Here is a 56,760-nt window from a genome sequence, read left to right on the forward strand (position 1 = left end):
AGGACGATCAGCGTGACCACCGTCGCCTGCAGTGCCCGCCGCTGCGACCGTCCCGTGCCGAGGGAGAGGTCCGAGCCCAGGCCGATCAGCGTGTTGGTGACCGCGACGGTCGACACGTCCGGCACCGCCACGTGCCGGGCCGCGGCCGCCTGCAGCCCCATCGCGACGCCGAGCGTCGTCGTGGTCGTCGTCAGCGCCGCCCGGCCGACCGGCTCGACGACGAGCAGCAGCACGCCGAGCACGCCGAGGACGAACGCGACCACCGCGAGCAGACTGGTGACGCGACCGTTCCACCCGGGCGTCGACCCCCGCACGACCCGGCCCCCGAGCGTCGTCCCGGCGAGGAACCCGGCCAGTGCCGCCGACGCCCCCACCACCGACAGGCCGGCAGCGCCGGTGAGCGCCAGGCCCAGCAGGACGACGTTGCCCGTCATGTTGCCCGTGAACACGCGGTCGAGCCCGAGGTAGGAGACCGCGTCGACCACGCCCGTCGAGAACGTCAGAGCCATGAGGGCGGCGATCTGGCGACGGTCGACGGGCACACGGTCCACGGCGGCATCCTCCCACCGACGCGCGCCACGACCGATGTGCGGGCAGGATCGGGGCATGACCTGGTTCACCGCGACCCGCACGTCCGAGGCAGTGGTGACGGCCCAGCAGCAGCAGGTGTGGGACGTCCTCAACGACCCTGCCGAGGTCGCCCGACTCACCCCGCTCGTCCGACGCATCGAGGTCGACGGCGACCACTGGCGCTGGGTCATGGAGGAGATCCCCGGTCTTGGCATCAGCCTCGCGCCGGCGTTCACCGTGCTGATCGAGACCGACGAGCCGCGGTGCATCACGTTCACGCACGACCCGCCCGAGGGCGCGAAGGAGCGAGCCGCCGTCGAGGGCTCCTACGGCCTCAGCCCGCACGAGCAGGGCACCCGCCTCGACATCGAGATCACCGTCCGCGTCGACCTCCCCCTCAGCAGGCTCGCGAAGCCCGCCGTGAAGGCCGCCATGGACGGCGTGCTCGCCAGCATCGGCCGCGGCTTCGGTCGCAACCTCCTCGACCGCCTCGACGCCGACCAGGTCGACGTCGGCTGACGCCCGGCCCGCGCTGGGCCGTTGCCAGGTGGTCTCGCGACCACCCGCGGTGGCTTCCGCTGGTCGAGTAGCGCGGAGCCGCGACGAAGGAGCGTGCTCCGGGCGTATCGAGACCACTCTGGGCGGTCGCTGGGGGTTGGCCCGCGCTGGGCCGTTGCCGGGTGGTCTCGATACGCAGGACCTCGCAAGCTCGTCCCTGCTACTCGACCAGCGAAGCGTTCCGCTGGTCGAGTAGCGCGGAGCCGCGACGAAGGAGCGTGCTCCGGGCGTATCGAGACCACTCTGGGCGGTCGCTGGGGGTTGGCCCGCGCTGGGCTGTTGCCGGGTGGTCTCGATACGCAGGACCTCGCAAGCTCGTCCCTGCTACTCGACCAGCGAAGCGTTCCGCTGGTCGAGTAGCGCGGAGCCGCGACGAAGGAGCGTGCTCCGGGCGTATCGAGACCACTCTGGGCGGTCGCTGGGGGTTGGCCCGCGCTGGGCTGTTGCCGGGTGGTCTCGATACGCGCCGACGAGCTCGCTGGCGCTCGCCGTCGCTGCTACTCGACCAGCGGTGTGTTGTCAGTCGACGAGGCCGCGGGCGGCGAGGATGGGGCGGACGCCCTCGGCGAACCAGTAGGCCTCCTCGACGTGGGGGTAGCCCGACAGGACGAACTCCTCGATGCCGAGGTCGGCGTACTCGCCGATCAGGTCGGCGACCTCGCCGTGGCTGCCCACGAGCGCGGTGCCCGCGCCGCTGCGCACCAGACCGACGCCGGCCCAGAGACCGGGGTGCACCTCGAGGCTGCGGGCGTCGGTCGGGGCGACGCCGCCGTGCAGCTCGCGCATCCGACGCTGGCCCTCCGACTCGCTGCCGGCCAGCGCCTGCTGCGCCTTCGCGACGTCGGCCGGGTCGAGCTCGGCCAGCATCCGGTCGGCGACCGCCCACGCCTCCTCGCTCGTGTCGCGGCTGATCGTGTGCAGGCGGATGCCGAACTTCACCTGTCGACCCTCGTCGTCGGCGAGCTTGCGGATCCAGGCGATCTTCTCCGCCACGGCCTCCGGCGCCTCGCCCCACGTCAGGTAGGTGTCGACCTGGCGGGCGGTCACCGGCCCGGCCGCCGCCGACGAGCCGCCGAGGTAGATGGGCGGGACCGTGCCAGGCTTGCGGGTGCGCGCGTCCTGGACGTCGTAGTAGTCGCCCGTGAAGGTCGACCCCGTCTCGGTGAAGGCGGCGCGGAAGACCTCGAGGAACTCCTCGGCGCGGTGGTAGCGGTCGTCCTTCGTCACCTGGTCGCCGAAGCGCAGCTGCTCCGACGGGTCGCCGCCGACGACGACGTTCAGCAGCAGCCGGTCGCCGGAGATGCGCTGGAACGTCGACGACATCTGGGCCAGCAGCGTCGGGCTGATGAGCCCCGGCCGCAGCGCGACCATGAACTTCAGCCGCTGGGTGTGCGCGAGGAGCGCCGACGTCACCACCCACGCGTCCTCGCAGGGCGTGCCCGTGGGCGTCAGCACGCCCTCGAAGCCGAGCCGCTCCGCCGTGCGCGCGACGTCGACGAGGTAGTCGAGGTCGGGCTCGCGGTAGCGGCCGGCAGTGTTCTCCGGTCCTCCGCCGCGGGCGACGTCGGCGGGAAGGGAGTGGCCGCCGCCGACCAGGGAGCGGCTGTCGCCGGTGGTGGGCAGGAACCAGTGGAAGGTCAGGCTCATGCCTCGAGAATGACCCGGCCCCCTCCGCCCGGCAGGCGGTCCCACATGTCGGACACGACCGGCCCTCCCTCCCCGCTGAGTGTGACGTTTGCGGGGCAAATCGTCGGGATCCGCCCCGCAAACGTCACACTCAGCGGGGGTGGGGGAGGGAGGGAGTGGGTCAGACCTGCGCGCTGCGGGGCGGTGGGGTGCCCGCGACCGCCCAGCGGCCGAGGTGCTGCAGCTTCCAGCGCACGGGGTCGTGCAGCGTGTGGGTGCGCGCGTTGCGCCAGTGCCGGTCGTGGGCGCCCGTCGACGTCCCGCGCGCGGCGGAGCGGGTGCCGCCCAGCTCGAACGCCGCCGAGGTGACGTCGAGCGCGGCTCGGTCGGCCAGGACCTTCGCCGCTGCGGTGGCCAGCGACGCCTCGGTGGCGGCGTCGTCCGACGGCTCGCGCCAGGTGGCGTCGACGGCGCGGGCTGCGACCTCGAGCGCGGCCTCGGCGGCGCGCACCGCCACCTCGAGCTCGCCGTAGCGCTGCACCAGCAGCGGGTCGTCCTCCGGCCTGTCCACGCCGGCCTCGAACCACGGTCGCGACGACGTGCGTGTGAAGGCGGCGGCGTCGGTAAGCGCACCGCGTGCGATGCCGACGTCGATCGCGGCGTGCAGCAGCTGCGCGAACGCGCCGTAGCCGTACGGCCCGCTGATCGCGGTCGCCCGCGGTGCGACGTGGTCCAGCGGCACGCGGACCGCGTCGAGCCGGACCGTGCCGCTCGCGGTCGTGCGTTGGCCGAGCGCGTCCCAGTCGTCGATCACGCCGACGCCTGGGGTGTCGGCGGGCAGGAACGCGATCCGGTCCTCGCCGTCGCGGTCGCGCGCGAGGACGGCGAGCCAGTCGGCCAGCACACTGCCCGTGGCGTAGAACTTCTCACCGTCGACCACCGCCCAGCCGTGGTCGTCGAAGCGGACCCGCGTGCTGATGTCGGTGACGGTCGCGCCGCCCCGCTCCGACTGCGCGTTGGCCACGCGGGCGCCCTGGAGGACGTCGGCGAACAGCCTGTCGCGCAGACCGGTCGACCCCGCCAGCTCGGCCAGCCGCAGGTACACGAAGTGGCTCTGCGGCACCTGCGCGACGTTGGGGTCGACCGTGGCCAGCAGACGCACCAGCTCGACGGCCTCGGCCGCCCCGCCGCCCGGCCCGCTGTGCGACGTCGGCACCGTGACCGCGAGGACGCCGAGCGACGACAGCAGGTCGACCTCGGCATGCGGCAGGGTGCGGTCGCGGTCGCGCTCGGCCGCGCCCGCGGCGATCGTGGGCAGGTGCTCGACGACCGACGCGACGAGGTCGGACGGCAGGGTGGCGCTCACGCGGCGAGCGGCTTCCGGGTCCAGCTGGAGCGGAAGTCCAGGCCGCTGCGCTGGAACAGCTGCGTGACGGGGCAGCGACGCTCCAGCTCGCTCACGAACCGGTCGAACGTGGCCTCGTCGGCGTCGGTCTCGACCGTCGCGACGACGCTGACCGCGCTGAAGTTCGCGTTGCCCTCGGCGCCGCCGACGAACACCGACGGGTCGAGGTCGCCCTGGGCGTGGAAGGTGAACGCGCCGAGCGCGATGTCGAGGTCCTTCGCGACCAGGGTGGCGGTGATCTGGTTGCACGACGTCAGGGCGCCGAGCGTGTACGCGAGCGGGCTCGGGGCGGCGTCGGCGCCGCCGAACGCCGGGTAGGTGTCGGCATGGAAGACGTGGCCGTCCTCACCGCCGACGGTCACCTTCTGCGCCACGCCGGTGCCGGTGCTGTCGACGACGAACGGGACGAGGGTGGTGGTGCTCATGTGGGGTCCTCTCGGTGTGTGGGTCTCCACGATGCGCCGTGCGGAGCCGGTCGCGGGTGGTGTGTCGATGGTCGGGCAGGTCTGCAGGGTGCGGTCGGTCGTGGTACTCCGCGCGGGCGCCGGAAGCACGAGGAGGGCGGGCAGCCGGTGCGTGACCGGCCACCCGCCCTCGGCTCATCGACCGCCGACGCGCTGCGTCGTGCGGGTCACGTGTACCAGCTGGGCTCGGGGATCTTGCCGAGCAGCGCGTACTCGCCGACCTCGCGACGCTTGTAGGCGACGGGGTCGTGGAGGGTGTGGGTGCGGGCGTTGCGCCAGTACAGGTCGAGCCCGACCTTGTTGCTCGACGCCCGCGCGCCCGTCAGCTCGTAGATCTTCGTGCCGACCTCGAGCGCGATGTCGGTGGCGAGCTGCTTGACGGCCGCCACCCGCACGGCGACCGTGCCGCGAGCCTCGGGCGTCAGGTCCTCGCGGGGGGCGTGGAGCAGGGCCGAGATCTCGCGGCCGACGTCGTCGGCGAGCGCCTCGGCCGCCCACAGCTGCGACTGCAGCCGTCCGTACCCCTCGAGGATGTACCACTCCTCGGACGCGCTGGCCTTGTCGTCGCCGCCGTAGGGCCAGGGTCGCGTGGTGGAGCGGGTGTAGGCGGTGCCGGCCTTGAGGCCCCCGCGGGCGATGCCGAGGTAGAAGTTGCTGAAGACGAGCTGAATCGTGGGCAGGTTGAGGGTGCCGTAGACGAGCTCGACCTGCTCCTTGTCGACGTAGCCGGCCGCGGCCGACCACGGCACGCGCACGTCGGTGATGGTGACGCCGCCGGACTCGGTGAGCCGCTGGCCGAGGTTGTCCCAGTCGTCGTGGAAGACGATGCCGGGCTGCTGGCTCGGGACGATCGCGAAGATGTGCTTGTCGCTGCCCTCCAGCACGCCCTCGAGGACGGTGAGGTCGCTGACCTTCGAGCCGGTGGAGAACGACTTGCGACCGGTGAAGACGATCTCGTCGCCCTCGTCGCGGATGGTGAGGTCGTTGTCGCGGGGGTTGACCGCGCCGCCGAAGAACAGGTTGCCGGTCGTGTAGAGCTCCTCCACGGCGGCGATCTGCTCGGGCGTGCCGACCAGGCGCACGGCCCAGGCCCACAGGTAGTGGTAGGCCAGGAGCTGGCCGATCGAGCCGTCGCCGGACGCGACCTCGCGCACGACCTGGTAGGCCAGGTCCCACGTCTGGCCGGCGCCGCCGTGCTCGACGGGACCGAGCAGGGTGACGAGGCCGGCGTCCTTCAGGAGCTGCACCTCGGCGGTGGGCACGGCCTGGGCGCGGTCGCGCTCGACGGCGTCGGCGGCCAGGATGCCGGCGACGTCGGAGGCACGCTCGAGCCAGCCGGCGGGGGTGGACGGTCGGGGCTCGTCGGCCCACGGGGACGACTGCACGGCGTCCCGGACGGTCAGGTGGTCGGTGATGGACATAGGGTTGCTCCGTTCCTTGCGCTAGTGGGGAATGCCGCCCGCCGGGGTCTCGCCACCCCGGCGGGCACCCGACCGACGCCCGAGCGGGCGCGGTCGGGGGTCTGGTGTCAGGCGGTCGTCAGGGCGTCCTCGCCCAGCTCGCCGGCCTCGACCGCCTGCGTCTCGAGCTCGCGGACGATCGGCAGCACCTTCTCGCCGAAGTACGCGATGTCCTCGAGGTAGTGCAGGAAGCCGAGCAGGAACAGGTCGACGCCGCGCTTCTTGAACTCGACGATGCGCGTGGCCACCTGCTCGGGCGTGCCGATGAGGCCCGTGCGGAATCCGTCGTTGTACTGGACGAGGTCGCGGAAGGTCGAGTCCGCCCACATGCCCTTGCCGTCGCCCGTGCTGCTGCCGGCCTGCTGGACGGCCTGGCGGAAGCCTTCGACGGCCTCGGGGTTCGCCTTGGCGATGATCTCCTCGAGCACGTCGCGCGCCTCGGACTCGGTGTCGCGGGCGACGACGAAGCCGTTCAGGCCGAACTTGACCTGGCCCTCGCGGTTGACGAGCGCGGCGTTCTGGTTGACCTCGAGGTACTGCTCGGTGAAGCCGTCGAGGTCCTTGCCGTTGGAGAAGTACCAGTCGGCGACGGTGCCGCCGTTGCGGCGGGCCGCGGTGGAGTTGCCGCCCTGGAAGATCTCGGGGTGCGGGCGGCCGGGCACGTCGACCGGTCCGGGCTTCAGCGTGAAGTCGTGGATGCGGTAGAAGTCGCCGCGGTGCTCGAACCCGACCCCCTTCTCCTGCGCGGTCCAGAGGCCGCGGAGCACGCGGATGAACTCCTCGCTGCGGCGGTAGCGCTCGTCGTGCTCGAGCCACGGCTCGCCGAGGCCCGTGAACTCGTCCTTGAACCAGCCCGACACGACGTTGACGGCGGCGCGTCCGCCCGAGATGTGGTCGGCGGTGATGATCCACTTCGCGAGCACGGCCGGGTGCCAGAGTCCGGGGTGGACGGCGGCGATGACCTTGAGCTTCTCGGTCTGGGTGAGCAGGCCGAGGCTGAAGCTCGTCGACTCGTGCTGCTGGTCGGCGCCGTAGGAGGCGGTGTAGCGGACCTGGCTGAGCGCGTACTCGAAGCCGACCTGCTCGGCGAGCTGCGCGACCTTCACGTTGAAGTCGTAGCTCCAGTCGGTGCGCTGCTCGATGGTGCTGGTGACGAGTCCGCCGGAGACGTTGGGGACCCAGTAGGCGAACTTGAGGGGATCGGTGCTGATGGGCATGACGATGCAGCCCCTTCCTGGTGTGTGAGTGACGGAGTCAGGAGGTGGTGGACGGTGTGCGTGGAGGTGTCAGGTGGTCGTCAGGCGCGACATCGGCGGGCGACGCGTGACGTGGTCATCAGAACGCCTGGTGGGTGCCGAAGCTGCGCTGCCAGTAGACGAGCGGGCGCTGGGTGCCCGTCTCGGCGCGCACGACCGTGCCCAGCACGAGGACGTGGTCGCCGGCCGGCACGGTGCTGGTGACGTCGGCGAGGACCCACGCGTGCACGTCGTCGAGGCGAGGTGCGCCGTCGTCGCTCCAGCCGAGGTCGGCGAAGCGGTCGTGAAGCTTGGTCGAGAATCGTAGCGCCACCTGGTCCTGGTGGGCGGCAAGCACGTTGATGCCGAACCGTCCGCCGCGCTGCAGCCGGGCGAGCAGGCTCGACGTGCGGGCCAGCGAGATGGCGACCATCGGCGGGTCCATCGAGAGCGACATGACACCGCTCAGGGTCGTGCCGTGCGGTCGGCCGCCGTCGGACGTGGTCACCACCGTCAGTCCGGTGGCGAAGTTCGCCATGGCGCCGCGCAGTGCGGCCTCGAGGGTGGTGTCGTCGACGGACACGGCCATCTGGTCCTCCCGATCGGTGGTGGTGATGAGTCCACGGTGGACCCCGCGAGGCCGTTTGCGGGGCCTGCTCACCAGGTGGGACGACCAGCGCGCGGAGGTCGCGCGGTGGTACCACGGACCACCGCTCGACGACCGGCGCCGCCTGCGGGGTCGGGCTAGCGTGACGGCATGGCTGAGCTGACGATCGACGGTCCCGACGGCCCCATCGAGGCGTGGGTGGCGACGCCCCCGGACGGGGGACCCGCCCCGGGCGTCCTCCTCGTCATGGACGCGATCGGGCTGCGCCCACAGATCCGCGCGATGGCCGACCGGTTCGCGTCGTGGGGCTACGTGGTGCTCGCGCCGAACGTCTTCCACCGCTCGGGGACCGCTGCCGAGACGTCGCCGACCACCGACCTGCGCGAGCCCGGCGCGCGGGAGGCGTTCTTCGAGTCCGTCGGCCCACGGATGGCGGCCCTGACGCCCGAGCTGTCGCGGCAGGACACGGCCCTGTACCTCGACGTGCTGCAGGGTCGCGACGACGTGGCCGACGGGCCTGTGGGCGTGGTCGGCTACTGCATGGGCGTGCGGATCGCGCTGCGCGCGGCGGGCGACCACCCGGGGCGCGTGGTCGCGGTGGGCGGTTTCCACGGGGGCGGGCTCGTGACCGACCAGCCCGACAGCCCGCACCTTGGCCTGACGACGGCGACCGCGCGGGTGCTGCTGCGCCACGCCGACGGCGACGCGTCGATGCCGCGGGAGCACCAGCGGGTGATCGCGGAGACGGCGGCCGAGCACGGAGTGGCCCTCGACCAGGGCGTCTACCCGGGCGCACCGCACGGCTACTCGATGGCCGACACGTCGATGTACGACGAGCAGGCCGCCGAGCGTCACACGACCGAGCTGCGCGAGCTGCTCGACTCCACCCTCCGCTGACCCCCTCCCGCCCACCCATTCCGCTGAGCGTGACGTCTGCGGGCCATCCAGGCCCCGAACGGCCCGCGAACGTCACGCTCAGCGGGGGAGGGGAGGGATGGTCGCGGACGTAACGTCCGCGACATCGGCGCGCACTAGCGTCTGCCCCGACGTCGGGGAGGCCGGCGCACCGACGGAGGAGGTTCGACGTGGCACGCCCGTTCACCGGTGGACCCCGTCGCCGCTCGGCGTTCACGGCACGGCTCGAGAACACGTCGGTCGAGGGGTCGCAGCCGCGCGTCCTCGACGACATGCGAGCCGCGATCCTGGCCGGTGTCGAGCCGCCCGGCACGCTGATCCCCATCGACGCGGTCGCGGCGTTCTTCGGCGTCAGCCAGATCCCGGTGCGCGAGGCGCTCAAGATCCTGCTGGGCGAGGGGCTCGTCGAGCACGTGCCGCACGTCGGCTACAGCGTCGCGAAGCTCAGCTACCGGGAGTTCCGCGAGCTGTACGAGGTGCGACTCGCGCTCGAGAAGGCGGCGCTGGTCGCTGCCGTCGACCGGGCCGGACCCGACGACGTCGAGGCGGCCCGGGCGGCGCTGCTGGAGACGAGCGCCGCGCTCGACGCCGGCGACGACCGCGGCTACCACGAGGCGACGCGCCGGTTCCACCTCAGCCTGATCGCGCCGTCGGGCATGCAGCGTCTGCTACGGATGTACGAGTCGGCGTGGAACCTGACCGAGCCGGTGCGACCCATGACCCACGTCGGGCCCGCGCAGCGCTCGGCGTTCGCGCACGACCACGACGCGATGCTCGAGGCGTTCGAGTCCCGTGACGCCACCGCCCTCGTCGCGCTCTCGGTGGAGCACTACGACCACCTCCTCGACGGCATCGAGGTGCTGAGCGACGACCACGACGTCTTCCGCGAGGCCTGAGCGCCGCGTCCTATAGGACTCCCGTGACGCAAGGTTCACCCGCGGAGTCGAGGGGTCGAAACACCGCGTTCATAGCGTCGGGTGCAGTCCGAGCCCGACGAGGAGACACCCCCCATGCCACAGCCCCACGGCGCCCTGCCGAACGACATCGTGGAAGCCGCCGGCTACCCACCCGGAGCCGGTCGACCGCGCCGCGCGTACGACCCTCGCCTCACCAACGAGGACCTCGCTCCGCTGGAGAAGCAGACCTGGACGTCGTACAACATCTTCGCCTTCTGGATGTCCGACGTGCACAGCGTCGGCGGGTACGTGACGGCCGGCAGCCTGTTCATGCTCGGCCTGACGACGTGGCAGGTCTTCGTGGCGCTCATCGTCGGCATCTGCATCGTGCAGGTGCTCGCGAACCTGGTCGCGAAGCCCAGCCAGATCGCCGGCGTGCCGTACCCGGTGATCAGCCGCGCGTCGTTCGGCGTGCTGGGCGCGAACATCCCCGCGATCATCCGCGGACTCATCGCGGTGGCCTGGTACGGCGTGCAGACGTTCCTGGCCGCCGGGTCGCTGTCGATCGTGCTGCTGAAGGTGTGGCCCGGGCTCGCGAACATCGCGACCGACGACACGTCGTTCCTCGGCCTGAGCTACCTCGGCTACATCTCCTTCGCGATCCTGTGGGTCGCGCAGGCCGCCGTGTTCTGGCGGGGCATGGAGTCGATCCGGAAGTTCATCGACTTCTGCGGTCCCGCCGTCTACGTCGTCATGGTCGTGCTGTGCGGCTACATGCTGTGGCGCGCAGGCTTCGACATCGACCTCAACCTCGCCGACCACGCCGTGTCCGGCTGGGCCGCCGTCGGGGCGATGTGCTCGGCGATCGCGCTCGTCGTGTCCTACTTCTCCGGACCGACGCTGAACTTCGGCGACTTCTCGCGCTACGGCAGCAGCTACGAGGCCGTCAAGCGCGGCAACTTCCTCGGCCTGCCGGTGAACTTCACGTTCTTCGCGCTGCTGGTGGTGCTGACGGCGGCCGCGACGGTGCCCGTGTTCGGCGAGCTGATCACCGACCCGGTGCACACGGTCGAGCGCATCGACACCTGGACGGCGGTGCTGCTCGGCGGCCTGACGTTCGTGATCGCGACGGTCGGCATCAACATCGTCGCGAACTTCATCTCCCCGGCGTTCGACTTCTCCAACGTAGCGCCGCAGCGGATCAGCTGGCGCATGGGCGGCATGATCGCCGCGGCCGGCTCGGTGCTGCTGACGCCCTGGAACTGGTACGACAACCCCGAGGCGATCTTCTGGACGCTGGGCATGCTGGGCGCCCTGATCGGCCCGCTCTACGGCATCCTCATCGCCGACTACTACGTGGTGCGTCAGCAGAAGATCGTGGTCGACGACCTGTTCACGATGGAGGAGGACGGCGCGTACCACTACGTCCGCGGCTACAACCCCGCTGCCGTGCAGACGGTGGTGGTGACCGGTGTCGTCGCCGTGCTGAGCGTCGTGGTCCCGAAGCTGTCGGGCGTGCTGCCCGCGCTGCCCGACTACTCGTTCTTCGTCGGCGCGATCCTCTCCGCGGCGCTCTACGTGGTGCTCGCCCGCCGGCAGGGGATCGGGTCGAGCACGAGCGCGGCGGAGTCGACGCCGGTCGGTGCGGGGGCCGCCTGAGCATGCACATCCGTGTCATCAACCCGAACACCACCGCGTCGATGACCACGGCGATCGGGGCCTGCGCCAGTGCCGTCGCAGGCCCCGACGTCGTCGTGGAGGCCGTCAGCCCGGTCTTCGGCCCGGAGTCGATCGAGTCGCACGTGGACGAGGCGCTGGCGGTACCCGGTGTGCTGGCGCGGGTGGCCGAGGGCGAGGAGGCCGGCGTCGACGGCTACGTCGTCGCCTGCTTCGGCGACCCGGGCGTGCACGCGGCGCGCGAGCTGGCGCGTGGTCCCGTGGTCGGGATCGCCGAGGCCGGGATGCGCGCCGCGACCTACCTCGGGCGACGGTTCAGCGTGGTGACCACGCTGCAGCGCACGGTGCCGGGCATCGAGGCACTGACCAGGGCGTACGGCCTCGCCGACCACTGCGGCGGGGTGCACGCCACCGAGATCGGCGTGGTCGACCTCGAGCGCGACCCGCACGCCCGCGAGCGGACGCTCGAGCTCGCCCGGGTCGCCCTGACGGCCGACGGGTCGGACGTGTTGGTCCTCGGCTGTGCCGGGATGACGGACTTCGCGGCGTGGCTCGGCGACGAGCTGGGCGTCCCGGTCGTCGACGGGGTCGCCGCCGCCACGACCACCGTGGTCGGGCTGGTGGCGATGGGCCTCGGCACGAGCAAGGCGGGCGAGTTCGCGGCGCCCCGCGCGAAGCGGGTGAGCGGCTCGTGGGCCGACGTCGACCTCAGGCTGCCTGCGCCCTGAGCGCGGCGACGGTGTCGTCGGTGCAGGTGTCCCAGAACCCACCGACGGCGTCCTCGACGTGCGCGAAGGAGTCGGCGGCGAAGAGCCGGTCCTGGTAGTGGGTGATGTCGTAGTCGGTGGTGCCCATGGTGACGACGTCGAGCGGCTCGATGGTCATGGAACGGAACTCCTCGATCTCGCCGGGGCTCGACAGGATTCCCGCGCCGTAGGCCTTGAGGCCGTCGGGCTCGTGCACGACACCGAACTCGAGCGTGAACCAGAAGACGCGGCTGACGAACTCGAGCGCCTCGGTGGTCTCGACCCGGCGCGCGGCCCTGCCGGCGGCCTCGTAGAGGCGGGTGAAGCGGCGGTCGGCGAGCGTGTTGCCGTGGCCGACGACCTCGTGGAGCACGTCGGGCTCGGGCGTGTAGAGGGGCACGGAGTGGTGGCGCACGTACTGGGTGGCCCAGAAGCCGTGGTCGGCGAGCGCGCCGTAGAACTCGCGCAGCGGGACGAGGCCGGCGGCGGGCCGGTAGCGGAACCCGGTGAGGGGCTCGAGCCGGTCCGACAGCTCCTCCAGCTGCGGCACGCGGTCGAGGGGGAGGTCGAGCGCGGCCTTGCCGTCGAGGAACTCGCGGCAGGCGTAGGTCTCGTGCTTGGTCTGCAGGTCCTCGCTGACGACGCGCCAGACCTCGTGCTCCGCATCGGTGTACGGCGCCTCGGGCGCGGGCTCGCCCGGCTCCCACCGGTGCGCCAGTGTGGCGAGCAGGTCGCGTCGCGCGCGGTACTCGGGGTCGTGCAGACCGGGGTGGTCGGCGCCCAGCTCGACGGTGACGGCACCGTCGGCCGTCGTCGTGACGGGGGCGTAAGACTGGCCTTCCTCGAACACGGGTCCTCCTGTCCGCGGCCGACCGGGTGGGGTCGCCCGCCGTGGGTGGGGTCGCGCCGGGGTGGGGCGCCAGGTCGACCGGGATGAGGTGTGTCGCCGGTCACATCCATCCAACCACGTCTCCCTCACGGGCAGAAGTGAACGGGGGCTGCCGAGGCTTCGCGCAGAGTCGTCCCGAAGTTCACTCAGGAAAATCTCAACAAAACCTGCGCACGACCTCTCCGCTGTGGTCTGATATGTCCCGTTCTCACCGAGGACTCGGCCTCGCGGAGATGCTCCACCGTTGACCGGCAGCTCCAGGCTGTCGGCGACGGCCACCCGACATGGGGTCCAGGATGCGTCGACGTTCCATCCGTGCAGGTGTCATGGCTTCGGCCGCCGCCACGATCGCCGGGGTGCTCACCGGGCTCCCGATCACCGTCGCCGACGCCGAGACGGCAGGCGACGACTACGTGCGAGCGGAGTCCGAGCCCAACAAGAACACCTCGAAAGGATCGTCGTCCGACGTCGCGGCAGCGCTTGCGAAGGCCGAGGAGACGGACGAGCCCGCGGAGGTCGTCTCGCAGCGCGAGGTCGACAGCCAGGTCTTCGCCAACCCGGACGGGACGATCACGCGCGAGACCGCGCAGGGTCCGATCTTCGCGGACAAGGGCGGGACGTTGACCCCGATCGACCCCGACCTCGAGCCGTCGGGCTCGCGGCTCGAGCCGAAGGTGGTCAGCCAGGACACGTCGTTCTCCGCGACCGGAGACGGAGTCACGGCGCAGGTGGAGAGCGAGGCCAACCAGAAGATCTCGCTGACGTCACTGGCCGACCTCGGCACGCCGGAGGTGGACGGTGGCGTCGCCACCTATCCGGTGACCGGGAACGACGACGCGTCGGTGCGCGTCTCCACGACGGCGTCGGGGTTCGCGACCCACGTCCTCCTGGCGAGCAAGCCGGAGACCACGCCCGTCTACCGGTTCCGTGTCGACGCGCCTGGTCTGGACGTGTCGATCGACGGGCGTCAGCTGACCTTCAGGTCCGGCAACGACGTCGTGGCGCAGTCGAAGCCGCTGAACATGTGGGACGCCGACGTCGACGCGGCGGGGGCTCCCGAGTTCCCGGTGCCGGTTTCCGCGACGCTCGTCGACCAGGACGGTATGAAGGTCCTGGAGCTCCGACCGTCGATGGAGTGGCTCAGCGCCGCGGAGCGCCGCTACCCGGTGACGGTGGATCCGGACATCGGCCTCCAGGACACGTACGACGTGCAGAGCGACACCTACGTGTTCAGCGACCAGGCGAGCGGCGACGAGCGCGGCTCCGACGTCAACCTCCGCGTGGGTTCTTCCGGCAGCAACCGCAAGTTCCGGTCGATCGTGTACCTGCGGTACCAGCAGTTCGTCGGGTTCACGGTGACCGATGCGACGCTCGCGCTGCGGCAGTACCAGAACGGCGCCACCAACTGTCAGGCCAAGACGACCCACGGCTGGCCGATGAGTGGCGGCGACGTGTACGGGCCCAACTGGGACACTCAGCCGAGCTATTCGACTGACAGCCGTTTCCTCACGTCGCACACGTTCAACTTCGGCAGCGACTGCGGTGCTGGTACGGCGAACCTCGACGTCACACCATCATTCAATGCGTGGGCCGGCGGACAGCAGACGGGTGACGTGGACCCGTTCTCCCGGAACCGGCAGGCGATCGTCCTGGTGGCGCCGAACGAGACGGACACGACCCAGGAGAAGCGGTTCTGCTCGATCGACTGGGACTCCTCGTCCTTCCACTGCGGCGGCCCGAGCGTCATGCCGAGGATCTCGGTGACCTACGAGCCTGAGCTCGGTTCGCAGTCGTGGTACTCGATGACCGACCACACGCTCGACGACCGTTCGTCGCTGTCGATCAACAACCGCAGCGGCAACGCCGTGGTCAGCGCGCAGGACGCGACGGTCAAGGGCGTGGGTCAGGACCTGACCATCTCGCGCACCTACAACTCGATGACCCGTGTCACTGACACTGCGCTCGGCCGCGGATGGAACCTCGGTCTCGGCCCGGACGTCTGGATCGAGCGGACCCAGTCCGACTCCACGCTGCGGTACGACTACCACGGACCCTCCGGCACGGTGCTCGGCTCCTTCCTGCGCAAGAGCACCAGCGTGGGCGACGCGGACTACCGGCAGTTCCTGTCGCCGATCGGCGGCGTCGGAGCCGATCTGGAGCAGAACAGCGACGGCAGCCTGGTGCTGAAGTTCCGAAAGTCCCCGTTGAGGTACGAGTTCGCGAAGATGGTCGGAGGCAAGGCGTACCTGACCATGATCCGCGACCGGTCCGGCAACAGGATCGAGTTCACGTACGCGTCCGGAGGCAGCGGGCGACCGCAGCTGACGCAGATCAAGGACACTCGAGGGCGCACCTACACGGTGACCTATGCCAGCGGTCGACTCACGAAGATCACGCAGGACGACACCTCTGACGGGTCGACCCAGCGGGAGTGGAGCTACGGCTACGACAGCTCGGGCCAGCTCACCTCGTTCACCGACGCCACGGGCGCGCAGACGTCCTACGGGTACTCCGGTGGCTACCTGACGTCCATCACGGGGCCCGGAACCGCCTCGGAGCGCAGCGAGACGAGCATCGCCTACCGCACGAACCCCAAGCGCGGCGCCGTCGTGGGTGAGACGACCTCGGTCTCCTACCGTCAGGGGAACGAGGCTGCGGCTGATCGCCCGACCTTCAGCTGGGACTACACCGACACGCGGCCGGACGGATGCCCGACAGAGTCCAGGACCTACACCAAGGTCACGGACCCCAACCAGAACGTGACCACGTACTGCTTCGCGCCGCGCGGCCTCTCCGGAGCGAAGAAGAAGGTGTGGGTGAAGGACGCCGAGGGCAACACGCGGTCGATGGACTACACCGCCGACAACGGTCCGTCCGCCGTCACCGACGGGATGGGCGCGACCACGACGTCGACCTACACGTCGACCGACGGTCAGTTCAGCGACCGACTCACCAAGATCACGCAGCCGCAGAACACCGGCAGCGGTAACGATCTCTCGACGGGCTTGGGGTACACGGGGAGCAGCGGGGAGAACGCCTACCTCCCGACGACGGCGCGGGAGTCGAGCAACGACTGCAACCGCTACAGCTACGACGCCAAGGGGCGCACCACCGCCTCGTACAACGGGATCACCCTCAACGATCAAGGAGCATGCAACGGGCAGTCGACCCGTCAGGCGGAGTTCCACCGCGACTACGACGATGCGACCGGGAACGTGACGGCCAGCTGGGACGGCAACGCACCTGCCAGTCCGACAAATGCTGACAAGACGCTCTACAGCTACTGGCAGAGTGGCCAGACCGGCTACGTGACCGGCACGACGAACCTGCTCAAGGAGGTCCGGAAGCCCGGCGGTAGCTGCGACTCGCCCCGGAAGTGGTGCACCTCCTACACCTACGACGGTTGGGGACGTATCGCGACCATGACCGATGGTCGTGGCAAGGTCACGCGCTACGAGTACGACAAGAACGACCGCCAGCTCGGTGTCTTCTATGACGGCACGGCGCCGAGCGCGTGCACCGGCTCTTCTGCGACGTGCCTGCGCTACACCTACGACGCCGCGGGCAACGTGCGGACCAGGTCGAACGGCCTGGAGCAGACCACGATGACGTACGACCGGATGAACCGGCTCGTCGAACAGAGGATGCCCACCGGCACGGTCGGCGTCGTGGACAAGGTGTCGATGGGCTACGACGGAGTCGGCAACATGACCTCCTACAACCAGGAGATCGGTGGTGGCGGCGCGCAGATGGTCACCTACACCTACGACAAGGCCAACGCCCCCAAGACGGTGACGGAGAACAACGAGACCGTCACCATCACGACGGACAAGAACGGCCGCACCGACAACGTCATCTTCCCCAGCCCCACGGGCGGTGTGGGAGTGAAGCTCGACTACGACTTCGCCAAGAACGGGCAGCCAGCGGCGCTGAAGATGAACTACGCAGCGGGTAACGAGACCGGGCGTATCAACTACAGCTACCGGATCGACGGGTCGACCAACGACTCGTCGCAGCTGCAGGAGCGCGACGTCGTGACGTCGTCCTTCGCCGACCAGCGCGGGACGGTCACGTACAAATACAAGTACCAGCGGCTGGAGAGCGCTGACGACACCAACGGGCCCAGCTACGCCTACACCTACGACAGGATCGGGAATCTGCGGCAGGAGGTCGCGGGGGCCACGACGACGAACTTCGGGTACAACCGTGCCGGGATGCTCTGCTGGAAGGGTTCGGCCACCGGAGTCACGTCTGCTCCGGACGAGACTGGCCAGGCGTGCTCACCGACTCCGTCGGGCAACACGGAGTTCAGGAACGATGCTGCTGGCAACAGTCAGGGCAGCACCAGTGATCCCTACGTGGTGAACGAGCGCAGCCAGGTGGCCACGGTCGATGGCAGGAACCAGACGTACCTGGACCAGGGCAACGACCTGCGTCGTGACAATGGTGCGGTGCGCAATGTCGAGTCGAGCCTGGGTGTGACCGCGCAGCGCTCTGGGTCGGCCACGACGTTCTTCCTGCGCGACCCGAACGGCACGATCCTGTCCTCGCGCACCGGCAGCACGCGGGTGAACTACGTGAGCGAGGCCTCCGGGCACGTGGTGTGGCTGGTGGCTCCGGACGGGACGCAGGTGGGCGGCTACAAGTACGCCCCGTACGGCAAGACCGCTGCCTACGGGGCTGCTGCGCAGACCAACCGGTTCCGCTGGTTGGGCGCGCAGCAGAACGTCACCAGCTCCGGGACGGACGGGCACTATAAGCTCGGCGCGCGGTACTACGACCTGCAGGGCCACTTCACCCAGCCCGACCCGGTCTCGGGTGGGATGAGCGACCCGCGGACCCTGACCGGCTACAACTATGCGGGCGGGGATCCGATCAACGAAGCGGACAAGTCCGGTTACTCGTTCGATGACTGGGTTGACAAGGGCCTGAAGTGGGGCGGACGCATCAGTGATGCCGTGAGTGTGGGGACGGACTGCCTCAGTGGCGATCGAAGTCTGGGTAACTGCGCCGCGACCGTCTCGGGCATCGGGTCGGCTTTCGTGGCCGGTGCCGGATGTCTTGCACTCGTCGGTGGTAGCATCTGTGCGCTCGCGGGCGTTGCTGGTGCGGCCTTTGGCTACAACGGGACGCGTGCCTTTCAGATCGCGGCGGGAGCTGAGTGATTCGTGAACGTCGGGATACTTATCGCCCTGATCTTTGTCCTCACCTACCTATACGTCTCGTGGGACTATGGTCGGACCGGTCGGCGTGGACAGATCAGGGTTCTGATGCTTGGAATTCTTGGGGTCGGTCTGGTGTCGTTCTTGACGATGACGGTGGTGTCGATCCTGAGTCGGGAGGACGCAGGCGCTGTTGTGGGGACCCTCGTCAGCATCGGCATCGTTGTAGAAATGTGGCGAGTGGCGAACACTTGGTAGGAACGATGGAACACGCTGCTGTGAGTCAGGGCAACGACCTGCGTCGAGATTAGGGCGTGGTGCGCAACATTGAGTCGAGCCTGGGTGTGACCGCGCAGCGCTCGGGGTCGGCCACGACGTTCTTCCTGCGCGACCCGAACGGCACGATCCTGTCCTCGCGCACCGGCAGCACGCGGGTGAACTACGTGAGTGAGGCGTCCGGGCACGTGGTGTGGCTGGTGGCTCCGGACGGGACGCAGGTGGGCGGCTACAAGTACGCCCCGTACGGCAAGACCGCCGCCTACGGGTCTGCTGCGCAGACCAACCGGTTCCGCTGGCTGGGCGCGCAGCAGAACATCAGCAGCTCCGGGACGGACGGGCACTACAAGCTCGGCGCCCGGTACTACGACCTGCAGGGCCACTTCACCCAGCCCGACCCGCTCTCGGGTGGGATGAGCGACCCGCGGACCCTGACCGGCTACAACTACGCTGGTGGGGATCCTATTAATCAAGCCGATATCAACGGACGTTTTTTTGACGAGCTTACTCAGGCCTACAAGGGATTCGGTGCACTGACGGACTCGTTCGACGTCTTCGCAATCGGGAAAGCGTTCATCCAAGGCGACTTCAAGGAGGGGGGCATCAGGCTCGGAGCCTTCGCTGTCACTTCTCTCGCCACCACGGCCTGCGGAGCTGGGATAGCCGCTTCTGGAGCAGTCAGCGGAGGTGCGGGAGGCTTGGCGGTGGCAGCAGGCTGTGGCACAGCCGGGGGCTACCTCGGGCATCTACACGAAGGTCAGTTGAGGTCGCAGACATCATGAATCAACGAACTCCGATCTATTACGGGTTCCTACTGGCGGCAGGTGCTGTTATGGGATGGTTCGGGGTGATCAGCGCCGTGCTTGCTCGCGAAATGGGCTACGCGGGCATCTTCAGTGCCCTGGCGATCACGATGACTGTGGTGACCGTCGCGTTCTTTCGACTCCGCTAGGTCGCTCCCGGCTGCGTTCCTGCCCGGTTGAGCTGTCACCGCTCGAGACGCAGCAGCACATCTGAACGTCGCGCTGGGCCCAGCAGATGCCTCTTCGGGGCATCCGGGTGGCACCTGCGGGTTCGCGACCCTCGGCGCCGCGGGTGGCGCAGGCGGCGTTGCTGCGAGAGCGTGGGCCGCAGGCGGCGACCTGACGTCACGAACTGACACGGCCGGCGTCGACCGAGTCATCGAGATCTGAGGGCACGTCATGCACTCGGCGAACAGAGCACTCGTGACGCTGTGGATGTACTCGGCGGCTTTCGTGACAGTCGTCCTGGCCCTCGCAGCTGTCTACCGAGTCAGCTGGCAGCTCGGCCTGCTGGCTGTCTTCATGGGTGTCTGCTTCCTTCCCAGGCGTCGGTTCGTGAGGCTTCTCGGCCAGTACTAGAGAGTGCTCGCCGGTATCACGTGTCTGCGCGGCCCCCGTCGGGTGCCAACGGGCCGTCGTCGCGATGCGCTTCTGGATGGGTGTTGCGTCGGTGTCGCAGGCCTCGTGTCCTGCTTCGACGCCGGACTTGCCTGAGCGTTTGGAGAGACATGGCCCGCGTCCAGAGGGATCCGCTACTCCCCGACGCTCCCGTCGAGCGCCTCGCGCAGGAGGTCGGCGTGGCCGTTGTGGCGGCAGTACTCCTCGACCATGTGGACGACGATCCAGCGCAGCGAGACCGGCTCGCCGGTGCGGCGGTCGGGGCGGGCGGCGAGGGTGTCGAGGCCGTCCGGCGCGGCGTCGAGGAGGGCGTCGGAGCGGGCGACCGCCGACTCCCACAGGTCGCGGAGGTCAGCGGGCTCGTCGTCGACGGCCGAGTGCCAGTCCCAGTCGGGGTCGTCGGCCCAGGGCGCGTCGTCCCACGGGGCGGTGGGTTCCGCGCCGGAGAGGACCACGCCGAACCACCAGTCCTCGACGTAGGCCAGGTGCTTGGTCATGCCGCCGAGCGTCATCGTCGACGGGGGGAGCGGGGTGTGCAGCTGGGCGTGGTCGAGGCCGTTCGTCTTCAGCGCGAACGTGCGCCGGTGGAAGTCGAGGAACCCGCGCAGCGTGTCGACCTCGCTGCCGGCCAACGGCGGCTCGGTGCGGCCGTGCTCGTCCGTCGTCATGCCCCACCCCAGCACGACGTCACGTGAAGGGGCAAGCCCGACCTCACCGTCGGAGAAGGCGTCGTAGCAACCCGGCGGGTCGGTCGGTCTCCGGCGGGACCTCGTGGCCGGCGCACCACTGGTCGGCGGGGACCATGGCGCGCACCTGCGCCACGTGCTGGCCGCAGCCCGCCCAGGTGGTCTTCGAGCAGGTGGAGCAGGTGACAGGACGGCACATCGAGGGTTCTCCTTCGGATCAGACGGCGGGATCGGTGCTGGCGTCGTCGGGCGCGAACTCGCAGAACGCGGCATAGGCGCGAGGGCCGTGGATCGTGGCGGGTCCGCCGTGCATGAGGAACGTGACGCCGATGGCCTCGGCGGCCTGCTGGCGAGTGGCACCGGCACGTGCAGCCGCCTGGGCGTGCGAGGCGATGCAGCCGTCGCAGCCCTCGACCACGCCGATCGCGAGGGCGATGAGCTCCTTGGTGCGGACGTCGAGTGCTCCCTCGGCGAACGCCGCGCGATGCAGCTCTCCGAAGCCCGCGTAGACGTCAGGGACGGCGCGCCTCAGGGCGCGGTGCAGTGGCGAGAGCTCGTCGAGCACGGTCTTTCCGTGGGACATGTCAACCTCCTCCGTGATCCCCCCTGGGGGATATGGGAACCGTAGCACATCCCCCTGGGGGGTTACGCTCTCCACATGCATCTGGAGCCCGAGGAGACCAAGGCCGTCGCACTGCGCATGAAGCGCGCGCACGGCCATCTGGCCAGCGTCATCCGCATGCTGGAGGAGGGCGCTGAGTGCGAGGACGTCGTCACGCAGCTGGCTGCGGTCAGCAAGGCCATCAGTCGCAGCGGGTTCGCTCTCGTGAGCACCGGCATGCAGAAGTGCGTCACCGAGGGCGAGGAGGTGGACGTCGCCCGGCTGGAGAAGGTCTTCCTGTCGCTTGCCTGAGCCTCAGCCGAGCACGCGGTCGAGGTAGGGGTTGCTGAACGCACGCTGCGGGTCGAGCTCGTCGCGCACCGCCACGAAGTCGTCGAAACGGCTGTACCGCTGGCGGAGGTAGTCGGCGTCGAGCGTGTGCATCTTGCCCCAGTGCGGCCGCCCTTCGTGGGCCGTGAACACGTCCTGCGCGGCGCGGAAGTACGCGGTCGGGTCGAGCCGGTGGTACTGGTGCACGGCCACGTAGCAGTTGTCGCGGTCGTGACCGGTCGACATCCACACGTCGTCGGCCGCGGTGAAGCGCACCTCGATCGGGAACGCGACCGTCTCGTGACCCGCCGCGAACCACCGCTGCAGCCCGGCGATCACGTCGTGCAGCGCACCCCGAGGCATGGCGAACTCGGACTCGCAGAACCGCACCCGGCGCGGCGACACGAACACCTCGTGGGACTGGTCGACGTACTCGCGCGCCGACAGCGCCGAGCCGCTCACCTGGTTCACGCGCGGCACCGCCGACCGGAAGCGAGCCCCCACCCGGTTGACGACCTCGAACAGCCCGTTGCTCAGCAGCTCGTCGTCGACCAGGTGCCGCAGTCGGCCCACCGGCTGGCGCTCCGTCCCCGCCGGCACGCGGTTGTTGCGCTTCACCAGCGCCTTCTCCGTGTGCGGGAACCAGTAGAACTCGAAGTGGTCGTTCTCCTCGACCAGCTCGGGCAACCGCTCGAGCACCTCCGGCAGCCGCATCGGCTCCTCGCGGGCGTGCAGCAGGAAGGCCGGCACGCACTGCAGCGTCAGCTCGGTGACGACCCCGAGCGCACCGAGCCCCACCCGGGCGGCACCGAACCAGGGGTGCCTCTCGTCGACCTCCACGACGTCGCCGTCGGAGGTCACCAGCTGCACGCCGACGACGGCCGCCGCGATGCCCTGCAGCCTCGCGCCGGTCCCGTGCGTGCCGGTCGACACCGCACCCGCGACGGACTGCGGGTCGACGTCGCCCAGGTTCGGCAGCGCCAGGCCGAGCGACTGCAGCAGCGGGTTCAGCCGGTGCAGCGACGTCCCCGCCTGCACGCGCACGCGCCTCGTCGCGGCGTCGTGCCACACGAGCGCGTCCATGCGGTCGAGGCGCAGCAGCACGCCCTCGGTGGCCGCGATCGGCGTGAAGGAGTGGCCCGCGCCGTAGGCCTTGACCGGCAGACCCTCGGTCCGTGCCGCGTGCACGGCCTCGACCACCTCGGCCGTCGACGTCGGGTGCAGCACCCGCCGCGGGTGCGAGCGCACGTTGCCCGCCCAGTTGCGCCACAGCAGGCTCATCGTCCGCTCCCCGGCCTGCGCTCGCTCGTCGTGTCCGTCATCCGAAGTTCTTCCCCTCGCCACGGTAGGTCGGCACGGTCTCGGCGCGGCCGGCGTCGTCGACGAGCGTCACGGTGTCGAACCGCTCGCACATCTCTCCGGCCTTCGCGTGCCGGAACACCACGCGCTCGCCGACGCGCAGGTGCCGGGCCGCCTTGCCGCGCACGGGCGTCTGCACCTCGCCCACGCCCTCGGTGCCCACCAGCGACAGCCCCTCCGGCCAGACCGGCGTGGGCATGCGGTTGGCCTGCGCGGGCCCCGACGCGGTGTACCCGCCGGCGAAGCAGGTGGCCACGTCCTTGGCCGGCCGACGCACGACGTCGAGGACGATGTACGCGGCGGGTCGCGCCTCGAAGGCGTCGTAGCGGTCGAAGAGCGTCGGCGTGAACAGGCCCGAGCCGGCGGTCAGCTCGGTGACGGTCGGGTCGGCCCCGGTCACCTCGAGGCTGCCGGTGCCGCCGGCGTTCACGAGCTGGAGGTCCGCGTGCTGCGACACCGCCTCGACCACGGCGCGACGTCGGTGCGCGAGCTCCGTCGTCGACAGCCTCTTCACGACGCGCACGGCGGCGGAGGTGTCGGGCAGGCCGGCCACCTGCGCGTCGTAGAACATGACCCCGACGAGCTGGAAGCCGGGCCGCGCGGAGAGCCGGCGGGCCACGCCCGCCGCCTGGCGCGCGGTGTGCACGGGGGAGCGGCGCACACCCAGGTGCACGGGGTGGATGCCGAGGGCCCCTGGGCGCAGCGACGCGTCGACGTCGAGGCAGATCCGCAGGGTCGGGTGCGACCCGCCGACCACGCGCTGGATCGCGTCGAGCCCCTCCTCGGAGTCGACCATGAGCGTGATGGCCGACCGACGTCGCTCGCCGGCCTCCCCGGGCTCCGTGAGCGCGAGCAGCCCGGCGCGGTCGACGGTGGGGTACGCGAGGAGGACGTCGTCGGTGACGCCCTCGTCGACGAGCCAGCAGCTCTCCGCGAGCGAGTAGGTCATGACGCCGGCGAACCCGGGTCGGGCGAGCGTGCGCTCCAGCACCGACCGTACGCGCACCGACTTGCTCGCCACCCGCACGGGCACCCCGCCCGCCCGGCGGACGAGGTCGTCGGCGTTCGCCCAGAGTGCCGGCTCGTCGAGCACCGCGAGCGGCGCGGACCGGTCGGCGGTGGCCGACAGCAGACGCGGGAACGGTGCGCTCACGAGCCCCAGCATGGCACGGAGGTGGGGGTCAGCCGCCAGGTCGAGACGCCGGCCCGAGGTCGAACCACGTGGGCGCCGCGGCGACGAACTCCGCCGGCGGCAGCGCACCCACTCCGTCGGGCACGAGGGCCAGGAGCGGCACCCCCGTCACGCGGGGCAGGTCGTCGCGGTTGCACCGCTCCGCCAGGCCCGGATAGTCGGGCCACGAGCCCACGACCACGCCCCATGGCTCCAGGCCGCGGCCCCGCAGCGCCTCGACGGTGAGCGCCGTGTGGTTCAGCGTGCCGAGGCCGGCTCTCGCCACGACGACCACGTCGACGGTGACGTCGGACGGCGCGGCCTCGGTCAGCCCGACCGCGAGGTCGAGCAGCGTCCCGCCGTCGGTGTCGAGGCGGACGAGGAGCCCGCCCGCGCCCTCGACGAGCACGACGTCGTGGTCCGCCGCCAGCTCCAGCACGGCGCCCACGTGCTCCGACACCGGCGGGAGCGCCACCCCCTGACGACGCGCGGCGGTGTCGGGGGCGAGCGGGTCGTCGAGCGCCACCAGCTCGCGGCACTCGACTCCGGTGAGCCGCTCGACGGTGCGCGCGTCGCGCGGCTCCGGGTCGGCGCCGCCGATGCCGGTCTGCACGGGCTTGACCACCACCACGCGACCGCGCGCCGTCGCCGCCAGGGCGGCGACAGCCACCGTCTTGCCGACCCCGGTGTCGGTGCCGGTGACGACCACGACGCGGCTCATCGGAACGTCCCCACGACGCCGACCAGCACGTCCAGGGCGCGCGACCAGTCGTCGTCGGCGACGCCCGCGCTCGCCGTCACCCGCAGGCGTGAGACGCCGTCGGGCACCGACGGCGGCCGGAAGCACCCGACCCGCACCCCGGCGTCGAGCGCGGCGGCCTGGGCGGTGACCGCCGCGTGCGGCGACGACATCGGCACCGACAGCACGGCCCCTGCGGGCGCGGCGACGTCGAGAGCGGCGGCGAGCTCGCCGACGCGTCGGTGCACCGTCGCGGCCAGGTCGGGCCTGCGGCGCACCTCGTGCAGGGCCGCGAGGGCGCCGGCTGCCGACGCGGGTGCGAGGCCGGTGTCGAACACGAAGGCCCGCCCGCGGTTCACCAGGTGCTCGCGCAGCGCTGGGGGTCCGAGCACGGCGCCGCCCTGGCTGCCGAGCGCCTTCGACAGCGTGGCCGTGACCACCACGTGGTCGAGGCCGGCGAGCCCGAACCGTGCCACCAGGCCTGGCCCGTGCACCCCGAGCCCGTGCGCCTCGTCGACGACGAGCAGCCCGCCGTGCCGCTCGCACAGCCCGGCCAGCTCGACCAGGGGTGCCGCGTCGCCGAGCACGGAGTACACCGACTCCACGAGCACCAGCGCACGCTCCCCGGCAAGCTCGGCGTCGCGCAGGGCGCAGGCCACCGCGTCGACGTCGCCGTGGGGGACGATCGTCAGCCGAGCGCGCGACAGCCGCACGCCGTCGACCAGCGACGCGTGCACGTGGGCGTCGGACACCACCCGCGTGCCTCGGTCGGCGAGAGCGGCGACGACGGCCAGGTTCGCGTGGTAGCCCGTCGACGTCACGAGCGCCGCGGGCTGGCCGAGGTCGCACGCGAGGGTCTGCTCGAGCTCCTCGTGCACCGCGAGCGTGCCCGTGACGAGCCGGGACGCCCCGGCGCCCGCGCCCCACTGCAGCGCTGCCGTGGCGGCGGCGCGCGTGACGGCAGGGTCGCGCGCGAGGCCGAGGTAGTCGTTGCCCGCGAGGTCGATCGTCGGGTCGTCGGCGCCGCGCGGTCGCAGCGTGCGCACCAGCCCGGCCTCCTCGCGCGAGGCGTGCTCCTGCGCCCACCAGTCCGTCCAGACGCTCATGCGGCGCGCACCGCCTCGCCGACCCCGGCCACCAGCTGCGCCAGCGCTGCGTCGTCGCAGACGTAGGGCGGCATCGTGTACACGAGGTCGCGGAAGGGCCGCAGCCACACGCCCGCCGCGAGGGCGGCGTCGGTGGCCGCCGCGACGTCGACGTCGTGGTCGAGCTGCACCACGCCGACCGCGCCGAGCGTGCGGACGTCGGCGACGCCCTCGACGTCGCGCAGCGGCACGAGGCCACGGGCCAGCGCCTCCCCAACACGTTGCACGTCGGCCTGCCAGCCGCGCTCGAGCAGGAGGTCGATGCTGGCCGACGCGACGGCGCACGCCAGCGGGTTGCCCATGAACGTCGGGCCGTGCATGAGCGCGCCGGACTCGCTGGCCGACACGCCCCGCGCCACCTCGTCGGTGCACAGCACCGCGGCGAGCGAGACGTAGCCGCCGGTGAGCGCCTTGCCGACGCAGAGGACGTCGGGCGCGACCAGCTCGCTCACGAAGAGGTGCCCGGTGCGGCCGAACCCCGTGGCGATCTCGTCGTGCACGAGCAGCAGACCGTGCTCGTCGGCCACCTCGCGCAGCACGCGCAGGCAGGCGACCGGGTACGGGTGCATGCCGCCCGCACCCTGCAGGAGCGGCTCCACGACGACCCCCGCCAGCTCGTGGGCGTGCCGGGCGGCGAGGTCGCGCACGCCGTCGGCCCACGCCGCCACCTCGGCGTCCGACGCGTCGTGGCGCGGCGGCCGGTCGGCGAACACCTGCTGCGGCAGCAGGTCGCGCCACATGGTGTGCATGCCGCCGACGGGGTCGGTCACGCTCATGCAGTCGAACGTGTCGCCGTGGTAGCCGCCGCGCACCGTGAGCATCCGGGTGCGCTCGGGGTGTCCCGTCCCGCGCTGGTGCTGCAGCACCATCTTCAGCGCCACTTCCACGGCCACCGAGCCGGAGTCGGCGAGGAACACGCGCTCCAGCGGGGCAGGCGTCAGCGCGACGAGCCGTCGCGCCAGCTCGACGGCCGGTGCGTGCGTGAGCCCGCCGAACATCACGTGGCTGAACGACGCGACCTGCTCGACGACCGCGCGGTCGAGGACGGGGTGGCGGTACCCGTGCACCGCGGCCCACCACGACGACATCCCGTCGACGACCCAGGTGCCGTCGACCTCCAGGCGGCACCCGTCGGCGCCCGTGACCACCCTCGTCGGCGCCGGCTCGGTCATCGACGCGTAGGGGTGCCAGACGTGCGCGCGGTCGAAGTCGCGCAGGTCGGAGGCGAGGGTCGCAGTCACGGGAGGGCGGTGGTCAGGCGTTGGCGGGGACGTCGGTGCCCGCGCCGCGCTGCCGGATCGCCAGACCGGCCGTGCCGTCGTGCGACGCGCACCCGCCGCAGGCGCTGCCGCAGCCGGTCGACCCCGTGCCGCACGGCGAGGATGCGGGCGGCGAGGAGGAGGGCGTCGCGGCCGTCGGCTCGGCCGGCTGGTGCTCCGGCAGCTCGTCCGCGCCGAGGATGGTGAAGCCGTGGTCGCGGATCAGCTCGACGTCGGCCTTGGCGTCCTGCCCCTCCGACGTCAGGTAGTCGCCGAGGAAGATCGAGTTGGCCACGTGCAGCGCGAGGCCCTGCAGCGAGCGCAGGTGCATCTCGCGACCGCCGGCGATCCGCACCTCGCGGTCGGGGCAGACGAAGCGCGCCATCGCCAGGATCTTCACGCAGCGGGCCGGCGAGAGCTCCCACGTGTTCTCGAACGGCGTGCCGTCGAACGGCATGAGGAAGTTGACGGGGATCGAGTCCGAGCCGAGCTCCTTCAGCGCGAACAGCGCCTCCACGAGCTGCTCGTCGGTCTCGCCGAGCCCGGCGATGAGGCCCGAGCAGGGCGACAGGCCGGCGTTGCGGGCCTTGGCGATGGTGTCGACGCGGTCGTCGTACGTGTGGGTGGTGACGATCTCGTCGTGGTGCGACGCCGCGGTGTTGATGTTGTGGTTGTAGGCGTCGACGCCGGCCTGCTTGAGCCGCTCGGCCTGGCCGTCCTTGAGCAGCCCCAGGCAGGCGCACACCTCGACGTCGGGGTAGCTGTCCTTGAGCGCCTCCGTCATCTCGGCGACCTTCTCGACGTCGCGGTTCGACGGGCCGCGTCCCGAGGAGACCAGGCACACGCGCGACGCGCCGCCGCGCAGTCCGGCGCCCGCCTGGCGCAGCGTCTCGTCGGTGGAGAGCCACGAGTACTTCAGGATGGGCGCCTCGGACCCGACGGCCTGCGAACAGTAGCTGCAGTTCTCGGGGCACAGCCCGGACTTGAGGTTGACGAGGTAGTTCACCTTGACGGTGCTGCCGAAGTGCGCGCGGCGCAGGCGTCCGGCGGCCGCGACGACGTCGAGCAGGGCGGCGTCGTCGGCGCGCAGCACCGCGAGCGCGTCGGCCTCGGAGGCACTGCCCCCGTCCAGGATGCGGGTGGCGAGCTGGTCGAACGATGCGGTCATCACGGTCCTCGACGTCGGCGGCGGTCACTGAACACCGTTCAGGTGAACAGTGTTCAGGTGACGATAGCCGATCAGGCCGGACACGTCACGGGGTCATTGGCGAGGAGCGCCGGGCGCCGTCGTACCGCTGCAGCCAGTCGAGCGTGAGGCGACGGCTCGCGGCGGCAGCGGGCGTCAACGTCGAGGTCGAGTCGCCCGCGCTGTGCTCCATCCCGGGGTACTGCACGTACCGGTGCGGCACGCCGTGCCGCGCGAGGACGTCGACGAAGGCGCGAGCGCGGTCCGCGAGGACGAGGTGGTCGCGGACTCCCTGGTAGACGAGCGTCGGCGGGGAGTCGGCGCCGACGTGGGTCGCGGAGTCGGTGGAGCGGTACCGCTCCGGGTACTCCGCGGGCGTCCCGCCGACGTACCACTGCTCGACCTTCCGGGCGATCGCCGTGCGGTCACCGATCCCGCTCAGGTCGACGGCCGGGTACCCGGCGATCACCGCGCGCACGACCGGCAGCGTCGAGCCCGACGGCGAGCAGCTGGACCTCAGGGTGTGGTCGGCGGACGTGTAGGCGGCGTTGACGGCCAGGTTCCCTCCGGAGGAGAGGCCGAGCATCGCCACCCGGTCGGCGTCGAGGTGGTGGGACCGACCGGCGCGGGCGATCCACGCCAGGGAGCAGCCCACGTCCTCCACCTGCGTCTGCCACGGGTGGTAGGTGGGGGAGGCCAGCCGGTAGTCGACGTCGAGCACGGCGTAGCCGTGGGCGGGCAGGTACCCGGTGTACGCGTTCGGGCCACGCGACCCGGTCGAGAACCCGCCGCCGTGGACGGAGACCACGACAGGCCATCCCGCTCGAGGTGCACGTCCGGACGGGAGGTATAGGTCGGCGCGCAGCGTGGTGGTCCCGGCGGTGCCGACCGTCACGGTCCGGCTGGGGCCGCTGGTCAGGCCGGTGAAGGGCAGCGTCGGCAGCAGCGGGCTCGTGCCGGCGCCCGTGGACGCGATGGCGACGGCGAGCGCGACGCTCGTGGCGACGGCGGTCGCCGCGCCGGCCGACCCGACCACCGTGAGCACGAGCGGGAGGCGCCGACGAGGCCGAGGTCGCCGTCGCCAGAGGGTCGCGGCGCTCACCACGCCGACGGCACCGACGACGACGTTCCACACCCCGAGCGAGTCCCGCAGCACGCCGAGGAGGATCACCAGGTACTGCGACACCTCCCACTGCAGCAGCGGCATCGTCCAGGACACGGGGACGACGGCGAGCAGCTGCGCGAGCACCGTGAACACGACGGTCACGACCGCGACCGTCCACAGCGCCACGCGCCCGACCGCGCGCAACCGGGCTCCCGTCGGCGCGGACGTCATCGTGGCTCCGCCCACGCCATCGGTGCCGAGCCGAGCGGCCACGGAGCACCGCGGCGCAGGTCCCACGCCGGGGCGACGTCGAGGAGGCTGGGCAGGGCCGCCACCCGGCCGAAGGGACCGTCGGTCTCCACCGTCGGCACCTCGTCGAGGTGCTCGCGCAGGTCGGGACCCGCGGAGACCTGGTGGGGGTTGTCGCCGAAGGACTGCACCCACGTGCAGACCTTCGCGAGGTCGACGTGGACGTGCCACGACCCGCCCTCGGTCGCCTGCCGGTGCAGGGCGGTCTCGATCCCCGCCGCGAGGAGGAACGCCGCGGCGTAGTCGTTGAGCAGGTAGGTGGGTGGGAGCGCGGCCCGGTCGCCGCCGCCCTCCTCCAGGGCGAATCCCGTGGCCGCGCAGGCGAGCTGGTCGAAGCCGCCGCGGTCCGACCACGGTCCTCGGTCGCCCCACCCGTGCACGTCGCCCACGACGACGCCGGGGTGGTCGCGCGCGAGCTGGGCGGCGTCGAGCCCGAACCGCGCCAGGTGCCGGTAGCCGTGGACCACGACATCGGCGTCGCGCAGCACGTCGTCGAGGCTCGCCCTCCCGGTCGGGGTCCGGAGGTCGCAGTAGGCGTTGCGCTTCCCGCCCCCGGTCTCGAGGATCATCGCGTTCGGGTCGGGCCGGTCGGGGCGTGACAGGTGGAGCACGTCGGCACCCAGCTCGGCCAGGAGGCGGGTCGCGACGGGTCCCGCGATCACGTGGGTGACGTCGACGACCCGGACGCCCGTGAGCGGCGGCTGGGACGACGCGAGCGGCGACCGGGTGACGGGGTCGGCGTCGCTGATGCGTTCGACGCGCACCAGCGGCTCGCCCGCGAGGGCCTGTCCGACATCGGTGGCCGCCCACTCCTCCCGGGTCCGGACCATCGTGGCGGTCCCGCCGGCCGCGACGATCGCCTCCTCGAGCGCCAGGGCGTCCCAGGTGGCCGCCGCCGCCGCGATCCGGTCGGCCCCCGGCGCGCACCCGAGCACGCGGAGCGCGCGGTCGCGCAGGTGCGGGTAGGAGAGGAGGACGAAGACCTGCCGTCCGTCGCGGCAGGCGTAGAAGTCGCTGTCGGCGAGCAGGTGCGGGTCCTCCATGGTCGCGGCGGCGGTGACGTCGCCGACCCTCGTCGCGAAGACCGCCATGAGCTGCCGCAGGGCGTCGTCGGTGCGGATCCGCACCTCCCGGGCAGGTGCACCTCGGGAGCTGCCGAACGCCGATGCGGCGGCTCCGTGCGCTGCCATGGCCGCAGCCATGCACTCGGCGAGGCGGTGCGGCGACGTCGTCGGAGGCTCGCTCCCGACCACGTGCGTGCGGCCGAGGTCGAGGGAGAACAGCGTCGCGAGGTCCTGCAGGGGTGAGGCGTCCACGCATCGAGTCTCGGACGCGCGGCTCCGGGGGCCCAGGATCGTCGGATATGCGGCATCCTCGTGCCATGAGCGACCACCGCAGCGTGGGCCGGATCGTCGACCTGCTCGACGTCGTCGCGCGTGCCGACGTCCCGCCGACGGTGAGCGACCTCGCGCGCCGCCTCGACGTCCCCCGGTCGTCGGTCCACGACCTCGTGAGCGGCCTGGAGCAGCACGGCTGGCTGGTGCGTGCCGGGCGTGGTCTGCGCATCGGACCCGCTCCGCTGGTCGTCGAGCTGCTCGCCGCACGCCACGTGTCGTGGACGTCGCTCGACGCGGACGCCTACGCCGAGCGGTTCGACCTCGCCGCGGCCGTGGCCGTGCTCGTCGGTCGGCACGTCGTGTACACGGCACGGTCGGAGAAGGTGGTCGACGAGCGCTACGCCCACGTGGCCGACCTGCACCTGCCGCGCGACCCTCTGACGACCGCGGCCGGACGTCTGCTGCTGAGCACCGCGCCCGCTGCGGTGCTGGCCAGCGTGCTGGACGAGACCCGCACGACCGACCCCGGGCTCGTGGCGGACTACGAGGCGCAGCTCCCTCTCGTCCGGCGTCGGCGGACCGCCTGGAGCGACGGACTGTCGCAGGACGAGGTCGCCGCGGTCGCGGTCTTCCCGCACCGTGACCGCCGCGAGGCGCTCGTGCTCTTCGGGCGGAGGGGGACCGATGCGGCGCGCCTCACGGCTGCCGCGCGCACCCTCGCGCGGGCGTCGTAGGCGTCAGCGGCCCATGATCGGGTCGAGCAGCCCGTCGAGCATGCCGGGGGAGGGGCTCGACGACGGCGACGGCGACGGGCTGGGTCGCTGGGTCGGGGTGGTCGGCCTCGGGCTGGGCGGCGTCGGTCGCGTGGGGCTGGCGGCGGGCGTGGTCGGTCGGGGGGTGGTCGACGTGGTGCCGCGGTCGTCGCTGCGGTCGCTCGGGTCGTCGTCGCGGCCGGGCTCGCCGGCGTCGCGGGAGGTGTCGTCGGCCTCGTCGTCGCTGTTGTTCTCGCGTCCGTCGCGGTCGCGGTCGTCGGGGTCGGTGCTGCGGCTGGGGGTCGGGCTGCTGGTGGCGGGTCGGGGCTCGGCGGCCGCCGACGGGTCGCCGCCGTCGCCGAGGGAGGTGAGCGCGACCGCACCCACGGCGAGCATGAGCAGGACGGCGCAGGCCGCGGCCGTGCTGAGGGTGCGGATGCGCACGGGACCTCCCGGGGTGGACGACCTTCCACGGTAGACAACGAGGCAACCCCGCGCCGGTGACGTGCGCGGCCCTACGATGGGTGCGCACGCCTCCGTAGCTCAGTCGGTAGAGCGCCTTACTTGTAATAAGGATGTCGCGGGTTCGATTCCTGTCGGAGGCTCCGAGCGCCAGCGAGGAGGCTCCGACAGGAATCGGGAGGATCATCGCGGCGAGGCCGCCGGACGTGACGGATCCTGTCCCCCGCTCCGAGTGCCAGCGAGGAGACTCCGACAGGAATCGGAAGGACCCTCCACGGCGAGGCCGCCGGACGTGACGGCTCCTCGCGGGGCCGTGGCGCGCTCGTTTGCCTGGGGCCCCACGCAAACGTGCGTTCGGGGCGTCGGTTTGCGTGGGGGAGAGCGTGTTTGGGTGGGGCCCCACCCAAACGTGCATTGGGTCCGTCGGTTTGCGTGGGGCCCCACCGAAGCGTGCGCCTGGGGCGCGGGTTTGCGTGGGGGCGAGCCTGTTTGGGTGGGGCCCCACGCAAACAGGCCCAGGCGGCGGCGGGGGCGGGGCGGGACGCAGGTCGGCCCCGGACCGGGGTCCGGGGCCGACGCGTCACGGGTGGGTCAGGCGAGGTCGTAGGCCCGCTCGCGGTGGAGGGCGGAGTCGAGGCCGCCCTCCTCGTGGTCGGGGTCGACGCGCAGCCCGATCGTCTTCTTCAGCACCAGCGCGATGACGAGGGTCAGCACGAAGGAGTACGCCAGCACCGCGCCGGCGGCGGTGGCCTGCACGCCGAGCAGGCGCAGCCCGCCGCCGTGGAGCAGACCGGCCTGGCCGCTGGGGGCGTCGGCGGTGGCGATCAGGCCGACCATGAGCGTGCCGACCACGCCGCCGACGAGGTGCACGCCGACGACGTCGAGCGAGTCGTCATAGCCGAAGCGCTCCTTGAGGCCGAGGGCGAGCGGGCACACGATGCCGCCGGCGACGCCGACGAGGATCGCGCCCATCGGGCTCACCGCGCCGCACGACGGGGTGATGGCGACGAGGCCCGCGATCGCGCCCGACGCCGCACCCATGGTCGTGGCGTGGCCGTCGCGGACGATCTCGACACCGAGCCAGGCGAGCATCGCGGCGCACGTGGCGACGAAGGTCGTCAGCATGACGACCGAGGCGTTGTGGCCGGCGGCGAGCGCGGAGCCGCCGTTGAAGGCGTACCAGCCGGCCCACAGCAGACCGGCGCCCAGCAGGGTCAGCGGCAGGTTGTGCGGACGCGGTGCGGTGCCCCACGTGCGCCGCTTGCCGAGGACGATGGCGATGGCGAGCGCCGCCGCACCGGAGTTGATGTGCACGGCGGTGCCGCCGGCGTAGTCGACCGCCTTCAGCTTGTTCGCGATCCAGCCGCCCACCGTCGAGCCGTCCGTCGCGTCGAAGGCGAAGACCCAGTGCGCGACGGGGAAGTAGACCAGCACCGCCCAGACGGCGGCGAAGACCATCCAGCTGCTGAACTTCATGCGGTCCGCCGCGGCGCCGGAGATGATCGCGACCGTGATCGCCGCGAACAGCGCCTGGAAGACGGCGAAGAGCGCGAGCGGCAGCGCGGTGTCCTTCTCGGTGAGCACCCCGCCGAGCCCGGCGAACTCGGTGACGTTGCCGAGCAGCCCGGCGCCCCCGTACGAGTCGCCGAACACCATCGAGTAGCCGAACAGCACCCAGAGGATGCCGACGACGGCGACGGCGCCGAACGTCATCACCATCATGTTGAGGCTGCTCTTGACGCTGACCATGCCCCCGTAGAAGAGCGCCAGTCCCGGCACCATCATCGTCAGACCGATGATGCAGCTCAGGATGAAGGCGGTGGTGCCTGTGTCCATGTCCATGTCTCCTGCTGTGGCCCGCACTCCCGCGGGCGTCTCAGCACAGTGGACTCTGTCTACTTTGCGTTGACATGACGCCGACGTAACAACGTTGCGTCGCACAACCTGGACCGCCTTCCCGATGCCCGGAGCGACCCGGTGCGCCGCCCCGTCTCGCCGCGACGGCCCCGTCCCGGCCGCTGGCCGTCACGGACTTCTCACGCTCGGGAAACACGTCCGTCATCTGGGTTCTGTCTACTCGAAGTAGACAAAGATTCACGCCAGTGGATAGGCTCGCGACGAGGGCCTCGCACCGGCGCGGCACCCCCGAGGAGCAGCATGACCAGCACCGCATCCCCCCTGGCGACCCTGGCCAAGGAGAGCGAGACGACGTTCATCCTGGCCCTGTTCGTCGACCTCACCGGCAAGCCCTGCGCCAAGCTGGTGCCCGTCGAGGCCGTCGAGGAGCTCGCCCGCGAGGGCGTCGGCTTCGCCGGCTACGCCGCGGGAGCGATGGGCCAGGAGCCCAAGGACCCCGACATCATGGCGATCCCCGACCCGGCCTCGTTCACGCCGGTGCCGTTCGTCAAGGAGGGCCTCGCCCTCGTGCACTGCGACCCCCACGTGGAGGGCGAGCCGTGGCGCTTCGCCCCGCGCGTGATCCTGCGTCGCATGATCGAGCGCGCCGCCCAGCGCGACCTGTCGGTCTACCTCGGTGCCGAGATCGAGTACTTCCTCGTGGCGAAGGACGAGCGCGGGGCCCTCGTCACCGCCGACCCCTCCGACTCCGCCGCCCGCCCCTGCTACGACGCGCGTGGCGTGACCCGCATGTTCGACCACCTCGCGTCGGTCTCGACCGCGATGAACCAGCTCGGCTGGGGCAACTACGCCAACGACCACGAGGACGGCAACGGCCAGTTCGAGCAGAACTTCGACTACGCCGACGTGCTCACGACGGCCGACCGCGTGATCACCGCGCGCTACCTGATCTCGATGCTCGCCGAGCAGCGCGGCATGACCGCGACGTTCATGCCGAAGCCGTTCGGCGACCGCACCGGCAGCGGGCTGCACATGCACCTGTCGCTCTGGAAGGACGACGAGCCGCTCTTCCCCGCGGCCGACGACCCGCGCGGCCTCGGCCTGTCGGAGCTGGCCTACCAGGCGATCGCCGGCGTCCTCGAGCACGCCAGCGCCCTGCAGGCGCTCGTCGCGCCGACCGTCAACTCCTACAAGCGCACCGGCGCGGTCGCGACGACGTCGGGTGCGTCGTGGGCGCCGCGCGTGCCCACCTACGGCGGCAACGACCGCACCCACCTGGTGCGCGTGCCCGACGGCAACCGCATCGAGCTGCGCGGCGGCGACGGCTCCGCCAACCCGTACCTGGCGGCCGCCGGCGCGATCGGCGCGGTGCTCGACGGCGTCGAGCGTCGCCTCGACCCCGGTGCTCCCGGCGGCAGCGACGACGCCGACCGTGCGCCCCTCCCGCTCACCCTCCTGCACGCGGTCGAGGCCCTGGAGGCCGACGCGGCCGTGTCGGGCGTGCTCGACAGCGTCGGCCCCGACGTGGCCCGCTACTTCGCCGACCTCAAGCGCGAGGAGTTCTTCACCTGGCACAGCCAGGTGAGCGCCTGGGAGGTCGACCACTACCTGACGGCCTTCTGAGCCGCCCCACCCCTGACGCACCTCGAAGGAGACACCCCATGTGCGGCATCGTCGGACTCCACCTCCGCAACCCCGACCTGTACCCCCGACTCGGTGAGCTGCTCACCGGCATGCTCTGCGAGATGGAGGATCGCGGCGCGGACTCCGCGGGGGTCGCCGTCTACGGCGACCCGACGTGGGCCCCGCCCGGCACGGCCACCGTCTCGGTCCTGGCCGACGGCATCGACGTGACCGCCCTCGCCGAGGAGCTCACGGCAGCCGTGGGCAGCGACGTCGACGTCACGACCGCCGGCCCGACGCTGCTCGTGCACGCGGAGGTCGACGCCTCCGCGCTCGCCGCGGCGGTGCGCGCGACGGCGCCGGACGCGCTGGTCATCGGCTTCGGCGAGGACCTCGCCGTGCTCAAGGGCGTCGGCCGTCCGCGCGACCTCGCCGCGGCCTTCGGCCTGCCGTCCGCGCAGGGCTGGCAGGGCGTCGGGCACACGCGCATGGCCACCGAGTCGGCCGTGACGCCCGCGGGCAGCCACCCCTACGCCGTCGGGCCCGACCAGTGCATGGTGCACAACGGCTCGTTCCACAACTACCCGACGATCCGCCGCGAGCTCGAGGCGCGCGGCGTCCGGTTCGACTCGGCGAACGACACCGAGGTGGGCGCCCGCTTCGTCGCCCAGTGCCTCGAGGACGGCCTCGACGTGGAGACCGCGCTCAAGGAGCTGTGCCGCACGTTCGACGGCTTCTACACGCTGCTCGTCTCGAACCGCGACTCCTTCGCCGTCGTGCGCGACGCCATCGCGTGCAAGCCGGCCGTGGTCGCCGAGACCGACGACTGGGTCGCGATGGCGTCGGAGTACCGCGCGCTCGTCGACCTGCCCGGCATCGAGTCGGCCCGCCTGTTCGAGCCGGAGCCGGAGCGGATCTACGCATGGACCCGCTGACCGCGACGCCCACCCCGACCTCCGACCCGAAGGACCCCATCATGGCCGCCACGCTCGAACTCGACCTCGCCGTCAGCACCCTCCGCGAGGTCAACGCACGCCTGCACGACCCCGACCTCGGTGCCGACGACGTCGTCGTCACGCACCCGGCCGGTCGGCACAGCGTCGCGGTCGGGCTGAACCGCCCGATGACCGTGACCGTCAAGGGTCACGTCGGCTACTACGCGGCCGGCATGAACCAGTCGGCCGACGTCGTCGTCGAGGGCAACGTGGGCGTCGGGGTGGCCGAGAACATGATGAGCGGCTCGGTGTGGGTGAAGGGCAGCGCGTCGCAGTCGGCGGGCGCCACCGCCCACGGCGGGCTGCTCGTCGTCGAGGGCGACGCGGCCGCCCGCTGCGGCATCTCGATGAAGGGCGTCGACATCGTCGTCGGCGGCAGCATCGGCCACATGAGCGCCTTCATGGCGCAGGCCGGTCGGCTCGTCGTCCGCGGCGACGCCGGCGACGCGCTCGGCGACTCCATCTACGAGGCCCGGATCTACGTGCGCGGCACGGTCGCGTCGCTGGGCGCCGACTGCGTGGCCAAGGAGATGCGGCCCGAGCACCACGAGGAGCTCGCGACGCTGCTCAAGAGCGCCGGCTACGAGGACGACGACACCCACGCCTACACGCGCTACGGCTCCGCGCGCAGCCTCTACCACTTCCACGTCGACAACACGTCGGCCTACTGACACCGAGGGCAGCCACCATGACCCAGTACCGCACGCAGCCGCGCACGTCGGCGACCTTCGACCCGGCGACCATCGCGGAGATCCAGCGCGCCGCCGACACCGGCATCTACGACATCCGCGGCTGGGGCGCCAAGCGTGCCCTGCCGCACTTCGACGACCTGCTGTTCCTGGGTGCGAGCATGTCGCGCTACCCGCTCGAGGGCTACCGGGAGCGCTGCGGCACCGACGTCGTGCTCGGCGACCGGCACGCGAAGTACCCCCTGCACCTCGAGACGCCCGTGACGATCGCCGGCATGAGCTTCGGCGCGCTGTCGGGCCGGGCCAAGGAGGCGCTGGGCCGCGGCGCGAGCGAGGTGGGCACGTCGACGACGACCGGCGACGGCGGCATGACGCCGGAGGAGCGCAGCCAGAGCAAGCACCTCGTCTACCAGTACCTGCCGTCGCGCTACGGCATGAACCCCGACCACCTGCGCCAGGCCGACGCGATCGAGGTCGTGCTGGGCCAGGGGGCCAAGCCCGGAGGCGGCGGCATGCTGCTCGGGCAGAAGATCACCGAGCGGGTGGCCCAGATGCGCACGCTGCCGCAGGGCGTCGACCAGCGCAGCGCGTCGCGCCACCCCGACTGGACCGGCCCGGACGACCTGACGATCAAGATCGGCGAGCTGCGCGAGATCACCGACTGGGAGAAGCCCGTCTACGTCAAGGTCGGCGCCACGCGCACCTACTACGACGTGAAGCTGGCGGTGCACGCCGGCGCCGACGTCGTCGTGGTCGACGGCATGCAGGGCGGGACGGCCGCCACGCAGGAGGTGTTCATCGAGCACGTCGGCATTCCCACACTCGCGGCGATCCCGCAGGCCGTCCAGGCGCTGCAGGAGCTCGGCGTCCACCGCAAGGTCCAGCTGATCGTCTCCGGCGGGATCCGCACGGGCGCCGACGTCGCGAAGGCGATGGCCCTCGGGGCCGACGCGGTCGCGATCGGCACCGCCGCCCTGGTCGCGCTCGGCGACAACGACCCGCGCTGGCAGGCCGACTACGAGGCCCTCGGCACGAGTGCCGGGGCCTACGACGACTTCCAGGAGGGCAAGGACCCTGCCGGCATCACGACGCAGGACCCCGAGCTGCAGCAGCGGCTCGACCCGGTCGAGGGCGGTCGCCGGCTCGCGAACTACCTGCGCGTGCTGACGATGGAGGCGCAGACCATCGCACGCGCGTGCGGCAAGGCGCACCTGCAGCACCTCGAGCCCGAGGACCTCGTCGCCATCACCATCGAGGCCGCCGCGATGGCGAGGGTGCCGCTCGCGGGCACGTCGTGGGTCCCGGGCCAGACCGCAGGCGGGTCCTGGTGAGCGCGTCGCGCGCCGTCGTCGTCGGCGGTGGGCTGATCGGGCTGTCGATCGCGCGGGCGCTCACGGAGCGGGGGCTCACCGACGTGCTCGTGCTGGAGCGCGGGCTCCTCGCGAGCGGCGGCACCGGGAAGTCGAGCGGCATCGTGCGGGCGCACTACGGGGTGCCGTCGATCGCCGCGATGGCCTGGCGCAGCCTGCCCGTCTTCGAGGCGCTCGGCGCCGAGGTCGGGTTCCGCCAGGTCGGCTACACCGTGGTGGTCGGCGAGGAGAACGCCGGACCGTTGAAGGACAACACGGCCATGCACCAGGGCCTCGGCATCGAGGTCGACCTCGTCGACCCCGACCAGGTCGCGGCGCTGTGGCCGATGATGAACGTCGACGACGTGGCGCTCGGCGCCTACGAGCCGCGCGGCGGGTTCGCCGACGCGACCCAGCTGGCGCTGCACTACGGGCAGCGGGCCCGTGCCCACGGCGCGCGGGTGCGCCAGAACGCCCCGGTGGCGCGGATCGTCACGTCGGAGAGTCGGGTGACGGGGGTCGAGCTGGCCGACGGCGAGGTGGTGGAGGCCGACCTGGTCGTCGTCGCCGCGGGATGGTGGTCCGCCCGGCTCCTCGCCGACCTCGGCGTGGACTTCCCGGTCGAGGCGTACCGCTCGGAGCTGCTCGTCGTCGACACCGGCGAGCCGCTGCCCGACCTGCCCGTCGTCTCGGACCTCGTCAGCCTGCAGTATTGCCGCCTCGAGGGGTCCGGGCAGTTCCTCGTGGGCAACAGCGACCACGCCGACTTCGGCCGCAAGCTCGTCGACCCCGACCACTACTCCAACCACGCGAGCGACGCCAGCCTCGAGGCCTACGCCGAGAAGCTGATCCACCGGTTCCCCGGCTTCCCCGACCCCTCGGTCACGCACACGTACGCGGGCGTCTACGACGTCCCGCCCGACTGGAACCCGGTCATCGGCCCCGTCGGCGACGTCGACGGCCTCGTGCTCGCGGCGGGCTTCGCCGGGCACGGCTTCAAGATCAGCCCCGCGGTCGGCGACCTCGTGGCCGACCTCGTGCTCGAGGGCGACAGCACCGACCCCGACGTGCCCGCGTCGGACTTCCGGCTGTCGCGCTTCGCCGAGGGCGACCTCCTGACCAGCCTGCACCCGTACGTCGGGGCGGGGGAGATGCGGTGACCGGCGTCGCCGCGTCGTCGGTGCGGTCCCGCCGACCCGCCAGCGTCGCGTCGCTCCTGGCCGACGTGCGCGACGTCGGTCGCGACCCGCGGCGCGGCGGCTACTCGCGGTTCGCGTACACGCCCGCCGAGCTCGAGCTGCGCACGTGGTTCGAGGCGGAGGCGGCGCGCCGGTCGCTCGACGTCGTCACCGACCGCAACGGCATCCTCTGGGCGTGGCGGCCCGGGCGGGGCGGGTCGCTCGACGACGCCGTCGTGACCGGCAGCCACCTCGACTCGGTCCCCGGTGGTGGCGAGTTCGACGGACCGCTCGGCGTCGCGTCGGCCTTCGCGGCGCTGGACCTCCTCGACGCCCGCGACGTCGGCGGCGAGCGCCCGCTGGCGATCGTCGCGTTCCCGGAGGAGGAGGGCGGCCGCTTCGGGCGCGCCTGCCTCGGCTCGCAGCTGATGACGGGCGAGCAGGACCCCGACCGGGTGCTCGGCCTGCTGGACGCCGACGGCACGTCGCTCGCGGACGCGCTCACCGGCGCCGGTCTCGACCCCGTGCACCTCGGCCGCGACGAGGAGGCGCTGCGCCGCATCGGCGTGTTCGTCGAGCTGCACGTCGAGCAGGGGCGCGGTCTCGTCGACCTCGACCAGCCCGTCGCCGTCGCCTCCTCGATCCTCGGGCACGGTCGCTGGCGGCTCACCGTCACGGGCGAGGGGAACCACGCCGGCGCGACGCTCATGTCCGACCGGCGCGACCCGATGGTCGCCGCCGCCCAGGTGGTGGTCGCGGTCCGCGACCTGGCCCGCAGCCGGCCCGACGCGCGGGCGACGGTCGGCCGCCTGCAGCCCGTGCCGGGCGGCACGAACGTCATCGCGTCGCGCGTCGACCTCTGGCTCGACGTGCGCCACCCCGACGACGACGTCACGCGCGCGCTCGTCGCACAGGTCCTCGAGTCCGCGCACGCCGTGTGCGCGGCGGAGGGCTGCGCCGTGGAGCTGGTCGAGGAGTCCTACAGCGGGCAGGTCCGCTTCGACGCAGGTCTGCGCGACCGGCTGCGCGGCGTGCTGCCCGACGCGCCGGTGCTGGCGACGGGGGCGGGGCACGACGCCGGCGTCCTCGCGGCGCACGTCCCGTCGGCGATGCTCTTCACGCGCAACCCCACCGGGGTCTCCCACTCCCCGGAGGAGCACGTCGACGACGCGGACGCCGAGGCCGGTGCAGCCGCCCTCGCCGACGTGCTGCAGGACCTGCTGGTGCCGCGGGAGCACCGCTAGGATCGCCCGCATGACCGACGACGCGCCGCTGCTGCGCAACGCCGCCGGCAGTGCCCGCGACCGCGACCCGGCGGAGCCGGTCGAGGCGATGGCGCTGGAGCAGGCCATCGCGGTCAACGTCCGGCACCACCGCACCGCGGCCGGGCTGTCGGTCGCCGACATGGCGCAGCGTCTGGGGCTGTCGAAGGCGATGCTGTCGAAGATCGAGAACGCGCAGACGTCGTGCAGCCTCGCCACGCTGCAACGTCTGGCGACCGGGCTCGACGTGCCGGTCACGTCGCTCGTGCGCGGCGCCGACGAGGAGCGTCAGGCCGTGTTCACGCCGGCGGGACAGGGTCCGCGCATCGCCCGGCACGGCACGAAGGAGGGGCACGAGTACGAGCTGCTCGGTGCCCTCCGGGGCCAGCACAAGCGGCTGGAGTCGCTCATGGTGACCCTGACGGAGGACAGCCAGACGTACCCGCTGTTCCAGCACCCGGGCACCGAGTTCCTGCACGTCCTCGAGGGCCGGATGGTCTACGGCCACGGCCGCGAGACCTACGAGCTGGGTCCCGGCGACTCCCTGCAGCTCGACGGCGAGGGCGCCCACGGCCCGGTCGAGCTGAAGGAGCTGCCCATCCGCTTCCTCTCGGTGATCGCCTTCCCCGACGCCAGCGTCTGAGCGCAGGGCGCCGGACGGGCCCGTTTGCGTGGGGCCCCACGCGAACCGGCTCGCCCCCACGCAACCGTGCGCCGGATCTGCGCGTTCGGGTGGGGCCCCACGCAAACGCGCACGGGTGAGCAGGCCGGGGGAGCGGGTCGGGGAAGCGGGTCGGGGGCCGGGCTCGGGCGCGGCGCGGGCGGGAGGTCAGGGGGCGACCTCGAAGAGTCCAGCGGCGCCCATGCCGCCTCCGACGCACATCGTCACCACGGCCCAGCGGGCACCGAGTCGGCGGCCGGCGAGCAGCGCGTGGCCGACGGCGCGCGACCCAGTCATGCCGTAGGGGTGTCCGAGGGCGATGGCTCCGCCGTCGACGTTCATCCGCTCGGGGTCGATGCCGAGCACGTCGCGACAGTGCACCGCCTGGGAGGCGAACGCCTCGTTGAGCTCCCACACGCCGACGTCGCCGACCGTCAGGCCGTGCTGGTCCAGCAGTCGGGGGATCGCCGCGACCGGACCGATGCCCATCTCGTCGGGCTCGCACCCGGTGACCGCGATGCCGACGTAGTAGCCGAGCGGCTCGATGCCCCGGGAGGCCGCGAGGTCGGCGTCCATCAGGACGTTGGCCGACGCGCCGTCGCTGAGCTGGGACGCGTTGCCCGCCGTGACCGTCGGGTGCGCGGTCACGTCACCGGGCTCCAGCACGGTGCGGAGCCCGGCCAGCCCGTCCGCGGTCGTGCCGGCGCGCACGCCCTCGTCGGCCGAGACGGTCACCTCGACCCGCGAGGTCTCACCGGTGGCCCTGTCGGTGCGGAGGGTGTGCACCGTGATCGGGGCGATCTCCTCGGCGAGGTGGCCGGCCTCCTGGGCGGCGGCCGCGCGCCGCTGCGACTGCAGCCCCATCTCGTCCTGGCGCTCGCGGCTGACGCCGTAGCGCGAGGCGACGTTCTCGGCGGTGTGCAGCATCGGCAGGTACAGCCCCGGCACCTGCTCGCGTAGCCAGGGGTCACCGGCGCGGTGGGTGTTCAGGTGCTCGTTCTGGACGAGCGAGATCGACTCGACCCCGCCCCCGACCGCGACCTTCTGCCCGTCCACCAGGATCTGCTTGGCCGCGATCGCGACCGCCATGAGGCCCGACGAGCACTGGCGGTCGACGGTCGAGCCGGGCACCGACACGGGCAGTCCGGCGCGGAGTGCGGCCTGCCGGGCGACGTTGAACCCCGAGGCGCCCTCGGGCATCGCGCAGCCCATCACCACGTCCTCCAACTCGGCCGGGTCGACGCCGGCGCGCTCCACCGCGTGGCGGACGGCGTGGCCCGCGAGCTCGACGGCGGGGGTGTCGTTGAAGGCGCCGCGGTACGCCTTGCCGATCGGGGTGCGGGCGGTGGCGACGATCGCTGCTCTGGGCACGGGGGCTCCTGTCGGACGAACTCTCGGAAGTTTTCCCGGCAACGTACTTGAACCTGAACCCGGGTTCAAGTACGTTGCTCGACGTGAGCCAGGTCACGTGAGACCGGTCACATCGACGGCAAGGAGACGAGGACGCAATGGTGAACGTGGCAGCGACGGTCTGGTCCAACGCCGAGCGCGACCCGCAGCGGATGGCGGTGCGCTCCGGTCGGGGCGACCTGACCTACGGCGAGCTCCGGGAGGCGAGTGCTCGCGTCGGCGGCGCCGTGACCGCCGCGGGTCTGCGCCCCGGCGACCGGGTGGTGCTCATCGCCCCGAGCGTCCTGGAGTTCCCCGTGGTCTACCTGGGCCTGCACGCCGTCGGCGTCAGCGTCATCACGATGAACACCATGGCCACCGCGGCCGAGATCGGCTACGTGCTCGACGACGCGGAGGCGTCGCTGGTGCTGGCCTGGCACGAGTGCGACACCGCGGCGTCCGCCGCCGCTGCCGAGCGAGACCTCGCGTTCTGGCGCGTCGAGGACGGCGCGAGCTTCGACGCCGAGCCGTTGGCGGTCGCGCACGACCACGCGCCCGACGACACCGCGATCATCCTCTACACCTCCGGCACCACCGGCCGTCCCAAGGGCGTGGAGCTCACCGCGGCCAACCTGATCGACACCACCGACTCCTTCCTGCCCGTGCTCAACCTGACGGCGGAGGACCGCTTCGGCACGGGCCTCCCGCTCTTCCACGTGTACGGCCAGGCGGTCGTCATGAACACGGTGCTGGTCACCGGCGCCTCGCTCTCGCTGCTCGCGCCCTTCGAGCCGACCGCGATGCTGGAGATGGTCCGCCGCGACCGCCTGACGGTCCTCGCCGGCGTCCCGACGATGTGGAACGCGATGCTGCACGCCGCGACCGACGCGTTCGGCCCGTCGGACTTCGAGCAGCTCCGACTGGCCACGTCCGGCGGCGCGTCGCTGCCGGTGGAGGTCATGCGTGCCTTCCGCGACCGGTTCGGCTGCACGATCCTGGAGGGCTACGGCCTCACCGAGTCGACCGGCGCGGCCACGTTCAACGACATCAACCGGCCCCAGAAGGCGGGCACCGTCGGACCGGCCCTGCCCGGCACCGCCATCGAGGTCCGCGACCCGCTCGGCTCGGTCGTCGAGCCGGACGTCGTCGGCGAGGTCTTCCTCAAGGGCCCGACGATCATGAAGGGCTACCGCAACCGACCCGACGCCACGGCCGCCGACCTGCAGGACGGCTGGCTGAAGACCGGCGACCTGGGCCGGCTCGACGCCGAGGGCTACCTCAGCATCGTCGACCGGGCGAAGGACCTGATCATCCGCGGTGGCTACAACGTGTACCCCCGCGAGGTCGAGGAGGTGCTGTACGAGCACCCCGACGTCGTCGAGGTGGCCGTGGTCGGCGTCCCCGACGCACACTTCGGCGAGGAGGTCGCCGCGGTCGTCGCCCTGCGCGAGGGCGCGGAGCTGACCGGCGAGGAGCTGCGCGCCTGGGCCAAGGTCCAGCTGTCGGCCTACAAGGTGCCCCGGCTCTACCAGTTCGTCACCACCCTGCCGAAAGGCGCGACGGGCAAGATCCTGAAGCGCGAGATCGACCGCGACGCCATCCGCACGGCGGAGGTCGGCGCATGAAGGTCGAGGGGAGCGTCGCGGTCGTCACCGGCGCGGCAGGAGGCATCGGCCTGGCCGTCGCGCAGAGGCTGCTGGAGCACGGGGCCCAGGTGGTCGTCACCGACCTCGACGCCGCGCGCACCGCGGCGGCCGTCGCCACGTTGGAGGCACACGGCGCGGACCGGGTGGCGGGCCTGGCGGGTGACTGCTCGCTCGAGGCCGACGTGCGGGCCGTGCTCGACCTCGCCGTCGAGCGCTTCGGCCCCGTCGACCTGTACGTCGCGAACGCCGGGGTCGGCCTCGGGCAGGGCCTGGAGTCCTCCGAGGACGACTGGAGCACCTCGCTCGACGTCAACGTCATGGCGCACGTGCGCGCGGCCCGGCTCCTGGTGCCGGGCTGGCTCGAGCGGGGTCGGGGCTACTTCCTGAGCACCGCGTCGGCCGCCGGGCTCCTGACGCAGATCGGCTCGCCGACGTACTCGGTCACCAAGCACGCTGCCGTGGCCTTCGCCGAGTGGCTGTCGGTCACCTACGGCACCCGAGGCATCGCCGTCAGCTGCCTGTGCCCGATGGGGGTCAACACCGCCATGCTCAACGGCGGCGCGGACTCCGACGACCCGACCGCGCGTCAAGGTGCGAGAGCGGTCACCGAGGCCGGCGGCGTCCTCGAGCCCCTCGACGTCGCCGACGTCGTCCTCGACGCGATCGACGACGAGCGCTTCCTCGTGCTGCCGCACCCGGAGGTGCTGGAGTTCTACCGGCGCAAGGCCTCCGACTACGACCGCTGGCTCGCCGGCATGCGCCGCTACCAGGACACGCTCGCATGAGCGGCGCGGCGACGCCCCGCTGCCGGGCGGCCCTGTTCGACTTCGGCGGGGTGCTGACGACGAGCGTGCTCGACGCGTTCGGCGACCACAGCGAGCGGATCAGCGGCGACCGCGGCCTCCTGCTGCGGCTGCTCGGCGGCGGTGACGCGGAGGCCAAGCAGCTCCTCGTCGACCACGAGGAGGGACGGCTCGACCACGACGGCTTCGAGGCGGGGTTCGCCGAGCGGCTGCACGCCCACGGCGTCGAGGTCGCGGCGGAGGGACTCGTCGCCGGGCTGCAGTCGGGCCTGCGACCCGACGCGGCCATGCTCGACGTCGTCGCCGACCTGCGGGCCGCGGGCGTGCCCGTCGGTCTCGTCTCGAACTCCCTGGGCCGTGACTGCTACGCCGGCTACGACCTGCCGGCTCTCTTCGACGCCGTGACCATCTCCGGCCAGGAGGGCGTCCGCAAGCCGTCGCGACGGCTCTACGAGATCGGGTGCGAGCGCCTCGGCGTCGCACCGCAGGAGGTCGTCATGGTCGACGACCTCGCCCAGAACATCGTCGCTGCCGAGCGTCTCGGGATGGCTGGCGTCGTGCACCGCACCGCGGAGGAGACCGCCGAGCAGCTCTCGCAGCTGCTCGGGGTCGACGTGAGGAGGACCGCCGCACTGCGGTGATCGAGGGGGGAACAGCACCACCCCGGAGCGGCCACCCGGCCGGTCCACCCAGCACAGGTCCGCCCGCCCGGGCGACCACTCTCAGGAGGACACATGAACGTTCGACGCTTCGGCCTCGGCCTGGTGGCAACGGCGGCGCTGGTCGTCACCGCCGCCTGCGGCAGCGGGGACACCGGTGGCAGCGGTGGCGGCGGAGGAGACGACGCCTACACGATCGGCATCGTCAAGTTCGCCTCGAGCGAGGAGACCTCGGAGGCGGCCATCGCGGCGTTCCGCGAGGAGGCCGAGGCCAAGGGCTGGAAGACCACCGCGGTCGACCCCCAGGGTGCGGTCGAGAAGGCCAACGGCGCCATGCAGGACTTCGTGCAGAAGAAGGTCGACCTCATCGTCACCGCCGTCTTCGACAGCAAGACGCTGACGGCCGGCGCGCAGGCCGCGAAGGCCGCGGGCATCCCCGTCGTCTCGATCTCCGGCGGCACCACCGACGGCATCACCGCGAACCTCGACTCCGGCGTCGCGGTCGGCGCGCCCGTCGCGAAGCAGCTCGTGGAGGACATGGGCGGCAAGGGCGAGCTGCTGGTCATGGGCTACAAGAGCGGTCTGCCGTGCATCGGTCGCGAGGAGGCGCTCGACGACGCGCTGAAGGGCACCGACATCAAGGTCACCCGCAACGAGGTGCCGATCCCCGGCCAGGTCGAGGGTGGGACGCAGTTCGCGCAGGCCTGGCTGGCCAAGCACCCGAAGGGTTCGACACCGCTCGCGATCTGGGGCTGCTTCGACGACCCGGCACTCGGCGCGGTCTCCGCGGCGAAGTCGGCGGGGCGCGACGACGTGAAGATCTACGGCATCAACGGCACCCCGGCCGCCATCAAGGCGGTCGAGGCGGGCGACATGCGCGCCACCGTCTTCCTGCAGGTGCCCGAGGCCGGCAAGAAGTTCGCCGACATGGTGCCGGAGTTCATCGAGGGCGGCGTCGACGCGAAGCCGCAGGAGGTCGAGCTGCCGAACATCCTCGTCACGACCGACACGGTCGAGCAGTTCCTGGCCGACAACCCCGACGCGACGAAGTAGTCCGATGACCGACACGTCCTCGAGGGTCCGGCCTGCCGGCCCGACCCCGACCGAGCACCCCCAGGAGTCCCTCATGGTCGAGACGACCCCGCTCGACGGTCCGACGGCGCCGACGGTGACCGATCCGCCCTGCCTGGAGATGTCCGGCATCTCCAAGCAGTTCGGCGGCCACCAGGCCCTCGAGGACGTGTCCATCACGCTGCACCCGGGTCGCGTCCTCGCCCTCTGCGGGGCCAACGGCGCAGGCAAGTCGACGCTCGTGCGCATCCTCGCGGGGGTCGAGAGCGCCGACGCCGGCACCATCCGCGTCCGCGGCCGGGAGGAGACCGTCGCCAGCCCGGGCGACGCGACCCGGCTCGGCCTCAGCTTCATCCACCAGGAGCTCAACCTGGTGCCCAAGTTCACCGCGCTGCAGAACATCGCGATGGGAGCCGACCACCCCCGCCGCACCGGGGTGCTCGACCTGCGCGGCCTGCGTCGCAAGGCCCTCGCCGTCATGGACCGCATCGGGTACTCCGTGCCGCTCGACGCCAAGGTCGAGCAGCTCTCGGTCTCCGACCGCTGGATGGTCTCGCTCGCCCGGTCGCTGATGCGCGACGCGAGCATCGTGGCCATGGACGAGCCGACGGCCTCGTTCACGCAGGAGGAGGCGGACCGGCTCTACGGCATCGTCGACGAGCTCACCGCCGACGGTGTCGGGATCCTGTACATCTCGCACCGGCTCGAGGAGGTGCTGCACGTCAGCGACGACGTGACGGTGCTGCGCAACGGCCGCCTGGTGGGCAGCTACGCGGCTCGCGACCTCGACGTCGCGAGCCTCACGCGGCACATCGTCGGCCGCGACGTCGAGGACCTGACCCACCGCGTCACCGATACCGACCCGACCGCCGCGCCCGTGCTGCTCCGGACGTCGGGCCTGACCCGGGAGCCCCGGGTGCGCGACGTCGACCTGACGATCCACGAGGGCGAGATCCTCGGCGTCGCCGGGCTCGTCGGCGCGGGGCGCACCGAGCTGGCGCGGCTGCTCATCGGCGCCGACGCCGCGCACGCGGGCAGCATGACGCTCGACGGGCGGCCGTACCGTCCGGGCTCCCCGTCCGACGGCATCAAGGCCGGCGTCGCGCTCGTGCCCGAGGAGCGACGCTCGCAGGGGCTGGTGCTGCGCGGCTCGGTCGCCTCGAACATCACCATGGCCTCGATGCGCGACCCGCGACGCCGGCTGGGCACGTTCAGCCCCCGACGGGCCGCGGCCACCGCGCGCGACGCCGTCAGCCGCTTCGGGGTCAAGACGTCGTCGGTGCACGACGCGGTCGGGCACCTCAGCGGCGGCAACCAGCAGAAGGTCGTGGTCAGCAAGTGCGTGCTGACCGGTCCTCGGCTCCTGATCCTCGACGAGCCCACCGTCGGCGTCGACGTCGGTGCCCGCGGCGAGATCTACGACATCATCCGCGACCTCGCCGCGTCCGGGACGTCGATCCTCATGATCTCCAGCGACTTCGACGAGCTCGCCATCTGCGACCGCGTCGTCGTCATGCGCGAAGGAGCGCTCACCCACTCGGTGCCTGCCTCGCGGGCCACGAAGGACCACCTCACCTCGCTGTGCTTCGGGACCACCGAGCACCTCGGCACGACAGAACAGGACCCGTCATGACCGCTGCACTCGTCGACGTCCCCGTCCTCCAGGCCCCGCCGCGCCGTGCGCGGGTGTGGCGCTGGTTCGGCCGCTACGGCGCGCTCCTCGTGCTCGCGCTGCTCGTGGTCGGCACGAGCGCCCTGGAGCCGGAGACCTTCGCGACCTGGGACAACTTCATCAACATCCTCAACCAGAGCGCCCTGTCGGCGATCATCGCGATGGGCCTGACCTTCGCGCTCGTCACGGGGGAGTTCGACCTCAGCATCGGCAACGTGGCGAGCCTGTCGGGCGTGCTGGCGTGCACCGCGATGGTGAGCCACGACGTCTCGATCCCGATGGCGTTCGGCCTGGCCGTGGTCATCGGCGCCGTGGTGGGCCTGGCGAACGGCCTGGTGGTCACGCTGCTCAACGTCAACGCGCTCGTCGCGACGCTGGGCATCGGCACGGTCGCCGTCGGCGTCAACTACGCGGTCGCCGGTGGCCTGCCGGTCAGCCTGACCGATCCCGCGCCGTTCATCCAGATCACGCTCGGGCGCTTCCTGGGCATCCCGTACCCGGTGTTCATCATGCTCGGGCTCGCCGCCGTCCTGTGGTTCGTGCTGAACCGCACCGTGCTCGGCCAGTCGATGCAGGCCGTGGGCGGCAACCCGGTGGCGGCCCAGCTGTCGGGCATCCGCGTCGACCGGGTCCGCGTCGTCGCGTTCGTCATCTGCGGCATCTGCGCCGCCCTGACGGGTCTCCTGCTCGCCTCGCGCACCGGCAGCGCGGCGGTCTCCGGCGGCGACACCTACCTGCTGGCCGCGTTCGCCGCGGCGTTCTTCGGCTCGGCGGTGCTCCGCGACGGGGAGTTCCACATCATCGGCACGCTCGTCGGCGTCATCACGGTCTCGGTCGGCTTCAACGCCATCGCGCTGATCGGTCTCGAGACCTACTGGCAGTACCTGTTCCAGGGTCTGCTGCTCATCCTCGGCGTCGGGGTCGGGTCGCTCGCCCGGCACCGGGCGGCGGCGGCGCACTGACGCTCTTTCTGAACTTGAACTCGGATTCATGTTAGGATGACGACCATGACGGACCGGCCCGCAGCCCAGCGCGAGGAGCTCGTGCTCGCGGAGCGCCACGGCGGCGTCCTGCTGCTGACGCTGCACCGCCCCGAGCGGCTCAACGCGTGGACGAACGCCCTGGAGGACGCCTACTACGGCGCCCTGCTCGAGGCCGACGCCGCCCCCGACGTCCGCGCGATCGTGGTCACGGGCGCCGGTCGTGGCTTCTGCGCCGGCGCCGACATGGACGACCTCGTCGGGGTGGGCGAGGCCACCGACGAGCAGATCGACCGCCCGCACCCGCGGCACCTGCCGCTCACGCTGCGGACCCCCCTGGTCGCCGCCGTGAACGGTGCCGCCGCCGGGCTCGGGATGGTCGAGGCGCTCTACGCCGACGTACGGTTCGCCTCGCCCCGAGCCGTCTTCCTCACCGCCTTCGCCCAGCGCGGGCTGGTGGCCGAGTACGGCATGGCCTGGCTGCTGCCGCGGCTCGTCGGGCACGGCCGGGCGAGCGACCTGCTGCTCTCCGGACGGCGGGTCGACGGCGAGGAGGCCGCCCGCATCGGCCTCGTCGAGCACCTTGTGCCCGCCGACGAGCTCGTCGAGCGCGCCGTCGCGTACGCCCAGGGCCTCGCGACGTCCTGCTCCCCGTGGTCGATGGCCACGATCAAGACCCAGCTGCTGCTCGACGCCGAGCGCGGCTTCGCCGAGTCGGTGCGGTCGGCCGACACCCTGATGCGCGAGTCCTTCCGGGGCTCCGACGTCGCCGAGGGTGTCGCCAGCTTCACCGAGCGGCGCCCCCCGGTGTTCGCACCGCTGACGAAGGAGATCTGATGGAGTTCGCACCGAGCCAGAGGTCCGTGGAGTACCAGGAGAAGCTCCTGGAGTTCATGGACGACTACATCTACCCCGCCGAGTCCATCTACGCGGCGCAGATGGCGGAGTCGGGCAACCCGAACTTCCACCCGCCGATCCTGGAGGAGCTCAAGACCGAGGCGCGCAAGCGCGGCCTCTGGAACCTCTTCCACCCGCACGAGCGCGAGGACTGGGGCTCGCCCGGTCTGAGCAACCTCGACTACGCGCCGCTCGCCGAGATCACCGGCCGCAGCCCCTACATCGCTCCCGAGGCCATCAACTGCAACGCCCCCGACACCGGCAACATGGAGGTGCTCGAGCTCTTCGGCACCGAGGAGCACAAGGAGAGGTGGCTCAAGCCGCTGCTCGCCGGCGAGATCAACTCGGCCTTCTGCATGACCGAGCCCGAGGTCGCCAGCTCCGACGCCACGAACGTGCAGCTGCGGATGGACGCCGACGGCGACGAGTACGTGCTCAACGGACGCAAGTGGTTCGCCTCGAACGCGCTGCACGCGAACTGCAAGGTGCTCATCGTCATGGGCAAGACGAATGTCGACGCCGCGACCCACCGTCAGCAGTCGATGATGGTCGTCCCGCTCGACACCCCCGGCATCACGATCGTCCGCGGTCTGCCGGTCTTCGGCTACATGGACCGCGAGGGCCACGCCGAGATCCTGTTCGAGGACGTGCGGGTGCCCAAGACGGCGCTGCTGGCGGGCGAGGGCGACGGCTTCATGATCAGCCAGGCCCGCCTCGGGCCCGGCCGCATCCACCACTGCATGCGCTCCATCGGCATGGCCGAGCGTGCGCTCGACCTCATGATCCAGCGGGCGCAGAGCCGCGTCACCTTCGGCGAGCCGGTCGCGAACCGCTCCAACATCCAGGACTGGATCGCCGAGGCGCGCATCGAGATCGAGATGATCCGTCTGCTGACGCTCAAGACCGCGTGGCTGATGGACACGGTCGGCAACCAGAAGGCGCGCGTGGAGATCGCAGCCATCAAGGTCGCGGCGCCGCAGGTGGCGCTGAAGATCATCGACCGGGCCATCCAGGTGCACGGTGGCGGCGGGATCACCGACGACTTCCCGCTCGCCAGCTTCTACGCCCACCAGCGCACGCTGCGCCTGGCCGACGGCCCCGACGAGGTGCACAAGCGCACGCTCGCGCAGGTCGAGCTGCGGCGCATCGACGCGGACTGGAACAAGAAGAAGTGACCGGCTCGCTCGACGGACGCACCGCGATCGTGACCGGGGCGTCCCGCGGCATCGGCCTCGCCGCGGCCGCGGCCCTGCACGACGCGGGCGCGAACGTCGTGCTCACGGCGCGGACGGAGGAGGCGGCCGCCGAGGCCGCCGCCTCCGTCGGCCCGCGGGCGATGGGCGTCGGCGCGCACGTGACCGACGAGGACCTCGCGCGCGCCTGCGTCGACCGCACGATGGAACGCTTCGGCAGCGTCGACGTGCTCGTGAACAACGCGGGCACGAACCCGGCCTACGGGCCCGTGCTGCGGCAGGACCACGGACGGTTCGCCAAGACGCTCGACGTCAACCTCTGGGGCCCGATCCTCTGGTCGCGGCTCGTGCACGACGCCTGGATGGGCGAGCACGGCGGGTCGATCGTCAACACCGCCTCCATCGGTGGGCTGTCGGTCGGCCCCGACCTGGGCGTCTACCACGTCTCGAAGGCGGCGCTGATCCACCTGACCAAGCAGCTCGCGATCGAGCTGGGCCCCACCATCCGGGTCAACGCCGTCGCGCCGGGCGTGGTGCGCACGCGCCTCGCGGAGGCGCTCTGGAAGGAGCACGAGGCCGCCGTCGACGAGCGCACCCCGCTCGGGCGCATCGGCGAGCCCGCCGACGTCGGCGCGGCCATCGCGTTCCTCGCGTCGCCCTCCGCCTCGTGGATCACCGGCGAGACCCTGGTCATCGACGGCGGCCAGATGATCGGCGCGGGCGCGGCCCTCGACCGGCTCGCGGCCCAGGGCGGCTGACGTGACCACGACCGACCCCCGCCAGGCCACGGACGCCCCGGCCCTGGACCTCGCGGTGCTGGCTGGGGTGCTCCGTGCCGACGGCCTCGCGGTGGACGGCGTGCTCGGTGCCGTCCGTGTCGGCCGCGGGCAGTCCAACCTGACCTACCTGGTGTCCGACGAGGGCGGGCACGGGTGGATCGTGCGCCGTCCGCCACGGGGCGAGCTGCTCGCGTCGGCGCACGACGTGCTGCGCGAGCACCGGATCCTCGCGGCGCTGGGCGACACGTCCGTCCCGGTCCCGCGGGTGCTCGGCCGCTACGTCGACCCGACGCTCGCCGAGACGCCGGTCGTCGTGATGGAGCACGTCGACGGCCTCGTGGTCGACCGCGAGGAGACCGCCCACGAGCTCGACACGTCGCTGCGCGCGGCCATCGGACCGTCGCTCGCCCGGACGCTCGCTGCCGTGCACGAGGTCGACGTCGACGAGGTGGGCCTCGGTGACCTCGCCTCGCGGGCGCCCTACGCGCAGCGCCAGCTGAAGCGATGGTCGCGCCAGTGGGAGGCCTCGCGCACGCGGGACCTGCCGCGCCTGGACGCGATGACCGAGCTGCTGCGTCGGCGGGCCCCGGAACCGTCGTCCCACGACGGCCGCACGGTCGCGCTCGTGCACGGCGACTTCCACCTGCGCAACGTCATCCTCGACCCGGACCTCGGCGACGTGCGTGCCGTGCTCGACTGGGAGCTCAGCACGCTCGGCGACCCGCTCGCCGACATCGGCAGCCTGCTCGCCTACTGGCCCGAGGAGGGCGACGGGCCGACGCTGATGTTCGCGGCGTCGGCACTGCGGGGCTTCGCCACCCGCGAGCAGCTGGCCACCACCTACCTGGAGGCGTCGGGCCGCGACCGCGCCGACCTCGACTACTGGCACGCGCTGGGGCTCTGGAAGATCGCCGTCATCGCCGAGGGCGTCCTGCGTCGGGCGCTCGACGACCCGCGCAACGCCGCCGACGGCGGGCCGCCGGCCCCCGAGGCGATCGAGCAGCTCGTGGAGCGCGCCTGGGCGGTCGCCGAGACCGCCGGGCTCGACCGTTGACCACCACCGACCCGCACGCACCGAAGGAGCAGACATGACCGAGACGCCGTACGTGGGCGACTTCCTGAAGGACTCGCCCAGGAACTGGGGCAAGTGGGGGCCGGACGACGAGGTCGGCTCGCTGAACTACCTGACGAGCGCCGAGGTGCTGCGCGGCGTGGCCGAGGTCCGCTCCGGGGAGGTGTTCACCCTGCAGGTGCGCATGGGCGACCCGGCGGGCGACCCGGTGTGGCCCGGCCGTGAGGGCATCCAGCGCTCCAACGTGATGGACGAGGGCTTCTTCCAGCGCGGCGAGGGTGTGGAGACGCCCGGCGGCGCGCACTACTCCGACGACGTCGCGACGATGTACCTGCAGGCGTCGACGCAGTACGACTCCCTCGGCCACGTCTGGTACGACGGGCAGATCTGGAACGGCTACGACGCCACCACCACCGACGGCGCGATGCAGAAGGCGTCGGTGCTGCCGATCGCCGAGCGCGGCGTGGTCGGGCGCGGCGTGCTGCTCGACGTGGCCCGGCACCGCGGCAAGGCCGCGCTCGACAAGGGCGAGACGTTCACCCACGAGGACCTGCTCGACGTCGCCCGGGCGCAGGGCTGCACGATCGAGAAGCACGACGTGCTGGTCGTCCGCACCGGCTTCATCGGCTCGTTCTACCGTCAGTCCGCGGAGGAGTTCTACGACGGCTTCCTCGAGCCCGGCCTGACCTACAGCCCGGAGCTCGTGCAGTGGTTCCAGGACATGGAGATCCCGAACCTCGTCACCGACACCATCGCCAACGAGGTCACGGTGGAGCCGTCGTCGGGCGTGACCCTGCCGCTGCACAGCGCGCTCATGCGCAACCTCGGGGTGGCGTTCACCGAGATCGCGTGGCTCGAGGACCTCGCGGCAGCGTGCGCCGCCGACGAGCGCTGGACCTTCCTCTACACCGCCGCGCCGCTCAAGATCGTGAGCGGCACCGGCGCCCCCGTGAACCCGGTCGTCGTGCGATGAGCGCGCTCGACGTCGTGGCGACCCTCGAGGCCCAGGAGGGTCGCGGCGACGAGCTCGTCGCCGTGCTGCGGGCCTCGCTCGCCACGGTCCGGGCCGAGGACGGGTGCCTGCGCTACGACCTGCACCGGGTCAGGCGCCGGCCCGACGAGGTGGTCATGGTGGAACGTTGGGCGTCGGTCGACGCGCTGAAGGCGCACGGCGCCGCCGAGCACTTCCAGCGGACCTCGGCCCGGCTCGCCGACCTGCTCGCCGCGCCGCCGGTGGTGCGGGTGCTCGAGGCGGTCGACGTCGCGGACGGCGCATGAGCGAGGAGGCGGCCCGGCTCGGCCGAGCCGCCTTGCACCTCGGACCCTCGTTCGTTAGAACAGCACCATGACCGACAGATCCGCGGCGGAGCGCCTCGACGAGGTGCCGGCCCTCGCGGACACCTCGGGCATGAAGGAGCCGCCCACCACGGCACGTGGTGTGCGCACCCGTGCCGCCCTGGTGGCCGCCGCCCGCACCGTCTTCGAGCGCGACGGGTTCCTGGCGTCGCGGCTCACCGACATCACCGCCGAGGCGAAGTGCTCCATCGGCACCTTCTACACCTACTTCACCTCCAAGGAGGAGGTGTTCACGGCCGTGCTCGAGGCGGCCCAGGACGACATGCTGCACCCGGGGATGCCCCGCGTCGACGACGCCGACGACCCGGTCGCCGTGATCGAGGCCAGCAACCGCGCCTACTTCGAGACGTACAAGCGCAACGGTCGGCTGATGCGGCTCCAGGAGCAGGTGGCGACGATCGACGAGGACTTCCGTCGGCGCCGGCTCGAACGCGGCGAGGCGTTCGCCCGGCGCAACGCGAAGAGCATCGAGAAGCTCCAGCAGGACGGTCGCGTCGACGCCACCCTCGACCCGATGATGACCTCGCGCGCCCTCTCGGGCATGGTGAGCCGGCTGGCCTACTCGAGCTTCGCGCTGGGTGAGGACTGGCCCGTCGACGACCTCGTCGAGACGTCGACCCGGCTGTGGGCCAACGCCCTCGGACTCACGACTCCCCGCTGAGTCAGAGCTCGAGCACCAGCTTGCCGGTGTTCCCGCCGTCGAACAGCATGAGCAGCGTGTCCCCGAAGGCGTCCACGCCGCCGCGCACCACGGTCTCGCGCGCCACGAGCGAGCCGTCACGCAGCCGAGCCGAGAGGTCGGCGATCGCCTCGGGATAGCGGTCCTCGTAGTCGAAGACCACGAAGCCGGTCATCGAGGCCCGGTTGACGAGCAGCGACATGTAGTGCGCCGGGCCGGGGGCCGGCTCCGTGGCGTTGTACGTGGAGATCGCGCCGCAGAGCGCGATGCGCGCGCCGCGACGCAACGTGCGCAGCGCGCTGTCGAGCACCTCGCCGCCGACGTTGTCGAAGTAGACGTCGACGCCACCCGGCGCGACGGCGCGCACGGCGCGGTGCACGGCTCCCTCGCGGTAGTCGATCGCGGCGTCGAACCCCAGCTCCTCGGTGAGCCAGCGCGTCTTCTCCGGGCCGCCGGCGACGCCGATCACACGGCAGCCGTGCGCCTTGGCGAGCTGGCCGACCACGCTGCCGACGGCTCCGGCTGCCCCGGAGACGAGCACGGTCTCCCCGGGCTGCGCTCGGGCGACGTCGAACAGGCCGAACCAGGCCGTGAGACCGGGC

Annotated in this window: 51 protein-coding genes and 1 tRNA gene (2 of these 52 only partly in view); 30 read left to right on the forward strand and 22 right to left on the reverse strand. The window is 71.9% G+C overall.

From position 1 onward, the window contains the following. A protein-coding gene (locus QE370_RS07165) for a YoaK family protein (protein WP_253025470.1) crosses the window boundary here: on the reverse strand, positions 1-551 show its 5' portion. It extends 118 nt beyond the left edge of the window; 551 of the gene's 669 nt are visible here — the first part of the coding sequence; its start codon is at positions 549-551; the stop codon falls past the left edge of the window. A gap of 55 nt (positions 552-606) precedes the next feature. Here QE370_RS07165 and QE370_RS07170 point away from each other — a divergent pair, with 55 nt between their 5' ends. After that, positions 607-1,089, forward strand: a complete 483-nt coding sequence (locus tag QE370_RS07170; RefSeq protein WP_309633925.1) for an SRPBCC family protein — start codon at positions 607-609, stop codon at positions 1,087-1,089. 558 nt (positions 1,090-1,647) lie between these two features. Here the strand turns inward: QE370_RS07170 and QE370_RS07175 are convergent. The 6 genes from QE370_RS07175 to QE370_RS07200 all read right to left on the reverse strand — a co-directional run bounded on the left by QE370_RS07175 (position 1,648) and on the right by QE370_RS07200 (position 7,907). Further along, entirely contained in the window at positions 1,648-2,775 is a 1,128-nt protein-coding gene (locus QE370_RS07175) for an LLM class flavin-dependent oxidoreductase (RefSeq protein ID WP_309633926.1), read from the reverse strand. A gap of 160 nt (positions 2,776-2,935) precedes the next feature. Further along, positions 2,936-4,120: an acyl-CoA dehydrogenase family protein gene (locus QE370_RS07180; protein ID WP_309633927.1), complete on the reverse strand. Its 1,185-nt coding sequence runs from the start codon at positions 4,118-4,120 to the stop codon at positions 2,936-2,938. Continuing rightward, positions 4,117-4,584 carry an OsmC family protein gene (locus QE370_RS07185; protein ID WP_253025318.1) on the reverse strand — a complete coding sequence of 156 codons (468 nt, stop codon included), beginning with the start codon at positions 4,582-4,584 and terminating at the stop codon, positions 4,117-4,119. Before QE370_RS07185 ends, QE370_RS07180 begins: the two co-directional genes overlap by 4 nt. Positions 4,585-4,790: 206 nt before the next feature. Continuing rightward, positions 4,791-6,044 carry an acyl-CoA dehydrogenase family protein gene (locus tag QE370_RS07190; protein ID WP_253025317.1) on the reverse strand — a complete coding sequence of 418 codons (1,254 nt, stop codon included), beginning with the start codon at positions 6,042-6,044 and terminating at the stop codon, positions 4,791-4,793. A gap of 107 nt (positions 6,045-6,151) precedes the next feature. Next, on the reverse strand, positions 6,152-7,300 hold the full coding sequence (sfnG, locus tag QE370_RS07195) for a dimethylsulfone monooxygenase SfnG (RefSeq protein ID WP_253025315.1): 1,149 nt from the start codon (positions 7,298-7,300) through the stop codon (positions 6,152-6,154). A gap of 118 nt (positions 7,301-7,418) precedes the next feature. Beyond that, the gene (locus QE370_RS07200) at positions 7,419-7,907 is read right to left on the reverse strand and encodes a flavin reductase family protein (RefSeq protein ID WP_083516181.1); all 489 of its coding nucleotides are present in this window, start codon (positions 7,905-7,907) and stop codon (positions 7,419-7,421) included. 168 nt (positions 7,908-8,075) lie between these two features. Between QE370_RS07200 and QE370_RS07205 the strand changes: the two genes are divergently transcribed. From QE370_RS07205 to QE370_RS07220, 4 genes are all read left to right on the forward strand, one after another. Beyond that, on the forward strand, positions 8,076-8,822 hold the full coding sequence (locus QE370_RS07205; protein WP_253025313.1) for a dienelactone hydrolase family protein: 747 nt from the start codon (positions 8,076-8,078) through the stop codon (positions 8,820-8,822). A gap of 188 nt (positions 8,823-9,010) precedes the next feature. Then, complete coding sequence (locus tag QE370_RS07210; RefSeq protein ID WP_253025311.1) at positions 9,011-9,736, forward strand: GntR family transcriptional regulator; 726 nt, start codon at positions 9,011-9,013, stop codon at positions 9,734-9,736. Positions 9,737-9,850: 114 nt separating this feature from the next. Beyond that, positions 9,851-11,395 (forward strand): NCS1 family nucleobase:cation symporter-1, encoded by a 1,545-nt coding sequence (locus tag QE370_RS07215; protein ID WP_309633928.1) that lies wholly within the window; start codon positions 9,851-9,853, stop codon positions 11,393-11,395. Positions 11,396-11,397: 2 nt separating this feature from the next. Continuing rightward, positions 11,398-12,141: an aspartate/glutamate racemase family protein gene (locus QE370_RS07220; RefSeq protein WP_309633929.1), complete on the forward strand. Its 744-nt coding sequence runs from the start codon at positions 11,398-11,400 to the stop codon at positions 12,139-12,141. Here QE370_RS07220 and QE370_RS07225 read toward each other — a convergent pair. After that, positions 12,122-13,009: a phenylalanine 4-monooxygenase gene (locus QE370_RS07225; RefSeq protein WP_309633930.1), complete on the reverse strand. Its 888-nt coding sequence runs from the start codon at positions 13,007-13,009 to the stop codon at positions 12,122-12,124. The genes QE370_RS07220 and QE370_RS07225 overlap by 20 nt on opposite strands. Positions 13,010-13,374: 365 nt before the next feature. On the opposite strand from QE370_RS07225, the gene QE370_RS07230 reads away from it, so the two are divergent. Both QE370_RS07230 and QE370_RS07235 read left to right on the forward strand, forming a co-directional pair. Beyond that, positions 13,375-18,213 (forward strand): RHS repeat-associated core domain-containing protein, encoded by a 4,839-nt coding sequence (locus QE370_RS07230; RefSeq protein WP_309633931.1) that lies wholly within the window; start codon positions 13,375-13,377, stop codon positions 18,211-18,213. 311 nt (positions 18,214-18,524) lie between these two features. Then, complete coding sequence (locus tag QE370_RS07235; protein ID WP_309633932.1) at positions 18,525-19,268, forward strand: RHS repeat-associated core domain-containing protein; 744 nt, start codon at positions 18,525-18,527, stop codon at positions 19,266-19,268. Between the two features lie 773 nt (positions 19,269-20,041). Here QE370_RS07235 and QE370_RS07240 read toward each other — a convergent pair. Together QE370_RS07240 and QE370_RS07245 are read right to left on the reverse strand one after the other, a co-directional pair. Then, the gene (locus QE370_RS07240; protein WP_309633933.1) at positions 20,042-20,575 is read right to left on the reverse strand and encodes a DinB family protein; all 534 of its coding nucleotides are present in this window, start codon (positions 20,573-20,575) and stop codon (positions 20,042-20,044) included. A gap of 235 nt (positions 20,576-20,810) precedes the next feature. Further along, on the reverse strand, positions 20,811-21,176 hold the full coding sequence (locus QE370_RS07245; protein WP_253025297.1) for a carboxymuconolactone decarboxylase family protein: 366 nt from the start codon (positions 21,174-21,176) through the stop codon (positions 20,811-20,813). Between the two features lie 75 nt (positions 21,177-21,251). On the opposite strand from QE370_RS07245, the gene QE370_RS07250 reads away from it, so the two are divergent. Beyond that, entirely contained in the window at positions 21,252-21,506 is a 255-nt protein-coding gene (locus QE370_RS07250) for a metal-sensitive transcriptional regulator (RefSeq protein ID WP_253025295.1), read from the forward strand. A 3-nt stretch (positions 21,507-21,509) separates the two neighbouring features. On the opposite strand, the gene QE370_RS07255 is transcribed toward QE370_RS07250, so the two are convergent. The 8 genes from QE370_RS07255 to QE370_RS07290 form a co-directional block, all read right to left on the reverse strand. Further along, the gene (locus tag QE370_RS07255; RefSeq protein ID WP_309633934.1) at positions 21,510-22,805 is read right to left on the reverse strand and encodes a D-arabinono-1,4-lactone oxidase; all 1,296 of its coding nucleotides are present in this window, start codon (positions 22,803-22,805) and stop codon (positions 21,510-21,512) included. Between the two features lie 37 nt (positions 22,806-22,842). Then, positions 22,843-24,036, reverse strand: a complete 1,194-nt coding sequence (locus QE370_RS07260; protein WP_309633935.1) for an alanine racemase — start codon at positions 24,034-24,036, stop codon at positions 22,843-22,845. A gap of 28 nt (positions 24,037-24,064) precedes the next feature. After that, positions 24,065-24,775: a dethiobiotin synthase gene (bioD, locus tag QE370_RS07265; RefSeq protein ID WP_309633936.1), complete on the reverse strand. Its 711-nt coding sequence runs from the start codon at positions 24,773-24,775 to the stop codon at positions 24,065-24,067. Beyond that, positions 24,772-25,899, reverse strand: coding sequence for an 8-amino-7-oxononanoate synthase (locus tag QE370_RS07270; protein WP_309633937.1), 1,128 nt, complete (start codon positions 25,897-25,899; stop codon positions 24,772-24,774). Before QE370_RS07270 ends, bioD begins: the two co-directional genes overlap by 4 nt. Beyond that, positions 25,896-27,179: an adenosylmethionine--8-amino-7-oxononanoate transaminase gene (locus QE370_RS07275; protein ID WP_309633938.1), complete on the reverse strand. Its 1,284-nt coding sequence runs from the start codon at positions 27,177-27,179 to the stop codon at positions 25,896-25,898. The genes QE370_RS07270 and QE370_RS07275 overlap by 4 nt, the downstream gene beginning before the upstream one ends. Positions 27,180-27,192: 13 nt before the next feature. Next, on the reverse strand, positions 27,193-28,365 hold the full coding sequence (gene bioB / locus QE370_RS07280; protein WP_309633939.1) for a biotin synthase BioB: 1,173 nt from the start codon (positions 28,363-28,365) through the stop codon (positions 27,193-27,195). A gap of 85 nt (positions 28,366-28,450) precedes the next feature. Continuing rightward, positions 28,451-29,719 carry an alpha/beta hydrolase gene (locus QE370_RS07285; RefSeq protein WP_309633940.1) on the reverse strand — a complete coding sequence of 423 codons (1,269 nt, stop codon included), beginning with the start codon at positions 29,717-29,719 and terminating at the stop codon, positions 28,451-28,453. Further along, the gene (locus QE370_RS07290; protein WP_309633941.1) at positions 29,716-31,113 is read right to left on the reverse strand and encodes a CoA transferase; all 1,398 of its coding nucleotides are present in this window, start codon (positions 31,111-31,113) and stop codon (positions 29,716-29,718) included. Before QE370_RS07290 ends, QE370_RS07285 begins: the two co-directional genes overlap by 4 nt. Before the next feature lie 65 nt (positions 31,114-31,178). On the opposite strand from QE370_RS07290, the gene QE370_RS07295 reads away from it, so the two are divergent. Further along, positions 31,179-31,868 carry a helix-turn-helix domain-containing protein gene (locus tag QE370_RS07295; protein WP_309633942.1) on the forward strand — a complete coding sequence of 230 codons (690 nt, stop codon included), beginning with the start codon at positions 31,179-31,181 and terminating at the stop codon, positions 31,866-31,868. 3 nt (positions 31,869-31,871) lie between these two features. Here the strand turns inward: QE370_RS07295 and QE370_RS07300 are convergent, their stop codons facing one another. Continuing rightward, positions 31,872-32,330, reverse strand: coding sequence for a hypothetical protein (locus QE370_RS07300; RefSeq protein ID WP_309633943.1), 459 nt, complete (start codon positions 32,328-32,330; stop codon positions 31,872-31,874). An 88-nt stretch (positions 32,331-32,418) separates the two neighbouring features. Between QE370_RS07300 and QE370_RS07305 the strand changes: the two genes are divergently transcribed. After that, positions 32,419-32,491, forward strand: a tRNA-Thr gene (locus tag QE370_RS07305). Between the two features lie 448 nt (positions 32,492-32,939). Here QE370_RS07305 and QE370_RS07310 read toward each other — a convergent pair. Further along, positions 32,940-34,184, reverse strand: coding sequence for an ammonium transporter (locus QE370_RS07310; protein WP_253023613.1), 1,245 nt, complete (start codon positions 34,182-34,184; stop codon positions 32,940-32,942). Positions 34,185-34,505: 321 nt separating this feature from the next. On the opposite strand from QE370_RS07310, the gene glnT reads away from it, so the two are divergent. From glnT to QE370_RS07345, 7 genes are read left to right on the forward strand one after another with little or no spacing between them, the layout of a single operon-like run. After that, positions 34,506-35,828 (forward strand): type III glutamate--ammonia ligase, encoded by a 1,323-nt coding sequence (gene glnT, locus QE370_RS07315; protein WP_309633944.1) that lies wholly within the window; start codon positions 34,506-34,508, stop codon positions 35,826-35,828. A gap of 38 nt (positions 35,829-35,866) precedes the next feature. Then, positions 35,867-36,763 (forward strand): hypothetical protein, encoded by an 897-nt coding sequence (locus tag QE370_RS07320; RefSeq protein WP_253023617.1) that lies wholly within the window; start codon positions 35,867-35,869, stop codon positions 36,761-36,763. Further along, entirely contained in the window at positions 36,751-37,494 is a 744-nt protein-coding gene (locus QE370_RS07325; RefSeq protein WP_253023619.1) for a hypothetical protein, read from the forward strand. The genes QE370_RS07320 and QE370_RS07325 overlap by 13 nt, the downstream gene beginning before the upstream one ends. A 17-nt stretch (positions 37,495-37,511) precedes the next feature. Beyond that, positions 37,512-38,843, forward strand: a complete 1,332-nt coding sequence (locus tag QE370_RS07330) for an FMN-binding glutamate synthase family protein (RefSeq protein WP_309633945.1) — start codon at positions 37,512-37,514, stop codon at positions 38,841-38,843. Next, entirely contained in the window at positions 38,840-40,021 is a 1,182-nt protein-coding gene (locus QE370_RS07335; RefSeq protein WP_309633946.1) for an FAD-dependent oxidoreductase, read from the forward strand. The genes QE370_RS07330 and QE370_RS07335 overlap by 4 nt, the downstream gene beginning before the upstream one ends. Further along, positions 40,018-41,283: an allantoate amidohydrolase gene (locus QE370_RS07340; protein WP_309633947.1), complete on the forward strand. Its 1,266-nt coding sequence runs from the start codon at positions 40,018-40,020 to the stop codon at positions 41,281-41,283. Before QE370_RS07335 ends, QE370_RS07340 begins: the two co-directional genes overlap by 4 nt. Positions 41,284-41,293: 10 nt before the next feature. After that, positions 41,294-41,944: a helix-turn-helix domain-containing protein gene (locus QE370_RS07345; RefSeq protein WP_067853961.1), complete on the forward strand. Its 651-nt coding sequence runs from the start codon at positions 41,294-41,296 to the stop codon at positions 41,942-41,944. A 186-nt stretch (positions 41,945-42,130) separates the two neighbouring features. Here the strand turns inward: QE370_RS07345 and QE370_RS07350 are convergent, their stop codons facing one another. Beyond that, positions 42,131-43,333, reverse strand: a complete 1,203-nt coding sequence (locus QE370_RS07350; protein ID WP_309633948.1) for an acetyl-CoA C-acyltransferase — start codon at positions 43,331-43,333, stop codon at positions 42,131-42,133. Between the two features lie 137 nt (positions 43,334-43,470). On the opposite strand from QE370_RS07350, the gene QE370_RS07355 reads away from it, so the two are divergent. The 13 genes from QE370_RS07355 to QE370_RS07415 all read left to right on the forward strand — a co-directional run bounded on the left by QE370_RS07355 (position 43,471) and on the right by QE370_RS07415 (position 56,140). After that, positions 43,471-44,976, forward strand: a complete 1,506-nt coding sequence (locus QE370_RS07355) for an AMP-binding protein (RefSeq protein WP_309633949.1) — start codon at positions 43,471-43,473, stop codon at positions 44,974-44,976. Continuing rightward, positions 44,973-45,782, forward strand: coding sequence for an SDR family oxidoreductase (locus QE370_RS07360; protein WP_309633950.1), 810 nt, complete (start codon positions 44,973-44,975; stop codon positions 45,780-45,782). Before QE370_RS07355 ends, QE370_RS07360 begins: the two co-directional genes overlap by 4 nt. Then, positions 45,779-46,441, forward strand: coding sequence for an HAD family phosphatase (locus QE370_RS07365; protein WP_309633951.1), 663 nt, complete (start codon positions 45,779-45,781; stop codon positions 46,439-46,441). Before QE370_RS07360 ends, QE370_RS07365 begins: the two co-directional genes overlap by 4 nt. Positions 46,442-46,534: 93 nt before the next feature. Continuing rightward, a complete protein-coding gene (locus QE370_RS07370) occupies positions 46,535-47,512 on the forward strand; it encodes a sugar ABC transporter substrate-binding protein (RefSeq protein ID WP_309633952.1) in 978 nt (325 codons plus the stop codon). Between the two features lie 73 nt (positions 47,513-47,585). Further along, positions 47,586-49,163 (forward strand): sugar ABC transporter ATP-binding protein, encoded by a 1,578-nt coding sequence (locus tag QE370_RS07375; protein WP_309633953.1) that lies wholly within the window; start codon positions 47,586-47,588, stop codon positions 49,161-49,163. After that, positions 49,160-50,164, forward strand: a complete 1,005-nt coding sequence (locus tag QE370_RS07380; RefSeq protein ID WP_309633954.1) for an ABC transporter permease — start codon at positions 49,160-49,162, stop codon at positions 50,162-50,164. Before QE370_RS07375 ends, QE370_RS07380 begins: the two co-directional genes overlap by 4 nt. 45 nt (positions 50,165-50,209) lie before the next feature. Then, on the forward strand, positions 50,210-51,019 hold the full coding sequence (locus QE370_RS07385) for an enoyl-CoA hydratase-related protein (protein ID WP_309633955.1): 810 nt from the start codon (positions 50,210-50,212) through the stop codon (positions 51,017-51,019). Then, a complete protein-coding gene (locus QE370_RS07390; RefSeq protein ID WP_253023643.1) occupies positions 51,019-52,254 on the forward strand; it encodes an acyl-CoA dehydrogenase family protein in 1,236 nt (411 codons plus the stop codon). The genes QE370_RS07385 and QE370_RS07390 overlap by 1 nt, the downstream gene beginning before the upstream one ends. After that, complete coding sequence (locus QE370_RS07395) at positions 52,251-53,030, forward strand: SDR family oxidoreductase (RefSeq protein ID WP_309633956.1); 780 nt, start codon at positions 52,251-52,253, stop codon at positions 53,028-53,030. Before QE370_RS07390 ends, QE370_RS07395 begins: the two co-directional genes overlap by 4 nt. A gap of 1 nt (position 53,031) precedes the next feature. Then, positions 53,032-54,105 (forward strand): phosphotransferase family protein, encoded by a 1,074-nt coding sequence (locus QE370_RS07400; RefSeq protein WP_309633957.1) that lies wholly within the window; start codon positions 53,032-53,034, stop codon positions 54,103-54,105. Between the two features lie 34 nt (positions 54,106-54,139). Next, positions 54,140-55,096, forward strand: a complete 957-nt coding sequence (locus tag QE370_RS07405) for a cyclase family protein (RefSeq protein WP_309633958.1) — start codon at positions 54,140-54,142, stop codon at positions 55,094-55,096. After that, on the forward strand, positions 55,093-55,401 hold the full coding sequence (locus tag QE370_RS07410) for a putative quinol monooxygenase (RefSeq protein ID WP_309633959.1): 309 nt from the start codon (positions 55,093-55,095) through the stop codon (positions 55,399-55,401). Before QE370_RS07405 ends, QE370_RS07410 begins: the two co-directional genes overlap by 4 nt. A gap of 67 nt (positions 55,402-55,468) precedes the next feature. Next, on the forward strand, positions 55,469-56,140 hold the full coding sequence (locus tag QE370_RS07415; protein WP_253023653.1) for a TetR/AcrR family transcriptional regulator: 672 nt from the start codon (positions 55,469-55,471) through the stop codon (positions 56,138-56,140). A 1-nt stretch (position 56,141) separates the two neighbouring features. Here QE370_RS07415 and QE370_RS07420 read toward each other — a convergent pair whose 3' ends face one another. Then, on the reverse strand, positions 56,142-56,760 hold the 3' portion of the coding sequence (locus QE370_RS07420; RefSeq protein WP_253023655.1) for an NADP-dependent oxidoreductase. The gene runs 383 nt beyond the window's last position; only the last 619 of its 1,002 coding nucleotides appear in the window; its start codon lies off the right edge, out of view — the gene reads right to left on this strand; its stop codon occupies positions 56,142-56,144.

The sequence above is a fragment of the Aeromicrobium sp. SORGH_AS_0981 genome (genome assembly GCF_031453195.1).
Taxonomy (GTDB): domain Bacteria; phylum Actinomycetota; class Actinomycetes; order Propionibacteriales; family Nocardioidaceae; genus Aeromicrobium.

Excerpts from the sequence above, each read along its gene's own strand:
- QE370_RS07170 (WP_309633925.1), top strand. The coding sequence starts at position 607 with ATGACCTGGTTCACCGCGACCCGCACGTCCGAGGCAGTGGTGACGGCC.
- QE370_RS07175 (WP_309633926.1), bottom strand. The coding sequence starts at position 2,775 with ATGAGCCTGACCTTCCACTGGTTCCTGCCCACCACCGGCGACAGCCGC.
- QE370_RS07185 (WP_253025318.1), bottom strand. The coding sequence starts at position 4,584 with ATGAGCACCACCACCCTCGTCCCGTTCGTCGTCGACAGCACCGGCACC.
- QE370_RS07190 (WP_253025317.1), bottom strand. The coding sequence starts at position 6,044 with ATGTCCATCACCGACCACCTGACCGTCCGGGACGCCGTGCAGTCGTCC.
- sfnG (WP_253025315.1), bottom strand. The coding sequence starts at position 7,300 with ATGCCCATCAGCACCGATCCCCTCAAGTTCGCCTACTGGGTCCCCAAC.
- QE370_RS07200 (WP_083516181.1), bottom strand. The coding sequence starts at position 7,907 with ATGGCCGTGTCCGTCGACGACACCACCCTCGAGGCCGCACTGCGCGGC.
- QE370_RS07205 (WP_253025313.1), top strand. The coding sequence starts at position 8,076 with ATGGCTGAGCTGACGATCGACGGTCCCGACGGCCCCATCGAGGCGTGG.
- QE370_RS07215 (WP_309633928.1), top strand. The coding sequence starts at position 9,851 with ATGCCACAGCCCCACGGCGCCCTGCCGAACGACATCGTGGAAGCCGCC.
- QE370_RS07220 (WP_309633929.1), top strand. The coding sequence starts at position 11,398 with ATGCACATCCGTGTCATCAACCCGAACACCACCGCGTCGATGACCACG.
- QE370_RS07230 (WP_309633931.1), top strand. The coding sequence starts at position 13,375 with ATGGCTTCGGCCGCCGCCACGATCGCCGGGGTGCTCACCGGGCTCCCG.
- QE370_RS07240 (WP_309633933.1), bottom strand. The coding sequence starts at position 20,575 with ATGACGACGGACGAGCACGGCCGCACCGAGCCGCCGTTGGCCGGCAGC.
- QE370_RS07245 (WP_253025297.1), bottom strand. The coding sequence starts at position 21,176 with ATGTCCCACGGAAAGACCGTGCTCGACGAGCTCTCGCCACTGCACCGC.
- QE370_RS07250 (WP_253025295.1), top strand. The coding sequence starts at position 21,252 with ATGCATCTGGAGCCCGAGGAGACCAAGGCCGTCGCACTGCGCATGAAG.
- QE370_RS07255 (WP_309633934.1), bottom strand. The coding sequence starts at position 22,805 with ATGAGCCTGCTGTGGCGCAACTGGGCGGGCAACGTGCGCTCGCACCCG.
- bioD (WP_309633936.1), bottom strand. The coding sequence starts at position 24,775 with ATGAGCCGCGTCGTGGTCGTCACCGGCACCGACACCGGGGTCGGCAAG.
- QE370_RS07270 (WP_309633937.1), bottom strand. The coding sequence starts at position 25,899 with ATGAGCGTCTGGACGGACTGGTGGGCGCAGGAGCACGCCTCGCGCGAG.
- bioB (WP_309633939.1), bottom strand. The coding sequence starts at position 28,365 with ATGACCGCATCGTTCGACCAGCTCGCCACCCGCATCCTGGACGGGGGC.
- QE370_RS07285 (WP_309633940.1), bottom strand. The coding sequence starts at position 29,719 with ATGACGTCCGCGCCGACGGGAGCCCGGTTGCGCGCGGTCGGGCGCGTG.
- QE370_RS07295 (WP_309633942.1), top strand. The coding sequence starts at position 31,179 with ATGAGCGACCACCGCAGCGTGGGCCGGATCGTCGACCTGCTCGACGTC.
- QE370_RS07310 (WP_253023613.1), bottom strand. The coding sequence starts at position 34,184 with ATGGACACAGGCACCACCGCCTTCATCCTGAGCTGCATCATCGGTCTG.
- glnT (WP_309633944.1), top strand. The coding sequence starts at position 34,506 with ATGACCAGCACCGCATCCCCCCTGGCGACCCTGGCCAAGGAGAGCGAG.
- QE370_RS07320 (WP_253023617.1), top strand. The coding sequence starts at position 35,867 with ATGTGCGGCATCGTCGGACTCCACCTCCGCAACCCCGACCTGTACCCC.
- QE370_RS07325 (WP_253023619.1), top strand. The coding sequence starts at position 36,751 with ATGGACCCGCTGACCGCGACGCCCACCCCGACCTCCGACCCGAAGGAC.
- QE370_RS07330 (WP_309633945.1), top strand. The coding sequence starts at position 37,512 with ATGACCCAGTACCGCACGCAGCCGCGCACGTCGGCGACCTTCGACCCG.
- QE370_RS07345 (WP_067853961.1), top strand. The coding sequence starts at position 41,294 with ATGACCGACGACGCGCCGCTGCTGCGCAACGCCGCCGGCAGTGCCCGC.
- QE370_RS07355 (WP_309633949.1), top strand. The coding sequence starts at position 43,471 with ATGGTGAACGTGGCAGCGACGGTCTGGTCCAACGCCGAGCGCGACCCG.
- QE370_RS07360 (WP_309633950.1), top strand. The coding sequence starts at position 44,973 with ATGAAGGTCGAGGGGAGCGTCGCGGTCGTCACCGGCGCGGCAGGAGGC.
- QE370_RS07365 (WP_309633951.1), top strand. The coding sequence starts at position 45,779 with ATGAGCGGCGCGGCGACGCCCCGCTGCCGGGCGGCCCTGTTCGACTTC.
- QE370_RS07370 (WP_309633952.1), top strand. The coding sequence starts at position 46,535 with ATGAACGTTCGACGCTTCGGCCTCGGCCTGGTGGCAACGGCGGCGCTG.
- QE370_RS07375 (WP_309633953.1), top strand. The coding sequence starts at position 47,586 with ATGGTCGAGACGACCCCGCTCGACGGTCCGACGGCGCCGACGGTGACC.
- QE370_RS07380 (WP_309633954.1), top strand. The coding sequence starts at position 49,160 with ATGACCGCTGCACTCGTCGACGTCCCCGTCCTCCAGGCCCCGCCGCGC.
- QE370_RS07385 (WP_309633955.1), top strand. The coding sequence starts at position 50,210 with ATGACGGACCGGCCCGCAGCCCAGCGCGAGGAGCTCGTGCTCGCGGAG.
- QE370_RS07390 (WP_253023643.1), top strand. The coding sequence starts at position 51,019 with ATGGAGTTCGCACCGAGCCAGAGGTCCGTGGAGTACCAGGAGAAGCTC.
- QE370_RS07405 (WP_309633958.1), top strand. The coding sequence starts at position 54,140 with ATGACCGAGACGCCGTACGTGGGCGACTTCCTGAAGGACTCGCCCAGG.
- QE370_RS07410 (WP_309633959.1), top strand. The coding sequence starts at position 55,093 with ATGAGCGCGCTCGACGTCGTGGCGACCCTCGAGGCCCAGGAGGGTCGC.
- QE370_RS07415 (WP_253023653.1), top strand. The coding sequence starts at position 55,469 with ATGACCGACAGATCCGCGGCGGAGCGCCTCGACGAGGTGCCGGCCCTC.